The 56,990-nt window shown below is 63.8% G+C and carries 56 protein-coding genes and 1 tRNA gene (2 of these 57 running past the window's edge); 32 read left to right on the top strand and 25 right to left on the bottom strand.

Annotated features, from left to right (window positions below; translation table 11 throughout):
• Positions 1-15, top strand: the 3' end of a protein-coding gene (locus AC0L3E_RS21475; protein ID WP_473605572.1) for an aminomethyl transferase family protein. 1,101 nt of this gene lie to the left of the window's left edge; only the last 15 of its 1,116 coding nucleotides appear in the window; its start codon lies beyond the left edge, outside the window; its stop codon occupies positions 13-15.
• Positions 16-107: 92 nt separating this feature from the next.
• Here the strand turns inward: AC0L3E_RS21475 and hpaR are convergent, their stop codons facing one another.
• Complete coding sequence (hpaR, locus tag AC0L3E_RS21470) at positions 108-503, bottom strand: homoprotocatechuate degradation operon regulator HpaR (protein WP_352582947.1); 396 nt, start codon at positions 501-503, stop codon at positions 108-110.
• A gap of 214 nt (positions 504-717) precedes the next feature.
• On the opposite strand from hpaR, the gene AC0L3E_RS21465 reads away from it, so the two are divergent.
• From AC0L3E_RS21465 to hpaH, 5 genes are read left to right on the top strand one after another with little or no spacing between them, the layout of a single operon-like run.
• Positions 718-1,104 (top strand): 5-carboxymethyl-2-hydroxymuconate isomerase, encoded by a 387-nt coding sequence (locus tag AC0L3E_RS21465; protein ID WP_473605571.1) that lies wholly within the window; start codon positions 718-720, stop codon positions 1,102-1,104.
• An 11-nt stretch (positions 1,105-1,115) separates the two neighbouring features.
• Positions 1,116-2,633, top strand: a complete 1,518-nt coding sequence (gene hpaE, locus AC0L3E_RS21460) for a 5-carboxymethyl-2-hydroxymuconate semialdehyde dehydrogenase (protein WP_292658027.1) — start codon at positions 1,116-1,118, stop codon at positions 2,631-2,633.
• A gap of 14 nt (positions 2,634-2,647) precedes the next feature.
• Positions 2,648-3,628 (top strand): 3,4-dihydroxyphenylacetate 2,3-dioxygenase, encoded by a 981-nt coding sequence (gene hpaD / locus AC0L3E_RS21455; RefSeq protein WP_127266757.1) that lies wholly within the window; start codon positions 2,648-2,650, stop codon positions 3,626-3,628.
• Between the two features lie 25 nt (positions 3,629-3,653).
• The gene (locus AC0L3E_RS21450; RefSeq protein ID WP_128306907.1) at positions 3,654-4,529 is read left to right on the top strand and encodes a fumarylacetoacetate hydrolase family protein; all 876 of its coding nucleotides are present in this window, start codon (positions 3,654-3,656) and stop codon (positions 4,527-4,529) included.
• The gene (gene hpaH / locus AC0L3E_RS21445) at positions 4,526-5,332 is read left to right on the top strand and encodes a 2-oxo-hept-4-ene-1,7-dioate hydratase (RefSeq protein ID WP_473605570.1); all 807 of its coding nucleotides are present in this window, start codon (positions 4,526-4,528) and stop codon (positions 5,330-5,332) included. Before AC0L3E_RS21450 ends, hpaH begins: the two co-directional genes overlap by 4 nt.
• Positions 5,333-5,359: 27 nt before the next feature.
• Here hpaH and AC0L3E_RS21440 read toward each other — a convergent pair whose 3' ends face one another.
• From AC0L3E_RS21440 to AC0L3E_RS21415, 6 genes are read right to left on the bottom strand one after another with little or no spacing between them, the layout of a single operon-like run.
• On the bottom strand, positions 5,360-6,382 hold the full coding sequence (locus AC0L3E_RS21440; RefSeq protein ID WP_127266754.1) for a phosphotransferase enzyme family protein: 1,023 nt from the start codon (positions 6,380-6,382) through the stop codon (positions 5,360-5,362).
• Complete coding sequence (locus AC0L3E_RS21435; RefSeq protein ID WP_473605569.1) at positions 6,379-7,671, bottom strand: aminotransferase class III-fold pyridoxal phosphate-dependent enzyme; 1,293 nt, start codon at positions 7,669-7,671, stop codon at positions 6,379-6,381. The genes AC0L3E_RS21440 and AC0L3E_RS21435 overlap by 4 nt, the downstream gene beginning before the upstream one ends.
• A 35-nt stretch (positions 7,672-7,706) precedes the next feature.
• On the bottom strand, positions 7,707-9,056 hold the full coding sequence (locus tag AC0L3E_RS21430) for an aminotransferase class III-fold pyridoxal phosphate-dependent enzyme (protein ID WP_473605568.1): 1,350 nt from the start codon (positions 9,054-9,056) through the stop codon (positions 7,707-7,709).
• Between the two features lie 21 nt (positions 9,057-9,077).
• Positions 9,078-9,746, bottom strand: coding sequence for an HAD family hydrolase (locus tag AC0L3E_RS21425; protein WP_127266751.1), 669 nt, complete (start codon positions 9,744-9,746; stop codon positions 9,078-9,080).
• The gene (locus tag AC0L3E_RS21420; RefSeq protein WP_473605567.1) at positions 9,743-11,023 is read right to left on the bottom strand and encodes a Tm-1-like ATP-binding domain-containing protein; all 1,281 of its coding nucleotides are present in this window, start codon (positions 11,021-11,023) and stop codon (positions 9,743-9,745) included. The genes AC0L3E_RS21425 and AC0L3E_RS21420 overlap by 4 nt, the downstream gene beginning before the upstream one ends.
• On the bottom strand, positions 11,023-11,793 hold the full coding sequence (locus AC0L3E_RS21415) for an IclR family transcriptional regulator (RefSeq protein WP_127328050.1): 771 nt from the start codon (positions 11,791-11,793) through the stop codon (positions 11,023-11,025). The genes AC0L3E_RS21420 and AC0L3E_RS21415 overlap by 1 nt, the downstream gene beginning before the upstream one ends.
• 173 nt (positions 11,794-11,966) lie before the next feature.
• Here AC0L3E_RS21415 and AC0L3E_RS21410 point away from each other — a divergent pair, with 173 nt between their 5' ends.
• From AC0L3E_RS21410 to AC0L3E_RS21385, 6 genes are all read left to right on the top strand, one after another.
• Positions 11,967-13,415, top strand: a complete 1,449-nt coding sequence (locus AC0L3E_RS21410; RefSeq protein ID WP_473605566.1) for an APC family permease — start codon at positions 11,967-11,969, stop codon at positions 13,413-13,415.
• A gap of 57 nt (positions 13,416-13,472) precedes the next feature.
• Positions 13,473-14,666, top strand: coding sequence for a cytochrome P450 (locus AC0L3E_RS21405; protein WP_473605565.1), 1,194 nt, complete (start codon positions 13,473-13,475; stop codon positions 14,664-14,666).
• Complete coding sequence (locus AC0L3E_RS21400; protein WP_128306899.1) at positions 14,663-16,150, top strand: aldehyde dehydrogenase; 1,488 nt, start codon at positions 14,663-14,665, stop codon at positions 16,148-16,150. Before AC0L3E_RS21405 ends, AC0L3E_RS21400 begins: the two co-directional genes overlap by 4 nt.
• Before the next feature lie 252 nt (positions 16,151-16,402).
• On the top strand, positions 16,403-17,257 hold the full coding sequence (locus tag AC0L3E_RS21395; RefSeq protein WP_128306898.1) for a MetQ/NlpA family lipoprotein: 855 nt from the start codon (positions 16,403-16,405) through the stop codon (positions 17,255-17,257).
• Between the two features lie 91 nt (positions 17,258-17,348).
• Positions 17,349-18,446 (top strand): methionine ABC transporter ATP-binding protein, encoded by a 1,098-nt coding sequence (locus tag AC0L3E_RS21390; RefSeq protein WP_128306897.1) that lies wholly within the window; start codon positions 17,349-17,351, stop codon positions 18,444-18,446.
• Positions 18,427-19,083, top strand: coding sequence for a methionine ABC transporter permease (locus AC0L3E_RS21385; RefSeq protein ID WP_473605563.1), 657 nt, complete (start codon positions 18,427-18,429; stop codon positions 19,081-19,083). The genes AC0L3E_RS21390 and AC0L3E_RS21385 overlap by 20 nt, the downstream gene beginning before the upstream one ends.
• 75 nt (positions 19,084-19,158) lie before the next feature.
• Here the strand turns inward: AC0L3E_RS21385 and AC0L3E_RS21380 are convergent, their stop codons facing one another.
• Entirely contained in the window at positions 19,159-19,668 is a 510-nt protein-coding gene (locus AC0L3E_RS21380) for a flavin reductase (protein WP_128306896.1), read from the bottom strand.
• 6 nt (positions 19,669-19,674) lie between these two features.
• Positions 19,675-21,219, bottom strand: coding sequence for a 4-hydroxyphenylacetate 3-hydroxylase N-terminal domain-containing protein (locus AC0L3E_RS21375; protein ID WP_128306895.1), 1,545 nt, complete (start codon positions 21,217-21,219; stop codon positions 19,675-19,677).
• 92 nt (positions 21,220-21,311) lie between these two features.
• Here AC0L3E_RS21375 and AC0L3E_RS21370 point away from each other — a divergent pair, with 92 nt between their 5' ends.
• The 15 genes from AC0L3E_RS21370 to AC0L3E_RS21300 all read left to right on the top strand — a co-directional run bounded on the left by AC0L3E_RS21370 (position 21,312) and on the right by AC0L3E_RS21300 (position 37,140).
• Positions 21,312-22,181, top strand: coding sequence for a helix-turn-helix domain-containing protein (locus AC0L3E_RS21370; RefSeq protein ID WP_473605562.1), 870 nt, complete (start codon positions 21,312-21,314; stop codon positions 22,179-22,181).
• Between the two features lie 206 nt (positions 22,182-22,387).
• Positions 22,388-22,831, top strand: coding sequence for a hypothetical protein (locus AC0L3E_RS21365; protein WP_473605561.1), 444 nt, complete (start codon positions 22,388-22,390; stop codon positions 22,829-22,831).
• Between the two features lie 176 nt (positions 22,832-23,007).
• Entirely contained in the window at positions 23,008-24,102 is a 1,095-nt protein-coding gene (locus AC0L3E_RS21360) for a transporter substrate-binding protein (RefSeq protein ID WP_128306893.1), read from the top strand.
• Complete coding sequence (locus tag AC0L3E_RS21355; protein ID WP_127268207.1) at positions 24,099-24,716, top strand: ANTAR domain-containing response regulator; 618 nt, start codon at positions 24,099-24,101, stop codon at positions 24,714-24,716. Before AC0L3E_RS21360 ends, AC0L3E_RS21355 begins: the two co-directional genes overlap by 4 nt.
• Before the next feature lie 19 nt (positions 24,717-24,735).
• Positions 24,736-25,602 carry an ABC transporter permease gene (locus AC0L3E_RS21350; protein WP_206516809.1) on the top strand — a complete coding sequence of 289 codons (867 nt, stop codon included), beginning with the start codon at positions 24,736-24,738 and terminating at the stop codon, positions 25,600-25,602.
• Positions 25,599-26,519 (top strand): ABC transporter permease, encoded by a 921-nt coding sequence (locus tag AC0L3E_RS21345; RefSeq protein ID WP_128306892.1) that lies wholly within the window; start codon positions 25,599-25,601, stop codon positions 26,517-26,519. The genes AC0L3E_RS21350 and AC0L3E_RS21345 overlap by 4 nt, the downstream gene beginning before the upstream one ends.
• Positions 26,520-26,553: 34 nt before the next feature.
• Positions 26,554-28,197 carry an ABC transporter substrate-binding protein gene (locus tag AC0L3E_RS21340; protein WP_128306891.1) on the top strand — a complete coding sequence of 548 codons (1,644 nt, stop codon included), beginning with the start codon at positions 26,554-26,556 and terminating at the stop codon, positions 28,195-28,197.
• Entirely contained in the window at positions 28,187-29,131 is a 945-nt protein-coding gene (locus AC0L3E_RS21335) for an acetamidase/formamidase family protein (protein WP_473605560.1), read from the top strand. The genes AC0L3E_RS21340 and AC0L3E_RS21335 overlap by 11 nt, the downstream gene beginning before the upstream one ends.
• Positions 29,132-29,342: 211 nt before the next feature.
• Entirely contained in the window at positions 29,343-31,106 is a 1,764-nt protein-coding gene (locus AC0L3E_RS21330) for an ABC transporter ATP-binding protein (RefSeq protein WP_128306889.1), read from the top strand.
• Between the two features lie 205 nt (positions 31,107-31,311).
• On the top strand, positions 31,312-32,520 hold the full coding sequence (locus tag AC0L3E_RS21325; RefSeq protein ID WP_027040146.1) for an ABC transporter substrate-binding protein: 1,209 nt from the start codon (positions 31,312-31,314) through the stop codon (positions 32,518-32,520).
• Positions 32,521-32,532: 12 nt separating this feature from the next.
• The gene (locus AC0L3E_RS21320; protein WP_127267607.1) at positions 32,533-33,312 is read left to right on the top strand and encodes an ABC transporter ATP-binding protein; all 780 of its coding nucleotides are present in this window, start codon (positions 32,533-32,535) and stop codon (positions 33,310-33,312) included.
• Positions 33,305-34,015, top strand: a complete 711-nt coding sequence (locus AC0L3E_RS21315) for an ABC transporter ATP-binding protein (RefSeq protein ID WP_127321082.1) — start codon at positions 33,305-33,307, stop codon at positions 34,013-34,015. The genes AC0L3E_RS21320 and AC0L3E_RS21315 overlap by 8 nt, the downstream gene beginning before the upstream one ends.
• 7 nt (positions 34,016-34,022) lie before the next feature.
• Entirely contained in the window at positions 34,023-34,910 is an 888-nt protein-coding gene (locus tag AC0L3E_RS21310) for a branched-chain amino acid ABC transporter permease (protein WP_127321083.1), read from the top strand.
• Between the two features lie 22 nt (positions 34,911-34,932).
• Positions 34,933-35,904, top strand: a complete 972-nt coding sequence (locus AC0L3E_RS21305) for a branched-chain amino acid ABC transporter permease (RefSeq protein ID WP_127267612.1) — start codon at positions 34,933-34,935, stop codon at positions 35,902-35,904.
• Between the two features lie 177 nt (positions 35,905-36,081).
• Complete coding sequence (locus tag AC0L3E_RS21300; protein ID WP_128306915.1) at positions 36,082-37,140, top strand: aminopeptidase; 1,059 nt, start codon at positions 36,082-36,084, stop codon at positions 37,138-37,140.
• A gap of 85 nt (positions 37,141-37,225) precedes the next feature.
• Here AC0L3E_RS21300 and AC0L3E_RS21295 read toward each other — a convergent pair whose 3' ends face one another.
• The 9 genes from AC0L3E_RS21295 to AC0L3E_RS21255 all read right to left on the bottom strand — a co-directional run bounded on the left by AC0L3E_RS21295 (position 37,226) and on the right by AC0L3E_RS21255 (position 46,196).
• A complete protein-coding gene (locus AC0L3E_RS21295; protein WP_128306888.1) occupies positions 37,226-37,459 on the bottom strand; it encodes a hypothetical protein in 234 nt (77 codons plus the stop codon).
• A gap of 104 nt (positions 37,460-37,563) precedes the next feature.
• A complete protein-coding gene (gene gloA2 / locus AC0L3E_RS21290) occupies positions 37,564-37,947 on the bottom strand; it encodes an SMU1112c/YaeR family gloxylase I-like metalloprotein (protein WP_127322566.1) in 384 nt (127 codons plus the stop codon).
• 95 nt (positions 37,948-38,042) lie between these two features.
• Complete coding sequence (locus AC0L3E_RS21285; RefSeq protein ID WP_127272486.1) at positions 38,043-39,023, bottom strand: 2-dehydropantoate 2-reductase; 981 nt, start codon at positions 39,021-39,023, stop codon at positions 38,043-38,045.
• 2 nt (positions 39,024-39,025) lie between these two features.
• Positions 39,026-40,552: an acyl--CoA ligase gene (locus AC0L3E_RS21280; protein WP_473605559.1), complete on the bottom strand. Its 1,527-nt coding sequence runs from the start codon at positions 40,550-40,552 to the stop codon at positions 39,026-39,028.
• A 90-nt stretch (positions 40,553-40,642) separates the two neighbouring features.
• Positions 40,643-42,229 (bottom strand): gamma-glutamyltransferase, encoded by a 1,587-nt coding sequence (gene ggt / locus AC0L3E_RS21275; protein ID WP_473605558.1) that lies wholly within the window; start codon positions 42,227-42,229, stop codon positions 40,643-40,645.
• 47 nt (positions 42,230-42,276) lie between these two features.
• Complete coding sequence (locus AC0L3E_RS21270) at positions 42,277-43,077, bottom strand: ABC transporter permease (protein ID WP_127321958.1); 801 nt, start codon at positions 43,075-43,077, stop codon at positions 42,277-42,279.
• Positions 43,074-44,000: an ABC transporter permease gene (locus AC0L3E_RS21265; protein WP_127380931.1), complete on the bottom strand. Its 927-nt coding sequence runs from the start codon at positions 43,998-44,000 to the stop codon at positions 43,074-43,076. The genes AC0L3E_RS21270 and AC0L3E_RS21265 overlap by 4 nt, the downstream gene beginning before the upstream one ends.
• Positions 44,000-45,082: an ABC transporter ATP-binding protein gene (locus AC0L3E_RS21260; protein ID WP_128306885.1), complete on the bottom strand. Its 1,083-nt coding sequence runs from the start codon at positions 45,080-45,082 to the stop codon at positions 44,000-44,002. The genes AC0L3E_RS21265 and AC0L3E_RS21260 overlap by 1 nt, the downstream gene beginning before the upstream one ends.
• 79 nt (positions 45,083-45,161) lie before the next feature.
• A complete protein-coding gene (locus tag AC0L3E_RS21255; protein WP_473605557.1) occupies positions 45,162-46,196 on the bottom strand; it encodes an ABC transporter substrate-binding protein in 1,035 nt (344 codons plus the stop codon).
• Between the two features lie 238 nt (positions 46,197-46,434).
• On the opposite strand from AC0L3E_RS21255, the gene AC0L3E_RS21250 reads away from it, so the two are divergent.
• On the top strand, positions 46,435-47,136 hold the full coding sequence (locus AC0L3E_RS21250) for a GntR family transcriptional regulator (protein WP_127268040.1): 702 nt from the start codon (positions 46,435-46,437) through the stop codon (positions 47,134-47,136).
• A 71-nt stretch (positions 47,137-47,207) separates the two neighbouring features.
• On the opposite strand, the gene AC0L3E_RS21245 is transcribed toward AC0L3E_RS21250, so the two are convergent.
• From AC0L3E_RS21245 to AC0L3E_RS21215, 7 genes are all read right to left on the bottom strand, one after another.
• Positions 47,208-47,744: a cytochrome c gene (locus AC0L3E_RS21245; protein WP_473605556.1), complete on the bottom strand. Its 537-nt coding sequence runs from the start codon at positions 47,742-47,744 to the stop codon at positions 47,208-47,210.
• A 26-nt stretch (positions 47,745-47,770) separates the two neighbouring features.
• Positions 47,771-49,279 carry a multicopper oxidase family protein gene (locus AC0L3E_RS21240; protein WP_473605555.1) on the bottom strand — a complete coding sequence of 503 codons (1,509 nt, stop codon included), beginning with the start codon at positions 49,277-49,279 and terminating at the stop codon, positions 47,771-47,773.
• A 196-nt stretch (positions 49,280-49,475) separates the two neighbouring features.
• Positions 49,476-50,234: an SDR family NAD(P)-dependent oxidoreductase gene (locus tag AC0L3E_RS21235; RefSeq protein WP_473605609.1), complete on the bottom strand. Its 759-nt coding sequence runs from the start codon at positions 50,232-50,234 to the stop codon at positions 49,476-49,478.
• Positions 50,235-50,311: 77 nt separating this feature from the next.
• Positions 50,312-51,214: a reverse transcriptase family protein gene (locus AC0L3E_RS21230; RefSeq protein WP_473605554.1), complete on the bottom strand. Its 903-nt coding sequence runs from the start codon at positions 51,212-51,214 to the stop codon at positions 50,312-50,314.
• The gene (locus tag AC0L3E_RS21225; RefSeq protein WP_473605553.1) at positions 51,204-51,509 is read right to left on the bottom strand and encodes a helix-turn-helix transcriptional regulator; all 306 of its coding nucleotides are present in this window, start codon (positions 51,507-51,509) and stop codon (positions 51,204-51,206) included. Before AC0L3E_RS21225 ends, AC0L3E_RS21230 begins: the two co-directional genes overlap by 11 nt.
• A 741-nt stretch (positions 51,510-52,250) precedes the next feature.
• Positions 52,251-52,327 (bottom strand) — tRNA-Arg (locus AC0L3E_RS21220).
• A gap of 220 nt (positions 52,328-52,547) precedes the next feature.
• The gene (locus tag AC0L3E_RS21215; RefSeq protein ID WP_473605552.1) at positions 52,548-54,050 is read right to left on the bottom strand and encodes an ATP-binding protein; all 1,503 of its coding nucleotides are present in this window, start codon (positions 54,048-54,050) and stop codon (positions 52,548-52,550) included.
• Positions 54,051-54,328: 278 nt separating this feature from the next.
• Here AC0L3E_RS21215 and rpmH point away from each other — a divergent pair, with 278 nt between their 5' ends.
• The 4 genes from rpmH to AC0L3E_RS21195 form a co-directional block, all read left to right on the top strand.
• Positions 54,329-54,463 (top strand): 50S ribosomal protein L34, encoded by a 135-nt coding sequence (gene rpmH, locus AC0L3E_RS21210; RefSeq protein WP_008833937.1) that lies wholly within the window; start codon positions 54,329-54,331, stop codon positions 54,461-54,463.
• Between the two features lie 16 nt (positions 54,464-54,479).
• Complete coding sequence (rnpA, locus tag AC0L3E_RS21205) at positions 54,480-54,833, top strand: ribonuclease P protein component (RefSeq protein ID WP_027040126.1); 354 nt, start codon at positions 54,480-54,482, stop codon at positions 54,831-54,833.
• A 14-nt stretch (positions 54,834-54,847) separates the two neighbouring features.
• Positions 54,848-56,647: a membrane protein insertase YidC gene (gene yidC / locus AC0L3E_RS21200; RefSeq protein WP_127270245.1), complete on the top strand. Its 1,800-nt coding sequence runs from the start codon at positions 54,848-54,850 to the stop codon at positions 56,645-56,647.
• A 179-nt stretch (positions 56,648-56,826) separates the two neighbouring features.
• Positions 56,827-56,990: the 5' end (the start) of a fasciclin domain-containing protein gene (locus AC0L3E_RS21195; protein ID WP_127271417.1), read on the top strand. It continues 397 nt past the right edge of the window; the window shows 164 of its 561 coding nt (coding positions 1-164); its start codon is at positions 56,827-56,829; its stop codon lies beyond the right edge, outside the window.

Here is a 56,990-nt window from a genome sequence, read left to right as displayed (position 1 = left end):
AGGTTGCGAGGTTAGCTGACCCCCCCTTCGGGTGTTTCGGCCATTTCCAAGGTATGCGGGGCCGTCAACCCAAGCGACCGTCGAAACTTCTGAGGTAGCCGGAACGATCAGCTCTCGCCGTCGATCAGCGTCTCCAGCAGATCGAGCAACTGCTTGAGCTTTTCGTGGCCGAATCGCTGTTCGATGTCGTCATAAATGACGCGACGCTCGGGCGACAGGGCGTCGATCAGGGCGGAACCGGCGGGCGCAATGGTTAGAACGACGCGTCGGCCGTCGCCTTCGGCCTTGTTGCGGGTGATGAATTTGCGGCCCTCGAGCGCCTTGATGATGCGCGTCAGGCTGGGCGGCAAAACCGAGGCGCGGTCGGCGAGTTCCGTCGCCTCGACCGGGCCGGCTTCGCTCAGCACGCGCAGCACGCGCCATTGCTGTTCGGTCACGTCATGCGCCGCAAGCATCGGCCGAAACCGCGCCATCACCGCTTCGCGGGCATGAAGCAGCGCCATTGGCAGAGAACGACGGGTGTTTTCAGGCAGCAAGAAAAAGAGCCTCCCACGCTTGCGATCGAACAGGCCCCTCCCTCGGCCGAATCCCCCCTGCCAGGGCCCGTTCATGCCATCCCGTATCGTTGCGCCAAGGCCGATGCAAGACTTGACTTCGTCGGCGTTGCATGTAATTAACGCGTTAACTACAACAAAAGCAATAGACCAGGGAAACGCCGTGCCTCACTTCTCCATCGAGTATTCAGCCAATCTCGATGCCAAGGTCGACATGGGCGAATTGTGCGCGCTGGTGTTGCGCACCGTGCTGGACACCGGGCTGTTCGAGACCGGCGCCGTGCGGGTGCGGGCCTTTCGCGCCGAGGCTTACGCGATGGCCGACAGTCTGCCGGAAAACGCTTTTCTCGACATGTCGTTTCGCATCGGCACCGGCCGCAGCCCTGATGAGAAGAAGCGGACCGGCGAAGCCGTCTTCGCGGCGGTGAGCGAATATCTCGCCGCGCTGTTCGAGACCCCGCATTTCGCCCTGTCGCTCGAGATCCGGGAAATCGACCCGGAGCTGAGTTGGAAGAGAAACGCAATCCACCCGCGACTGCGCGGCAAGTGACGGAACCCGATATGTCCGACCTGCAAGGCAATCTGAACAAGGCCGAGGCCTATATGGACCGCTTCAGGCGCGATGGCGTGTTGAACCAGATCGGCGGCGAGGCGGTACCGGCGCTCGACGGCGCGACGTTCGAAACGCTGTCGCCGGTCGACCTGAAGCCGCTGGCAAGTGTCGCGCGCGGCGGGGCTGCCGATATCGACCGCGCCGCCAGGGCGGCGAAGGCGGCGTTTCCGGCCTGGGCCGCCATGCCGGGCGAAGCGCGCAAGAAGCTGCTGCACAGAATCGCCGACGCGATCGAGGCGCGTGCCGAGGAGATAGCCTTCGTCGAATGCATGGATACCGGCCAGGCGCTGAAGTTCATGGCCAAGGCGGCGTTGCGGGGTGCCGAGAATTTCCGCTTCTTCGCCGACCGTGCACCCGAAGCCCGAGACGGCGAGACGCTGCGGACGTCCGGCCAGGTCAACATCACGACACGCGTTCCGATCGGCCCGATCGGCATCATCACGCCGTGGAACACGCCGTTCATGCTGTCGACCTGGAAGATCGCGCCGGCGCTGGCGGCCGGCTGCACCGTGGTTCATAAGCCGGCTGAATTTTCGCCGCTGACCGCCCGCCTGCTGGTCGAGATCGCCGAGGAGGCCGGTCTGCCGAAGGGTGTCTGGAACCTGGTCAACGGCCTGGGTGAAGATGCCGGCAAGGCGTTGACCGAGCATCCCGACATCAAGGCGATCGGCTTTGTCGGCGAGAGCCGTACCGGCTCGATGATCATGAAACAAGGCGCCGACACGCTGAAGCGCGTGCATTTCGAGCTTGGCGGCAAGAACCCGGTGATCGTCTTTGCCGACGCCGATCTCGAACGCGCCGCCGACGCCGCCGTATTCATGATCTATTCGCTGAATGGCGAACGCTGCACCTCGTCGTCGCGACTGCTGGTCGAAGCTTCGATCTATGAAAGCTTCACCGCCAAAATCGCGGAGAGGGCGAAGCGCATCGTCGTCGGCCATCCGCTCGATCCGAAAACGGTGGTCGGCCCGCTCATCCATCCGGTGCATGAGAAGAAGGTGCTGTCCTATATCGACATCGGCAGGTCGGAGGGGGCCACGCTCGCCGTCGGCGGCGGCAAGGTCGATGGGCCGGGCGGCGGCTGTTATGTCGGCCCGACACTGTTCACCAACGTCACCAACGGCATGCGCATTGCGCAGGAGGAGATTTTCGGGCCGGTGCTGAGCGCCATTCCCTTCAACGACGAGGCCGAGGCGCTTGCGCTGGCCAACGACACGCAATACGGCCTGACCGGCTATCTCTGGACCTCGGACGTCACCCGCGCCTTCCGCTTCACAGACGCGCTCGATGCCGGCATGATCTGGGTCAATTCCGAGAATGTGCGCCATTTGCCGACACCGTTCGGCGGCGTCAAGAATTCCGGCATCGGCCGCGACGGCGGGGACCATTCCTTCGACTTCTACATGGAGACGAAGAACATAGCCTTTGCGACGACGGCGCACGCGATCCAGAAACTCGGCGGCTGACCGGAGGAAATCAGATGCCCTTGCCCAAGCCCAATCTCTACCCCGCCTTCAACATCGTGCGCCTCAGCCATGTCGAGCTGGCCGTCACCGACCTCGCCAAATCCCGCGCCTTCTATGTCGATACGCTCGGCCTGCAGGTCACCGACGAGACATCGGACACCATCTATCTCAGGGCGCTGGAGGAGCGTGGGCACCATTGCATCGTGCTGAAGAAGGCGGCCACGGCCGAAGCGCGCGACCTTGGCTTCAAGGTCTTCTCGGATGAAGACCTCGACAAGGCAGTGCATTTCTTCAAGGACAAGGGCCTGCCGGTGGAATGGGTCGAGCGGCCTTACCAGTCGCGCACCTTCCGCACCCGCGATCCGCACGGCATTCCGCTTGAATTCTACGCGGAGATGGAGCGGCTGCCGCCGATCCACCAGAAATATGCGCTGTACAAGGGCGTCAAGCCACTGCGCATCGACCACTTCAACTGCTTCTCGCCGAACGTCGATGAATCGGTGGCGTTCTACAACGAGCTCGGCTTCCGGGTGACCGAGTATACCGAGGACGCCAGCAGCGGAAGGCTGTGGGCGGCGTGGACGCACCGCAAGGGCGGCGTGCACGACATCGCCTTCACCAACGGCATCGGGCCGCGCCTGCACCATGTCGCCTTCTGGGTGCCGACGCCGCTCAACATCATCGACCTGCTCGATCTGATGGCAACGACGGGCTATTTGCCGAACATCGAACGCGGCCCCGGCCGGCACGGCATTTCCAACGCCTTCTTCCTCTATGTCAGAGACCCGGACAACCACCGCATCGAGATTTACTGTTCGGATTACCAGACGGTCGATCCGGACCTCGAGCCGATAAAATGGGACCTCAAGGACCCGCAACGCCAGACGCTGTGGGGCGCGCCGGCGCCGAAAAGCTGGTTCGAGGAGGGCAGTGTGTTTGCCGGAGCGAAGGCACGCCAGCCGGATTTGGCGGCTTCGCCGATCATTGCGCCGTGACTATGAACCTTACGAGGAGACACGGATGACTGGACATGGCCGGCTCGCCACCTTCACCGTCGGCGGCAAGGCGCGCTATGGCGCGGTCACCGGCAAGGGCGTCGTCGACCTGTCGGCGCGCCACGGCCAATGGCCGACGTTGCGGGAAGTGATCGAGGCCGGCGCCTTGCGGCGGCTGGCGGAAGAGGCGGAGGCGTTTGCCCCAGATTTCCCGCTCGACGCCATCGCCTACGAAATCCCGGTGCCTTCGCCGGAAAAGATCGTCTGCGTCGGCGTCAACTACCCCGACCGTAACGAGGAGTACAAGGATGGCCAGGCTGCGCCCTCCAACCCGTCGCTGTTCGTCCGCTTTCCCCGCTCCTTCGTCGGCCATGGCGCGCCGCTGGTGCGGCCACCGGAATCACCGCAGCTCGACTATGAGGGCGAAATCGTCATCGTCATCGGCAAGGCTGGCCGGCGCATTGCCGAGGCCGACGCGCTTGGCCATATCGCGGCGCTGTCGCTGTGCAACGAGGGCACCATCCGCGACTGGGTGCGGCATGCCAAGTTCAACGTCACGCAAGGCAAGAATTTCGACCGCAGCGGCTCGATCGGCCCATGGCTGGTGCCGTTCAGCGAAGAGGCGCAGATCGCCGATATCGCGCTGACCACCCGCGTCAATGGCGAGTTGCGCCAGCAGGACAGCACCAGCCGGATGATTTTTTCCTTCCGCAAGATCATCAACTACATCTCGACCTTCACCACGCTGGTGCCGGGCGATGTCATCGTCACCGGCACGCCGACGGGCGCCGGCGCCCGCTTCGAGCCGCCGATCTGGCTGAAGCCCGGCGACGTGATCGAGGTGGAGGCCGAAGGCATCGGCGTGCTCAGAAACGGTGTCGTCGACGAGGCAGCGCAATGACCCCGGAGCAAGTGGAAGACGCCGCGGCACGGCTGTTCGAGGCCGAGCGGTCGCGCCGCCAGATCCGTCTGCTCAGCCTCGATTTTCCCGATGCGACGATGGAGGACGCCTACCGCGTGCAAGCGGCGCTGGTGACGCGAAAGATCGATGCCGGGCTGAAGCCGAAGGGCTGGAAGATCGGGCTGACATCGAAGGCAATGCAGTACGCGCTTGCCATCGACACGCCGGATTCGGGCGTGCTGTTCGACGACATGTTCTTCCATGACGGCGCGACGGTGCCGGCCGGCCGCTTCATCCAGCCGCGCGTCGAGGCCGAGATCGCCTTCGTCATGAAGGCGCCGCTGAAAGGCCCCGGCGTGACCATCTCCGACGTGCTCCACGCCACCGACTACATCACCCCGTCGCTGGAAATCCTCGACACGCGCATCGAGCGCGTCAATGCGGAGACGAAGAAGGTGCGCACCTTCTTCGACACGATTTCCGACAATGCCGCCAATGCCGGCATCGTCATCGGCGGCCGGCGGCAACGTCCTGATGAGGCCGACATGCGCTGGATCGGTGCCATCGTCTCGCGCAACGCCGAGGTCGAGGAAACCGGGCTCGGCGCCGGCGTGCTCAACCACCCGGCCATGGGCATCGCCTGGCTGGCGGACAGGCTCGCCCGCTACGGCATGTCGATCGCGGCTGGCGAGGTGGTGCTCTCGGGATCGTTCGTGCGCCCGGTCGAGGCGCGGCCCGGCGACACGATCGTCGCCGATTTCGGCAGTTCGGGCACGGTCAGCATCCATTTCGCGAAGGGCTGACGACCCGCCAGTTCTTATTGATCGGCCCTATTCGCCACGCAGATAGGCAATCACCACATCGGCTGCGATGGCCGACATACGCTGGCCGACATCCCTGGTGATGTCGCCTTCGACGCGGCTCTGCACCCAACCGAGGAAAGCAAAGGCACGCAACGCCGAAAACAGCGGCAGCGCGGCGATGTCGCGCGCGGTCAGTGCCCGCTCCTGCCGATAGCCCTCGAGCAAAGCGGCCTCGATCAGCGGATAGATCGCCTCATCGCGGTTCTGGTAGAGCGCGACGGCAAGGTCGTACATGTGCCAGCCATGGCCGCAATCGTCGAAGTCGATGATGCGGATCGCGCCGTCATGGACGAGCACATTCTCGCGCACCAGATCGGCGTGGATGATGCCGAAATTGCGGGCGCTGCGTTCATGCTCCGACAGCGCCTTCACGGCCTTTTCCCGCGCCTGGAAAACCAGCTCGCGATGAGGGCCGTCGAGGAAGGGCGAGGTCTCGAAGCGGCCCCAATTCGGGTTCGCGCCGAAGAAGCCATTGAAATCCCAGGCATGGCGGGCAAAGCCGGCGGGCGGCGTCCAGGCAGACGTGACATTGTGCATGTGGGCGATGGTTCGGCCCATCGCGGTAAAGACCTGTCTTGCCTGCTCGGGCGTAAAATCCAGCGGCACGCCTCGCGCGCCGACGGCGCGGCCTTCCAGCCAGCTCAAGCAATCGACTTGCCGGGGTTGCACTGAGGCGTTGGCGCTGACAAGCACGAACAGATCGCCGGCCGGCGTGGCGACCGCAGATGGCGTGGCGATGCCGGCCGCTTGCAAAAAGCCCATCCATTGCAGTTCCGAGCGCAAGGCGGCGTCCGTGTGATAGCCAAGCCGGTGAATGCGCATGGCGGCCGGCTGGCCTGTTGGCAAGATGACGCGAAACACCGCGTTCTCGCGGAATTTCAGCAGCTCTGGCTCACCCTCACGAATGCCCCAATGTTCGAGCGCGCGCTTGGCAAGCTCGGTGACATCGGCTGCCGTCTCGGGCTCGGATTGCGTGGAAACAGCGTTCACGCCTTCACTCCGCCGACTTCACCCAGCACCTCGTCGAGGGCGCCGATCAGGACGTCGGCATTGTCGCGCGAGAACGGCATGGGCGGGCGGATCTTCAGCACATTACCGTGGATGCCGGTCTTGCCCATCAGCACGCCGCGGTGGCGCATGCGGTTGGCGACCTGCTCGGCAATGTCGGGCGCCGGCTCGCGCGTCTCGCGGTCGTGAACCAGTTCGGCGCCGAAGAACAGGCCGGCGCCCCTGACCTCGCCGATGCATTCATGGCGCTCGGCCAGCGGGCGCAGCAGACCGAGCGCATAGGCGCCGACGTCACGTGCGTTGGCGACGAGATCTTCCTGCTCGATGACGTCGAGGACGGCATTGGCCACCGCGCAGGAAACCGGATTGCCGCCAAAGGTGTTGAAGTAACGGAAAGCGTTGCGGAAGGTCGCCAATGTGTCCTTGGTGGTGACCACTGCGGCGACCGGATGGCCGTTGCCCATCGGCTTGCCCATGGTGACGATCTCGGGCACGAAGCCAGCGCGCTGGTGGCCCCAGAAATGACTGCCGGTGCGGCCGAAACCGGGCTGCACCTCATCGGCGATGACCAGTCCGCCGGCGTCACGCACCGCGCGCATCGCGTCGTCGAAAAATCCGGATGGGAGCGTCGGAAAGCCTTCATTGGCGAGTAGCGGACACAGGATGATGCCGGACAGGCCGATGCCATCCTGCTCCAGCGAGGCGATGGCTTCGCGCACCGCGTCGCCAAAGGCTTTGCCGTTGGCCATCGCATCCTGATGGCGATAGCTGTCAGGCGCCGGCACCAGCCTGACATTGCGGGCGCGGCCACCGACCGGCGGCATGCGGGTGCTGAGCTGCGAAACCGCCGTGGTGTTGCCATGGTAGGTGGCGTCGGTGGCGATGACGCCCATGCGGCCGGTGGCGGCCTGCGCCATGCGCAGCGCGATGTCGTTGGCCTCACTGCCGGTGCAGGTCAGGATGGCGGACGACAGGCTGGCATCGAAGGTCGCGGTCAGCCGCTCGACATAATCGAGGATGGCGGTGTGCAGATAGCGCGTGTGGGTGTTGAGCAGGCTGGCCTGCCGGCACAGGGCTTCGACCACATGCGGGTGGCAGTGGCCGACATGTGCGACATTGTTGTAGGCGTCGAGATATTTCCGACCATCGGCATCGTAGAGCCAGACGCCTTCGCCGCGCACCAGATGCACGGGCTCGTCGTAGAACAATTGCGATTTCGCGCCGAGCAGGCGGGAACGCCGGCTAACCAGTGCTTCTTGCGATTGGCTCATTGCGTCTTGAAACTCCGTTGTGTCCAGCTAACCCGTCAGGCCTTCGACAGGCCCGCATCCAATGCTTCGCCGATCTTCGTCACATCGGCAGCGCTGATGATGAGCGGCGGCGACAGGATGATGGCGTTGCCCGACACGCGCAGCATGACGCCGGCCTCATAGGCGGCCTCCGAAACCACGGCCATGGTCTTCTTGTCGGCAGGCTTTTTCGTCGTGCGGTCCGAGACCAGCTCCAGCGCCGCCATCAGGCCCTTGTACCTGACATCGCCGACGATCGCATGCCTGGCCTTCAGCCCCTCCAGCGTGGCCGCGAGTTCGACGCCCCGTGCCGCCGCGTTCTCGTTCAGGCGAAGCCGTTTGGTCTCGGCAAGCGCCGCCAGACCCGCCGCGCAGCCGACCGGGTGGCCGGAATAGGTATAGCCGTGGCCGATCGCACCAAAACTGGTCTTGTCGGCCTCGAAGACATCGGCGACTTTTCCGCCGATCAAGGTCGCGCCGAGCGGGAAATAGCCTGACGTGATCGCCTTGGCGATGGTCATGAAATCCGGCTTCACGCCGGACAGACGCGAGCCCGACCATGCGCCGGTGCGGCCGAAGCCCGTCACCACCTCGTCGGCGATCAGCAGGATCTCGTGGCGGTCGCAGATCTCACGCACCAGTGGCATGAAGCTCTCATGCGGAACGATGACGCCGCCGGCGCCGAGAACCGGCTCCATGATGAAAGCGGCGATGGTGTCGCCGCCCTGGAAGGCGATTTCGTCCTCCAGCGCCTTGGCGCACAGTTTCGCCAGCCGCACCGGGTCGGTCTCATCGAACGGGTTGCGGAAGGTCCAGGGCGCGGGAATGTGGAAGACGCCGGGCAGCAGCGGCTCGTAGTTGCGACGGAAATTGGCGTTGCCGTTAACCGACGCGCCGCCAAAATGCGTGCCGTGATAGCCCTTCTTCAGGGCGAGGAATTTTGTCCGGTCGGCCTGGCCGCGGATCTTCCAGTATTGCCTGGCCAGCCGAAGTGCCGTTTCGACCGAATCCGAGCCTCCCGAGGTGAAGAAGGTCCGCACCATGCCTTCTGGCTCAAACCATTCGCAGAGTTCGTAGGCGAGTTCGATCGACGGTCCTGTCGAGGTGCCGCGAAAGCCGGAATAATAGGGCAGCGCCGAAAGCTGGTCGGCGATCGCCTGCTTGATCGGGTCGCAGCTGTAGCCGAGATTGACGTTCCACAGGCCGCCGACGGCGTCGAGCACGGTGTTGCCGGCGATGTCGGTGACCATCACACCCTCGCCTTTCATGATCACCTTTGGCGGGTTGGCCCGCATCTCGGCCGGATGCGCCATCGGGTGCCAGATCGGCTTGGCGTTGGTTTCGGTGAGAAAATTGATGTCGCGCATAGAGGACTCCGCAAAAAAATCTCAGGCAACTGGGACGAGGCCGAAATGACCGAGGGCCTCGGCATAGGAATGAGCCGGGCGAGCGACGTCGAAATGGACCGTGCGCATGCCGGCAGCAGAGCCGCCATCGACATTGCGCTGCTGGTCGTCGACGAAGACGCAAGCGCCGGCAGGCAGGCCGAGCGCCTCGGTGACCAAGGCATAGGCGCGTGGATCGGGCTTGAGGATGCCGGTATAGGTGGCGTCGACGATGAGGTCGAACAGGCCGAGCAACGGCAGCCGCCGGCGGAAATCGGCGCCGTAGAACAGGTCGAGTTCGTTTGACAGGATCGCCAGCCGAAAACCCGCCGCATGCACCGTGCGAATGGCGCTGTCGGCCTCGGGCCGCACCACCTTTTCCGGCTCGGCGCCGCGCGCTCGTTGGACGAAGGTCTCCATCGCCTGCCAGTCCTCGCCGACCAGCCGACCGACCTCACTGGTGCGGGAGCGCCAGTAGTCGCGCTCGCTGATCTCGTCGGCCTGCATCGCGCGCCACAGCGGATCGCTGTCCGGATCGAACGGCCCGCGCCATTGCAGCGTTCCCGGCGCAAGGCCGAGCGCCTGTTCGGTCAAGGCATGCGTCTCGAACAGCGTCCGGGTGACGACGCCGCCGAAATCAAGGACAAGCGCCTGGGCGGGAACAGCGCTCACGCTGCCACTCCCTTGGCCGGCTTGCCGCGCGGGACGATGCCTTCCTCGACCCAGCGGTCGAATATCTCGAGCGCCTTGCCGACGAAGTCGTCGCTGTTGATGTGAGCGTCGATCTCGTGGAACTCGACCCCGGCGGGAATAGCCCTGCGCATTTCATCTGCGAAGGCCGCGAGAGCCTCGGGTTCATAGAGCGGCTCGCCCTGCACGTCCCATTCCTGGATGCCGCCGGTAGGCAGGATGAAGGCGGAGCGGCCTTTCGCGGCGCCGAGCTTGGCGGCGATGGTCCTGGCGACCTGCCGACGATCGTCGGCATCGACGGTGATCGACGCGATCAGCCTGTTGTGGGCATGAAAGGGCCGCGTCGAGAATTTAGCCGGCAAATCCTGCCAGGTCGGCAGATCGACCATGTCGACCGCCCCGGGTGCGGCGATCTGCGGAGTGCCGCGAGCGCCGGCATTCTCCAGCCGGTCGGTGCCGGAACTGACGACGGAGCCCGCGAGATGATTGGTAATTTCCTGCAGGCTGAAGTCGAACACCGCGCAAAAATGGTCCTGACCGGCAATCGATTCGAAGGCGCGGCCGCCCATTCCGGTGGTGTGGAAGACGGCAACGTCATAGCCGCGCTGTTCCAGCGCCGGCTTCAGCGTCTTCATGTAGCGCAGGCAGCTGCTGCCGAGCGAGGTCATGCCGATGGTCGGGCCGATTGCTGGAGCCGACATGCGGGCCTCCAGCGAAATCCTGGCCGCGCCGACGACCGCACCACAGGCCTGTGACAGGACCAGCCTGCAGATCGAGTTGAGGCCGTACAGCCCGCCGGCCCAGAGGATCATCATCAGGTCGGGCGCGACGCGCTCGGGCGGGATGAGGTGCGAATAGGCGATGGTCGAGACGACGAATTTCGGCACACCGAGCGGCAGGCAAAGCGCCACGTCGAGCGCCAGATCTGTCCCCATCGAGCCGCCGATGGCGATGAAGGCGTCGATCTCGCCACTTTGATGGAGTTTGCGCACCAGCTGCACGGCGCCGCCGGCCATCAGCGTCATGGCGGTGTTCTCATCACCGCTCGAAACGATCTCGGCGATCGTCACATCCACCGCGCGTGCCACGGCGTGCTTGTCGTGATCCGGGCTGTAGGGCGGGTCGCCAAGCACGCTGACGTCCATCATCACGGCGCTGCCGCCTGACTGCTCGATGCACTGTTTCATGAACAACAGCTCTTCGGCCTTTGTGTCGCCCGTGCCGATGACCAGGATGCGGGGCGCTGTCTCCGAGGACATCAGGCCTGCCTCCTCAAGATTTGCAGGTTTTCGCCGTTGAGGCGCATGGAAATCTCCCGTGCCGCCTCCCTCACGGCAAGTCCCCGCTCTGTGATCGCGGCTGCCGTCGTTCTGGCCTTTGGCGCCGCCACCGCGATGGTGCCGAGCGCAAAGCCATCCGCCCCGCGGATTGCCGCCGCGACGCTGATCACACCTTCCTCATAGCCTTGGTCGCAGATCGAATAGCCGCGCTCGCGCGCCTCGCTCATGGATCTTGAGATGGCGGCCGGCTCGATCAGCGTATGGGCCGTGAAAGCGTCGAGCGAACCCGTCAGGCACGCCTTGACGGTCTCGTCGCGGGCGAAGGCCAGATAGGCGATGCCCGACGCGGTCGAATGCAGGGGCAGCAATTGACCGATGTCGATGTTGACCCGGTTCGCCCATGCCGGATGCTCGACATGAACGGTGACCAGCCTGTCGACGCCGAATTCCGACAAATGCACGGTCTCGGCCGTCGATGCTGCCAGGTCCCGCACCAGCGGAACAGCTGTCTGCAGGAAAGGAAAGCGCGCTTCGCGGATGCGCGCCAGCCGCGACAGGCCGGCGCCGAGGCGATAGTGCCGCGTGCCGATATCCTGCTCGACAAAACCATGGCCGGCCAGCGCAACCAGCAGCCGCCGTGTCGTCGCCTTGTCGAAGCCCGAGCGGCGCGCCAGATCGGACAGGCCGAGCTCGGGCTCGTCGACGCTGAACAGCTCCAGAAGCGAGATCGCTTTTCCGACCGTACTCAAATTTGCCTCCCGGTTCGGGATAATCATTTAACGTGTGAATTAACTTGACAGGCATCGGCATTGTTTGCAAGTCTATATTCAAAATAGCGGTTCAAATAATGAACCAACCGCCAGAGTGCATGGGACAGGCCATTTGGCCGGCGAACTCAAGGGTTTGCAAACAGGAGGGATCGATGACAGCAGTTGCAGAACAGGCGCCGGCCAACAGGCTGCGCAAGAACAGTCTTGGCGTCGGCGCCATCACCTTCATGGTGATTTCGGCGGCCGCCCCGCTCACGGCCGTCGCCGGCGGCACGCCGCTCGGCATGCTGATGGGCAATGGCGCCGGCTTTGCGGGCACCTATCTGATCGTCACCATCCTGCTGCTTTTGTTCGCGGTCGGCTATGTCGCCATGTCACGCCATGTCGGCAATGCCGGCGCCTTCTATGCCTATGCCGCGCGCGGCCTCGGCAGCATGGCCGGCGGCGCCACCGCGCTGATCGCCATCCTGTCCTACAATGCCATGCAGATCGGGGTCATGGGCCTGCTCGGCGCCGCGACATCAGGCCTGTTCGCCGGCTGGGGCATCAATTTGCCCTGGTGGGTGTGGAGCTTCATCGCCATCGCGCTGGTCGCCGTGCTCGGCTATCGGCAGGTCGACCTCTCCGCCAAGATCCTAACGGTGCTGGTGCTGTGCGAATATCTTGTGGTTCTGGTCCTCGACATCGCCATCCTCAAGACCGGCGGCGATAGCGGCCTGTCGGCGGCGCCGTTCAGCTGGAGCCAGATCACATCGGGCTCGCCGGCCATCGCCATTCTGTTCTGCTTTGCCGCCTTCATCGGTTTCGAGGCGACGACGATCTATGCCGAGGAAGCCCGCGATCCAAAGATCACCATTCCGCGCGCCACCTATTTTTCGGTCGTGTTGATCGGCGTCTTCTACATGCTCACGGCATGGCTGATGGCGGTCGGCGCCGGTGTCGACAAGCTGCTGCCGACGCTGCAAGGGCTGCAGGATCCGACGACCTTCCTGTTCGGCCTGTCGGATCGTTACGCCGGCACGATGCTGTCGCAGGCGATGAGCATCCTGTTCGTGTCGAGCCTGTTTGCCGGCGTGCTGGCGTTCCACAATGCGGTTGCGCGCTATATCTATGTCTCGGGCCGCGAAAAACTGTTGCCGCAGACGATCGGCGTGACGCATGCGGTGCACCAGAGCCCGCATGTCGCTTCCGTCATCCAGAGCGTGCTCGCCGCGGTCGTCGTCGGCCTGTTCGCCGTGCTCGGCCTCGATCCGGTGCTGGCGCTGTTTTCGTGGCTGACCAATGTCGCGACGCTCGGCGTCATCGTGATGATGGCGGTGGCCTCGCTGGCCGTGGTGATGTTCTTCCGCGCCAACCCGGCAGCCCAGGAGAACGCGCTGAAGACCACCATCCTGCCCGGGCTGGCCTTCATCGCTTTCGTCATCATCATCTACCTGATCGTCATCAATTTCGGCAGCCTGTCCGGGGCCGGCGGCTTTCTTGGCGTGTTCCTGCCGGGGCTGGTGCTGATCGCCGCGATCGTCGGCCTGCTGCTGGCCAGCGCGCTGAAGAGCCGCGATCCCATAGCCTTCGAAAACCTCGGCCAGCCGCTGAAAGATTGAGAAAAGCAAAGGGGCGGCGTGCCACGCCGCCCCTACACCACAAGGGGAGTGGCGGATTTGAGCTTTGCCGAAAATATAACCGTCGAGGCATTGGAAGCCGATCCCTATCCGATCTATGCAGAGCTCAGGCGCAGTGCGCCTGTCGCTTTCGTGCCCGCGGTCAATCTGTGGTTCGTCACCCGCTGGAAGGATGTCGAGAGCGTCGCCAAGTCGCCCGACATCTTCTCCGCCGTCGTCGGCTCGTCGCCGGTCGAGCGCTCCTTCGGCAAGCCCACCATCCTGACCACCGATGGCGAGACGCACAAACAACTGCGCCAAGGCGTCGATCCGAAATACCGGCCGCGCACCGTCGCCGCCTATGCCGGCGACCTCGTGCGGTCGATTGCCGAACCTTTTCTCGGCCGGATCGCCAACCAAGGCTCCGCCGAGCTGATGGCCGATTATTTCGAACCGGTGTCGACGCTCAGCCTGGCACGCTCGCTCGGCCTTGCCGACATCGACATGCCGACGCTGCGCCGCTGGTTCTATGGCCTTGCCCAGGGCGCCATCAATTTCGAGAACGACCCGAAGCGGCAGGAGATCGCCGACGCGATCAGTGCCGAGGTCGGCGACGCCATCTTGCCGACGCTGGAAAGGCTTGTCCACACGCCGGATGATTCCGCGCTGTCGCATATGCTACATGACGGCATGCCGGAGGGCACGACGCGGCCAATCGATTTTTTGATGCCAAGCATCAAGGTCATCCTGCTTGGCGGCATGCAGGAGCCCGGGCATGGCGCCGGCTCGATCCTGGCCGGTCTGCTGGCCCATCCCGAACAGATGCGGCAGGTGCTCGCCGATCCCGAGACCTTCGTGCCGAAGGCGGTCGACGAGGGCCTGCGCTGGGTGGCGCCGATCGGCACGCAGACGCGGCAGACGACGCGGGCGGTGGAGCTTGGCGGCGTGACGATCCCGGCCGGCGCCGCGGTCGCCGCACTCGTCTCCTCGGCAAGCCGCGACGAGAGCCGCTTTGCCGATCCCGACCGCTTCAACATCAACCGCGACGAAGGCAATCATGCCGCCTTCGGCTTCGGCCATCATTTCTGTTCGGGCCGGTTTTTCGCACGCGAGCAGATGTGCCTTGCGGTGAGGCTGTTGCTTCTGCGCTTCCCCCATCTCAGCCTTGTGCCTGGCAAGGAGCCGGTGTTTCGCGGCTGGGAATTCCGCGCGCCAACCACATTGCATGTTTCCCTGGGAGTCCGTCACCCATGATCAGTCAGAATGCCATCGACACGCTGCGCAGGACGGAGATCGGCGCACGGGGCCTGTTCATCGATGGCGTGCAGATCGAGGCAACAAGCGGCGCAAGCCTGCCGGTGACGTCGCCGATCGACGGCCGGCCGTTCGCCAGCATCGCCGACGGCAACGCCGCCGATATCGACCGCGCCGTGAAGTCGGCGCGCAAGGCGTTCGAGAAGGGCTCGTGGTCGCGATCAGCGCCGGCCTTTCGCAAGAAGGTGCTGACGAAATTCGCCGAGCTGGTCGAAAAGCATGCCGACGAGCTCGCCGTGCTCGGCGTGCGCGACAATGGCACCGAGATCGGCATGGCCTACAAGGCCGAACCGCTCTCGGCGGCAGGCACCATCCGCTACTATGCCGAGGCGATCGACAAGGTCTATGGCGAGATCGCGCCGACGGCCGACAATGTGCTGGGACTGATCCACAAGGAGCCGCTCGGCGTCGTCGGCGTCATCGTGCCGTGGAATTTCCCGCTGATGATCGGCGCCTGGAAGATCGCGCCCGCACTTGCCGCCGGCAATTGCGTGGTGGTCAAGCCGCCGGAGATCGCTTCGCTGACGCTGCTGCGGTTGGCCGAATTGGCAAGCGAGGCCGGACTTCCCGCCGGTGTGCTCAATGTCGTCACCGGCCGTGGCGCGGTCACCGGCGAAGCGCTCGGCCTGCATATGGATGTCGACGCCATCGCCTTCACCGGCTCGGGGCCGGTCGGCCGACGGCTGCTCGAATATTCCGCTCGCTCCAATCTGAAGCGCGTCTTCCTCGAACTCGGCGGCAAGTCGCCCAACATCGTCTTTGCCGATGCTCCCGACCTGAAACAGGCGGCCGTCCTCTCGGCCAACGGCATTTTTCGCAATTCCGGCCAGGTCTGCGTCGCCGGCTCGCGCCTGCTCGTTCAGGCGTCGGTCTATGACCGTTTTATGGACGAACTTGTCGCGGCAACCACGCGGCTGAAAGTCGGCGATCCGCTCGATCTCACTAGCGATGTCGGCGCCGTGTCGAGCGCCGAACAGCTGGATAAGAACCTCGGTTTCGTCGCCAGGGCGACGGAAGAGGGTGCCCGTCTCGTCACCGGCGGCAAGCGGATTCTCACCGAGACCGGCGGCAGCTACATGGCGCCGACGATCTTCGAGAATGTCACGCAAGACATGCAGCTTGCCCGCGAGGAGGTGTTCGGGCCGGTGCTCGGCGTCATGCGCTTCGAGACCGAGGAGGAGGCGGTGCGGCTTGCCAATTCGACCGTCTACGGGCTCGCCTCGGCGGTGTGGACATCAAACCTCTCCACAGCACACCGCATGGTGCGCGCCATCAATGCCGGCGTCGTCCACGTCAACACCTACGGCGGCGCCGACATCACCGTGCCGCTCGGCGGCGTCAAGCAGTCCGGTTTCGGCCGCGACAAGTCGCTTCACGCGCTGGAGAAATATTTGGAACTGAAGACGGCGTGGATCGCGCTTTGAGCCTAGCGTCAGCGCCGGTTTTTCCGAGAGTCCGATCTTACTTCCGAAGCGCAGCGGATCGCATCGTAGCCCGCGGCGATCGATTCAATGGCGTCTCGTTCTCACTCACGCGAAAATTTTGAGAGAATATTCCCGGCTTTGGCGAGAACGGCGAAAGGCGTTCTTTGATAAACTTGATAGAATTTCTGAGGATGTGACCAAGGCTAGGCAATCCGCCTCGCTGCCATGACTTCACAACCACAGAGATCAATCATGTCCGACTTCAAGAACACTTTGCCATCTTCCCCGGGGTCAACCGTCAACCGGCGCAGTGGCCTTGCTCTGCTGTTCGCCTCGGCCGTGGCGATCGGCAGCCTGATGGCGCCCGGCGCATCGTTCGCCGAGGACAAGAAGGCGATCAAGGTGGGTATCATCAGCGGTGAGGACGAGGATGTCTGGCGAGTCGTCGTCGCCCAGGCCGCCGAAAAGGGCCTCTCCATCGAAACCGTGGTGTTCAACGACTACACCCAGCCCAATGAGGCGCTGGAGCGCGGCGAAATCGACGCCAACGCCTTCCAGCACCAGCCCTATCTCGACAACCAGATCAAGACTCAAGGGTATCATATCGTGCGCGTCGGCTATACCGGCGTGTGGCCGATCGGCCTCTACTCGAAGAAGTACAAAGCAGTCGCCGACCTGCCCGAGGGCGCGGTCGTCGGCGTGCCGAACGATCCATCCAATGAAGGCCGTGCGCTGCGCGTGCTGCAGAACGAGGGCGTGATCAAATTGAAGGACGGCACCGGTATTCTGGCCACCACCGCCGACATCGCCGAGAACGCGAAGAAGGCGGTGATCAAGGAGCTGGACGCCGGCATTGTGGGCCGCTCGGTCGAGGATCTCGACGCGGCGGTGGTCAACACCGACTGGGCGCTGAAAAGCGGCCTGACGCCGGAAAACCGCATCGCGCAGGAGCCGATCGCCGACAATCTCTACCGCAACTTCATCGCGGTGAAGGCTGGTAACGAGAACGAGGCCTGGGTGAAGACGCTGGTGGCCTCCTATCAAAACGAGGCGGTGAAGGCCGAGTTCGACAAGGTCTACAAGGGCACCGGCCTCAGCGCCTATTGATCCGATCGTCGACCGGAAGCCCGGTTCGAGAGCAACAGCGGTCCGCGCTCAGGCGCGGGCCGCGATTGCGTTTTCGGGAACAGGAACAATCATGAACCAGCATATCACGGCATCCGGAGAAACCGCCGATCCGACCCATGGCCGGCCCGACGCGTCTCAGGACGTCGTGCGCCTCGTCGAGCTGAAGCGCCGCTTCGGTGTGACAGCGGCGCTCGACGGCATCTCGCTGACCGTGCGCAAGGGCGAGATCCTCGGTATCATCGGCCGCAGCGGCGCCGGCAAGTCGACGCTGATCCGCTGCCTGAACGGGCTGGAACGGCCTGACTCCGGCGAGGTGTTCATCGAAGGCCGAGAGATCAGCCGGCTTGGCGAGCGCGAGCTGCAGCCGCTGCGGCGGCGCATCGGCATGATCTTCCAGCATTTCAACCTGCTGTCGGCCAAGACCGTCGAAGACAATGTGGCGCTGCCGCTGAAGATCGAGGGCCGCTCGAAGGCCGAGCGACTGAAGCGCGCCGCCGAACTGCTCGACCTCGTCGGCCTGTCCGAGAAGGCAAAAGCCTATCCGGCGTCACTGTCGGGCGGCCAGAAGCAGCGTGTCGGCATCGCCCGGGCGCTGGCAGCACGCCCGGCGCTGCTCTTGTCGGACGAAGCCACCTCGGCGCTCGATCCGGAAACAACGCGCTCCATCCTCGCCCTTCTCAAGGACATCAACCGGCAGCTTGGGCTGACCATCCTTCTGATCACCCATGAGATGGAGGTGGTCCGCTCGATCGCCGACCGCGTTGCGGTGATCGACGCCGGGCGCATCGTCGAGCAAGGGCCGGTCTGGTCGGTGTTTGCCGACCCACAATCAGACATCACCAAAAGCCTGCTCGGCGCCATCCGGCCGCAGCTGCCAGCCGAACTGGCGGCCCGGCTGCTGCCGGCGGCCGGCGCGGAGACGATCCTGCGCGTCGACGTGGCCGGCGATGCGGCACGCGGCCCGTTGCTGTCCGACCTTGCCACGGCTGTTCCAGGCGCCTTCCGCCTCATCCACGGCGGCATCGACCATATCCAGCAGCAGCCCGTCGGCACGCTGTTCCTGTCTGTTCCCGGCAGCGGTGCAAATCATCTCGCTGACATCATCACATTCCTGAAGACCCGCCAGGCGCGGGTGGAGGTGCTTGGCCATGTCGCCGATCCTGTTTGAACTTCTGCTGCGTTCGATCTGGGAAACCGTCCTGATGACAGCCGCCTCCGGCCTCATCTCGCTGGTCTTCGGCCTGCCGCTCGGCCTGGCACTGATCGCCACCGAACGCGGCGGGATTGCCGAAAGCCTGTGGGTGAACCGGGCGCTCGGCGCCGTCATCAACGGCTTCCGTTCGGTGCCCTTCATCATCCTTCTGGTGGCACTGATCCCGGTGACGCGGCTGATCGTCGGCACCTCGATCGGCACATGGGCAGCCATCGTGCCGCTATCGATCGCCGCCACGCCCTATTACGCGCGCATTGCCGAAGTGTCGTTGCGTGAGGTCGACCGTGGCTTGATCGAGGCGGCGCGCGCCATGAGCGGCAACCGCTGGACGATCATCCGCGAGGTGCTGGTGCCGGAAGCCCTGCCCGGCATCGTCGCCGGCTTCACGGTGACGCTGGTGACGCTGATCGGTGCCTCGGCCATGGCCGGCGCCATTGGCGCCGGCGGCCTCGGCGACCTCGCCATCCGCTACGGCTATCAACGATTTGAGACGTCCGTCATGATCGCGGTGGTCATCGTGCTGATCATCCTGGTCTGCGGCATCCAGTGGGCGGGGGACCGGCTGGTGGCGAGGCTGGATCGGCGAGGGTGAAAGACTGGCTGATGGCACGGCCGCGTACGGGATAGGCGGAGGCCTCCCCGCCACCAAACCGTCTGACGCCCGGCTTCACCCGCCAAAGCTGCCCAGCCGGGTCGGCTGCGTATAGCTGCGGTCGACATAGAGCAGGGCCGAGCCGCCGCTGCCGTGCCGGACATCGATGACGCGGCCGATCATGACATTGTGCGTGCCGACGACATGAACAGTCTCGATCTCGCAATCGAAATTGACGATCGCATCCGACAGCGCCGGCGTACCGGAGGTCAGCGTCTGCCAGCGTGCGGCGGAGTAGCGCGCTTCCATGTCCCTGGTTGCGCCGGCAAATTTTCCCGCCAGGTGCATATGGTCATGCGTCAGCACGTTGACGCAGAAGCGCCGGTTGGACAGGAACATGGCGGCCTGCGTCGAGCGCCCGTTCATGCACACGAGCAGCGTCGGCGGCTCGTCGGAGACGCTGCACATGGCGGTGGCGGTGAAGCCCCCACGCCCGGCCGGCCCATCGGTGGTGACGATGTTGACCGGCGCGCAGACCCTCGCCATGGCGTCGCGGAAATCGGCTTTCGAAATCTGCGTGGCCATCTGGTTTCACTCGGCCGTTGAGACAAGCGGATTGAACCAGGTATCGCCCGTCCAGCCATTCTCGTCATAGTCGGCCATGCAGGTGTCGACGAGCTCTTCCATCGCCTTCAGCCGCCCGCCGCGTTCAGCGCCCTTCAGCACCTGCAGCCGCACCTCTTCCGGCGCGCCGGCATAGTTGAGCTCGTAGAGCGCGTGGCGGCCGCCGAACTCGGTGCCGGTCGCGTCCCACAAAAGCTTCATGATCTTGATGCGCTCGATGTGGCCCATGTCGTTGGAGCCACGCACATATTGCGCCAGATATCTGTCGATCTCGGGGTTGTTGAAGTCGCGCACCGACGACGGCAGGTAGATCAGCCCGGACGCGATCACCCGGCGCACGGTGTCGATGACACGCGGATAGGCTTCCGACATGAAGGTGCGGTAGGCGAGCGCGGCTTCCAGATTGGGCAGCACCGCGCCATTCGCCCACGGGATCGGGTTGTAGGCCATGGCGTTGGAAAAGCTCCAGAACATGTGCCTGAGCGCGATAACCTCGCCCAGTGCCGCCTGGTTGCCGCGGAAAGCATCGCCGCCCGTGGCGCGCAGCGCCTTGGCCAGCAGGCCGGCGAGGAAATCGAGCTTGACGGCGAAACGCGTGCAGCCCTGGAAGCAGTAGCCATGCATGAAGCCGGATGCCGGATGGAAGGACAGGATTTTCTGCGCATCGCGCAGCACCAGCACGTCCTCCCAGGGGATGAAGACATGGTCGAGCACCAGGATCGCATCGTTCTCGTCGAAGCGCGACGACAGCGGATAGTCGAAGGGCGCCGCCACCGTGTTGGCCGTCTGCTCGTAGGAGACGCGGCAGAACATCTTTATCCCCGGCGCATTCATAGGCACGATGAACATCACCGACAGCGACGGATCCTCAGTGATCGTCGCCGAGCCCTGCGCCAGGAAATTGTAGTGGGTCAGCGCCGAGGACGTCGCCACCACCTTTGCGCCGGAGACATAGATGCCGGCATCCGTCTCCTTGGTGATGTGGACGAAGACGTCCTTCACCTGTTCGGCCGGCTTGTGGCGGTCGATCGGCGGATTGACGATGGCATGGTTCATGAACAGTGCGGCTTCCTGCGCACGTTTGTGCCAAGACAGCGCATTGTCCTTGAACGGCCCGTACCAGTCGGCATTGGCGCCGAGCGTGTTCATCAGCGCCGCCTTGTAGTCGGGCGTGCGCCCCATCCAGCCATAGGACATGCGCGACCACTCGGCGATCGCCGTCTGCTGGGCGGCGAGTTCGCCAGAGGATTTGGCAACGCGGAAATATTTGTGGGTGTAGCCGCCCGAGCCGGTGTCGGTCGGCGAGGTCAGCGTGTCCCGTCGCAGGGGATCATGCAGCGCATCGTAGAGGCGCGCCAGCGACCGCGCCGAATTGCGCATCGACGGGTGCGTGGTGACATCGGCAATGCGTTCGCCATTGATATAGACCTCGCGGCCGTCGCGCAGGCTCTCCAGATACTCAGCCCCGGTGAACGGGCGTGCCTTATCAGTGCGGAAGTCTTCTGATCGCATGATGGTCCTCCTCTTGAGTCGCAACACTAGCGCCTTGGACAGGCATCGGTTATGGACGGAACGGCAAAACCGATTGGACTTTTTCAGGCGCCATGAGCCAGAATTCCATTCCCGACTTCTTCGTCTATGGCGAGCCGGTGAGGCCGCTCGATGTCGGTTTTCTGCATGTCGAGACGGTGCTTGCGCGCAGCAACATCCATCTTGGTCAGGTTGCGGCGCACAAGCATCCGCAGATGGGCCAGATCACCTACTGGACCAGCGGCTCCGGTACCTACCGTATCGAAGACCGATCCTGGGACTTTTCGGCGCCTGCCGTCAGCTTCGTGCCGAGCGCTGTCGTGCATGGCTTCTCGATCGGACCCGGCACCGACGCCATCGTCGTCTCGGTCGCCGACGGCGCGCTCGCGGCCATCGCCGCTCACAGCCTGCTGCCGCTGGACAGGCCGGTCTTTGCCGACGGTCTGCCACGACACGCAGCGTGGGCGAGACTGGCGGCGGTGCTGGAGATGATCGCCGCCGAATATGCCGAGGCGCAAGCCGGCAATGACAGGGTCCTGCCGGCGCTGATCGCCGTCGCACTCTCCCATATTGCGCGCCTCAGCCCCGGCGTGACCGCCTCCGCCGCCTCTTCCAATGCTTCGCTGGCGCGGGGCCTGCGTCGGCTCGCCGACGCGCATTTCCGCGACAACTGGCCGGTCGATCGCTACGTCGAGGCGCTGGCCACCACGCCGCATCTTCTCGACAAGGCTGCCCATGCGGTGCTGGGCGCCGGTGTCAAGCGGGTCGTCAGCGAAAGGCGGCTGCTGGAGGCCAAGCGTCTGCTGCTGTTTACCGTACGCACGGTGGAGGACATCGCCTACGAGATCGGCTTCGACGACCCGGCGTATTTTTCACGGTTCTTTCGCGCGCGGGTCGGCGAAGCGCCCGCCGCCTGGCGCCGGAAGCACTTGCAGGGCCATTGATCCTGCGTGAGATGCAGACCCGTGATGCGCAATCCTCGATGTTGCAGCCACAGCCACTTTTTCGTGAAGCTGAACGGGTTGATCCCTTCGCCTGTCTGCCTAGGTAGAAAGGAGCGGCGGGCGCCACGCAAATCTGACATCGGACCAATCTGACAGTCGGCATGATATTTTCCTGCATTCAAAAGCTTGCCCTCGCTGTTCTCTGTGTGGGGATCCAGTCTTCCTGCGTCGTTCCCGACGATACGTCGCGTATCGCCAAGATTGATCCGACGGCAGCGGCTGCCCGCAAGGAGATGGTCGGCCTCAGCGAAGCCGATGTTCGAATGTGCGCCGGGTTTCCGACCGCCACCGCCGACGCCGGCCGATCGGGCCAGATCTGGACCTACAAGCGCATCGTCCAGCGCGGCAATCTCAGCATTGTGGTTCCGACTTTGGCGGTCGGCGCGATCCCGGCGGTCGGCGGCTCCGTCAATGTCGCTCCCGGCGGCTATTGCGACACGCAAATCCGCATGGTCGACGGCCGCGTCGCCGAAGTTGCCTATGCCGGCGACAACAATCTGCCGAACAGGCGCGACGCGCTTTGTGTCAGCACGGTGGACGCCTGTGTGACCTATGCCCGTCAACAGGGTCAGAGGCCGGCGGCCAGATAGCCGGCGGCAGCGAAACGGCGATAACGGTCACGCAAATATCGTTGAGGGCTTGACTGACCCGCCGGACAGAATACGCTAGTGCAAAATACCGGCTCTGATCGCCGGGCGGCAAGAATGCCTCGTATGCCTCGCCCTTCCGGCGCTGGCTGCGAGGCATTGTCATTTTGGGGATCTGTTTGAAACGGCGTATCGAGATCGGCATCCTGTATTCCCGCTCGGGGAGCTATCAACTCGTCTCCGATGCGTGCCGCATCGGCGCCATGCGCGCCATCGCCGACATCAACGCCGATCGCAGCTCAGGCATCGAACTGGTGCCGGTCGAGCGCGATCCGCAAAGCAATGCGGACCGCTACGCGACGCTGTGCGAGGATATTTTCAGGACCAGCAGCGCGCGCCATGTCGTCGGCTGCGTCACCTCGTGGAGCCGCAAGGAAGCCATTCCGGTGCTCGAGAAGGCGGGCGGCATGCTCTGGTACGCCTGCCCCTATGAGGGCTTCGAGGCCAACGAGCACGTCGTCTACATGCACGCTTGCCCAAACCAGCATCTGGTGCCGCTGATGGCGCATGTCGTGCCGCGTTTCGGCGCCAATGGCTTCCTGCTCGGCTCGAACTACATCTGGGGCTGGGAGATGAACCGCGTCGCCCGCGACCTGATCGCCGATGCCGGCGGCAAGGTGCTGGGCGAACGCTATCTGCGCATCGGCGAGACCGACGTGTCGCGGCTGATCGCGGAGATCCGTGCCACACGGCCGAACTTCATCCTCAACAACCTGATCGGCACCTCTTCCTACGCCTTCCTGGCGGCCTATTGCGATCTCGGGAATGAGGATCCTGCCTTCCGCCCGGAAACCTGTCCCGTCATCTCCTGCAACCTCACCGAAGGAGAGTTGCCGGCGATCGGCGAATCCGGGAAAGGGCACCTGTCGGTCGGGCCGTACTTCGCGCCGCGGCCGGCCGCCTTCGCCTCGTCTTTCGAGGCCTCCGCCTATGCCTCCGTGCAGGTGATGGCCGACGTGCTCTCCAGCAATTCCGAAGCCGGTCCGGCGGAATTTTCCAGAGCCTTCGCAGAACGCCGCTTCTCCACCCGGCTCGGGCCGATAGCCATCGACGCCCATTCCCAGCACGCGACGCTGCCGGTGATCATCGGGCGCATCGCGGATGGCTTCTTCGAGGTCGTCAGCCGCGAGGACGAAGTCGCGCCAGACCCGTATCTGTCGCGCTACGACCCGGCAAAAACATTCGGCCGCCCGCGCCTGAGGGTGGTGTCGTGACGAGAACCCCACGCATCCCCAATCTCGGCGGCGCCAGGGCCTTCATCCTGCACCGTCCGCACCCGACGGTGCAGGCGATCACCAGGCAATTGTCGGCCATCGGCCTGATCACGCTGGACTGCTGGCCGGAACTGCCGCCCGAGGCGCTGGCGGCCGATTTCGTCTTCTTCGACGCCGATCTCGGCTTCGACGAGCAATTCCCGTGGAAGCCGGGCGAAGCGCCGATGCCGCTGGTGGCGCTGATCGGCTCCGAGGCGCCCGGCCGCATCGAATGGGCATTGTCGCACAAGGCCGACGCCCAACTCTTGAAGCCGGTCGGCAATGCCGGCGTCTACAGCGCACTGCTGATCGCAAGGCAAAGTTTCGAGGCGCGAAAACACCTGGCCAGCGAAATCGCCTCGCTTCGCCAGCGCGTCGCCGAGCGCCAGACCATCGTGCGCGCGGTGACGGCACTGGCGAAAGGCGCCGATGACGGCCGCGCCTATGCGCAGCTTCGCTCGCTGGCGATGAGCTGGCAGATCAGCGTCGAGGATGCCGCGCGGCGGATCGTGGCCATGACAAGTGAAGAGGCAACGGGGGAAGAAGGCGGCGATGACCAGTCCCATCGCGCCTGATCTCACCGCGCCAGGGCGCATGCCGGTCAAGCCGCGCGCCGGCGTCTGGCGCCGGCTGGTCAGGCGCCGTCTGGCACTGCTTGGGCTGGTGATCGTCGCCATTGTCGTTGCCGGCGCCGTGCTGGCGCCATGGCTGACAGGCTACGATCCCAACGAGCAGATGTTCGACGGCCTGACCATCGAGGGCTCGCCCTTGCCGCCGGATGCAAAATTCTGGCTGGGCACCGACCTGCTCGGCCGCGACCTGTTGACCCGCATCCTCTACGGAGCCCGCACCTCGCTGATCATCGGCATCGTCGCCAATGGCGTGGCGCTGTTCATCGGCACGCTGGTCGGTGTTACCGCGGGTTATTTCCGCGGCTGGATCGGCAGCGCGCTGATGCGTTTCACCGATTTGATGATGGCGTTTCCGGCACTGCTGCTCGCCATTTGCCTGGCTGCGGTGTTCGAGCCGAGCCTGTGGATCGTCGCTATGGTCATCGCCCTGGTCAACTGGGTGCAGACCGCCCGCGTTATCTACACCGAGACCTCTTCGCTCGCCGAACGCGAGTTCATCGACGCCGAGCGCACCATCGGGGCGAGCGCACCGCGCATCCTGTTTCGCCACATCCTGCCGCATCTCCTGCCGACCATCATCGTCTGGGGCACGCTCGGCATTTCGACCACGGTGCTGTTGGAGGCGACGCTCTCCTTCCTCGGCATCGGCGTGCAGCCGCCGACCGCGTCCTGGGGCAACATCATCTTCGAGAACCAGACCTACTTCCAGGCAGCACCCTGGCTGGTGTTCTTTCCCGGCGCGGCGATCCTGGCGCTGGCGCTGGCCTTCAACCTGATCGGCGACGCGCTGCGCGACATCCTCGATCCGACGCAAAGGGGCCGGGCATGATCGCCTATCTCGGCCGCCGCCTGATCCAGTCGCTGCTGATCCTGCTCGGCGTCTCGCTGATCACCTTCGCGCTGCTCTATCTCTTGCCGGCCGACCCGGTGCGCCAGATCGCCGGCCGCAGCGCCATGCCGCAGACGGTCGAGAACATCCGCCAGCAGCTCGGCCTCGACCAGCCCTTCATCGTCCAATACTGGCGCTATCTCACAAAGCTCATCAGCGGCGATCTCGGCCGCTCCTACATCCAGCGCTCCGAGGTCACCGAGCTGATCGTCTCGCGGCTGCCGGCCAGCCTGTTGCTGATGGTCGGCGCCATCCTGTGCGAGCTGCTGCTCGGCCTCAGCATGGGCCTGATCGCCGCCGTCAAGCGCGGCACCGCCACCGACCAGACGCTGATGGTCGCCTCCTTCGTCGGCGTCTCGGCGCCGCAATTCGTCGTCGGCCTGCTGCTGCTCTACGTCTTTGCCGTGCGGCTCAGCTGGTTCCCGATCGGCGGCTATGGCACCTGGCGTCATCTCGTGCTGCCGTCGCTGACCATGGGCATACTCGGCGCCGGCTGGTACGCCCGCATGATGCGCTCGTCGATGATCGATGTTCTGCGCCAGGATTATGTCCGCACCGCCCGCGCCAAGGGCCTGGCGCGGCGAGCCATCCTGTTCCGCCATGCGCTGCCCAACGCCATCCTGCCGGTCATCGCCATGATCGGCATCGACATCGGCATCTTCATGGGTGGCATTGTTGTCGTCGAAAGCGTGTTCGGCTGGCCTGGCATTGGCCAGCTGGCGTGGCAGGCCATCCAGCGCGTGGACATCCCGATCATCATGGGCGTCACCCTGGTCTCGGCCTTCGCCATCGTGCTCGGCAATCTGCTGGCCGACGTCATCGCGCCCTTCATCGACCCCCGCATCAAGCTCAGATGAAAATGAAAACCAGACAGAGAAAGGGAACATAAAAATGAAAAAGTTTCTCGCATCCACGGTAGCGGCATCGGCGCTGGCGCTGATGCTCGGCATGACAAGTGTTCGCGCCGAAGACGCGATCGATCCGAACGCCAAGCAGGGCGGCGCCATCACCATCACCTACAAGGACGATGTCGCCACGCTCGATCCGGCGATCGGCTATGACTGGCAGAACTGGTCGATGATCAAGAGCCTGTTCGACGGGCTGATGGATTACGAACCGGGCACCACCAATTTGAAGCCCGACCTTGCCGAAAGCTACGAGATCGCGCCCGACGGCAAGTCATTCACCTTCAAGCTGCGCCATGGCGTGAAATTTCACAATGGCCGCGAGATGACCGCCGACGACGTGAAATATTCGCTCGACCGCGTCACCAATCCCAAGACCCAGAGCCCCGGCGCTGGCTTCTTCGGCTCGATCAAGGGCTATGACGATGTCGCCGCAGGCAAGGCCGAGAGCCTCTCGGGCGTCACCGTCGTCGATCCCTATACGGTCAAGCTCGAGCTGACCCGGCCCGACGCCACCTTCCTGCATGTCATGGCCATCAACTTCTCGCATATCGTGCCGAAGGAAGAGGTCGAGAAATACGGCGCCGATTTCGGCAAGCATCCGGTCGGCACCGGCGCTTTCAAGCTCGCCGAATGGACACTCGGCCAGCGCATCGTCTTCGAGCGCAATGCGGACTATTGGCACAAGGGCCTGCCGCATCTGGACAAGATCACCTTCGAGATCGGCCAGGAGCCGATCGTTGCGCTGCTGCGCCTGCAGAAGGGCGAGATCGACGTGCCCGGCGACGGCATTCCGCCGGCAAAATTCCAGGAGGTGATGGCCGATCCGGAGCAGAAGGCACGCGTCGTCGAAGGCGGCCAGCTGCACACCGGCTATGTCACCATGAACACCACCATGGCCCCGTTCGACAATGTGAAGGTGCGCCAGGCGGTCAACATGGCGATCAACAAGGCGCGCATCATCCAGATCATCAACGGCCGCGCTGTGCCGGCCAACCAGCCGCTGCCGCCGTCGATGCCGGGCTACGACAAGGAGTACAAGGGCTATCCCTATGACGTCGCCAAGGCCAAGGCGCTGCTTGCCGAGGCCGGTCATCCCGATGGTTTCGACACGCAATTGTTCGCCATGAACACCGATCCCAACCCGCGCATCGCTCAGGCGATCCAGCAGGATCTGGCGGCGATCGGCATCAAGGCCAGCATCCAGTCGCTGGCTCAGGCAAACGTCATTGCCGCCGGCGGCGACAAGGCCGGCGCACCGATGATCTGGTCCGGCGGCATGGCCTGGATCGCCGACTTCCCGGATCCGTCGAACTTCTACGGCCCGATCCTCGGCTGCGCCGGCGCGGTGCCGGGCGGCTGGAACTGGTCGTGGTATTGCAACAAGGATCTCGATGCCAAGGCGGCCGAGGCCGACTCGGTGGTCGACCCGGCCAAGGCCGGCGAGCGCGACAAGATGTGGAGCGCCATCTACGACAAGGTGATGGAAGACGCGCCCTGGGCGCCGGTCTTCAACGAGCAGCGCTTCACCATGAAGTCGGCGCGCATGGGCGGCGCCGACAACCTCTATGTCGACCCGGTCCATATCCCGATCAACTACGACAATGTGTACGTAAAAGATGTGCAATAACTGCGACTACACCATCCACGGGCGCCAACATCATTTCGGCTGGGACAATTCGTTTGTTCCGGCCGAGCGGGTGGCGCCCGGCTCGACCATCGAGTTCCAGTGCCTCGATTCCTCCGGCGGCCAGTTGCAGGCCGACAGCACGGTCGCCGACGTCGCCAGGCTCGACTTCGCCACCGTCAATCCGGTGACTGGGCCGATCTTCGTCGAGGGCGCCGAGCCGGGCGATGCACTGAAGGTGACGATCGAGATGTTCAAACCATCCGGCTTCGGCTGGACGGCCAACATTCCCGGTTTCGGGCTGCTCGCCGACGACTTCAAGGAGCCGGCGCTGAACATCTGGAAATACGACGCCGTCTCGCTCGAGCCGGCGCTGTTCGGCAAAAATGCGCGTGTGCCGTTGAAACCCTTCGCCGGCACCATCGGCAACGCGCTGGCGGAAAAGGGCCACCATTCGGTGGTGCCGCCAAGGCGCGTCGGCGGCAATCTCGACATCCGCGATCTCGCCTCCGGCACCACGCTGTACCTGCCGGTGGAAGTGGCGGGCGCGCTGTTTTCGGTCGGCGATACCCATGCCGCGCAAGGCGACGGCGAGGTCTGCGGCACGGCGATCGAAAGCCCGATGGACGTCGTGCTCAAGCTCGATCTGGTCAAGGACGCCAGGCTGAAGACGCCGCGCTTCACCACGCCAGGCCCGGTGACGCGCCATCTCGACGCCAAGGGCTATGAGGTGACGACCGGCATCGGCCCGGACCTGATGGCCGGCGCCAGGGAGGCGGTTGCCCAGATGGTCGACCTGCTCGCCGGGAGGTACAAAATCGACCCGGTCGAAGCCTATATGCTGGCCTCTGTGTGCGGCGATCTCAGGATCAGCGAGATCGTCGACATGCCGAACTGGGTGGTGTCGTTCTACTTCCCGCGCTGCGTGTTTGAATGATGTCAAGTCGGCGCTGCACCCCCCTCTGTCCTGCCGGACATCTCCCCCTCAAGGGGGGAGATCAGATGTCACTTCGGCTTTCGCCAATCTCTAATGTTGCAAGGGGGAGCGCCGGCCCACGTGACGGCCAATCTCCCCCCTTGAGGGGGAGATGTCCGGCAGGACAGAGGGGGGCGTGCCGGAATAAACCTCTCAGAACTTTGCCTTTGCAATGACCTCAACCCCCGAACCCATCCTCGACATCGCCAACCTCTGCGTCAGCGTGCGCGGCGAGGATGGCGAGCGCGAGGTCGTCTCCGACCTATCGCTCACGCTGAGCCGCGGCGAGACGCTCTGCATTGCCGGTGAATCCGGCTCCGGCAAATCGATGACCGCACTGGCCATCATGCAATTGCTGCCGCAGCCCGCAGCCCGCATATCGTCTGGGAAAATCCATTTGGGCGATACAGATCTGACGACTCTCGACGAGCGCCGGATGCGGCGCATTCGCGGCGACCGCATCGCCATGATCTTCCAGGAGCCGATGACCTCGCTCAACCCGGTGCTGTCGATCGGCCGGCAGCTCACCGAATCCATCGAGGCACACACCAGCCTGTCGCAGGGCGAAGCTCGTCAGCGCGCCATCGAGGCGTTGAAGGCGGTGCGCATTCCGGAAGCCGAAAGCCGGCTAAAGCAGTTTCCGCACGAACTGTCCGGCGGCATGCGCCAGAGGGTGATGATCGCCATGGCGCTGGCGCTCGAGCCGGACGTGCTGATCGCCGACGAGCCGACGACCGCACTTGACGTCACCGTGCAAGGCGAGGTGCTGGAGCTGCTGCGCGACCTGCAGCGCCAGCACGGCACCAGCGTCATCCTGATCACCCACGATATGGGCGTCGTCGCCGAAATGGCCGACCGCGTCATCATCATGCGGCATGGCCGCATGGTCGAAGAGGGAAAAACCGCTGACATTTTTGCCAGGCCGCAAGCCGACTACACGCGCGAGCTGCTGGCCGCCGTGCCGCGCATTGGCAGCGGTATCGGCCGCCAGAAATCCAGGGATGCCGAGACGGCGATGCCGGCCAATGTCGCAGAAGTCAACGACCTGCATGTCCGCTTCGACCTGCATGGCGGCTTCTTCGGCCGGGTCACCCGCCGCGTCCACGCGGTGGAAGGCGTGACCTTCTCGATCGCGCCCAACGAGACGCTGGCGCTGGTCGGCGAATCCGGCTGTGGCAAGTCGACCACCGCCAAGGCGCTGGCCGGACTGGTGCCCTACAGCGGCGATATCGCGGTTGGCGGGCGCAATCTGTCCGGCCTTGGTCGCGACGAGCGTAAGGCGGTGCGCCGCGACGTGCAGATGATTTTTCAGGATCCCTACGCCTCGCTCGACCCGCGCATGCGCGTCGGCGAACTCGTCGCCGAGCCGCTGCTGATCCATGGCATCGCCTCGAAGCAAGAGCGCAGTGACCGTGTCGCGGCGCTGTTCGAGCGCGTCGGCCTGTCGGCCGATCAGATGGAGCTCTATCCGCATGAATTCTCCGGCGGCCAGCGCCAGCGCGTCTGTATTGCACGCGCTCTTGCGCTGCGGCCGAAGCTGATCATCGCCGACGAAAGCGTCTCGGCGCTCGACGTTTCGGTGCAGGCGCGCGTGCTCGATCTGTTGAAGGAATTACAGCGCGAATTCGGCGTCGCCTATCTCTTCATCTCGCACGACATGGCTGTGGTCGAGAACATCTCCGACCGCGTCGCCGTCATGTATCTCGGCCAGATCGTCGAGATGGGCACGCGCGACCAGGTCTTTTCCAACCCGCGCCACCCCTACACCAGACGCCTCATCGAAGCCGTGCCGGTGCCCGATCCAGCCAAGCGAAGAAGCCGCTTCGCCCGCCTCGACCAGGAGATCCCGAGCGCCACCCGCAGGATCGGCGAGGCGCCGTTGAAACTGGCGCTGAGGGATGTCGGCAACGGCCACCTCGTCGCCGCCGAGGGCTGAGCCGGCACTGCCGCCGGCGGTTCACGTGTTTGTGTCTCTATCTCGCGCTCAAGGCTCGCGTTCCGCCGCCAAACCGTATCGCTTCGAGCACGAAATCCCTAACGGCCTCTTGCCCTCTGTCCCTATCTTCCTCATGTTCAATACCATTGCGATGATCGATCGTAGGAGGGTCGGTCGGATTCATCGCTATGGGAGGAAGTCAACCATGAAGGTAAGCCTTTTCGTTTCCGCGGCACTTCTCGCCGCATCCGCGATCCCCGCCTCGGCCGCCGAAATTTCCGACGGCAAGGTCAAAATCGGCATTCTCAACGACCAATCGGGCGTCTACGCCGATTTCGGCGGCAAGTGGTCGGTCGAGGCGGCCAAGATGGCGGTCGAGGATTTCGGCGGCAAGGTGCAGGGAGCGCCGATAGAAATCATCAGCGCCGATCACCAGAATAAGCCCGATATCGCCTCCAACATCGCGCGGCAGTGGTACGACACCGAACAGGTCGATGCCATCATGGAACTGACGACCTCTTCGGTGGCGCTCGCCGTCCAGGGGATTTCCAAGGAAAAGAAGAAGATCGACATCGTCACCGGCGCGGCGACCACGGAGCTGACCGGCAAACAATGCTCGCCCTATGGCTTCCACTGGGCCTATGACACTCATTCGCAAGCGGTTGGGACAGGCGGCTCTCTCGTGCAGCAGGGCGGCGACAGCTGGTTCTTCGTCACCGTCGACTATGCATTCGGCTATTCGCTGAAGGATCAGACCACCAAGTTCGTCGAGAGCCATGGCGGCAAGGTGCTGGGCGAGGTGCGTTATCCCCTGGGATCGACCGATTATTCGTCCTTCCTGTTGCAGGCGCAATCGTCGGGCGCCAAGGTCATCGGCCTGGCCAATGCCGGCCTCGATACCTCCAACTCGATCAAGCAGGCGGCCGAATTCGGCATCGTGCAGGGCGGTCAGCGTCTTGCCGCACTCCTGTTCACGCTGGCCGAGGTGCATGGGCTTGGCCTTCAAGCGGCGCAGGGCGTTGTGCTGACCGAAGGCTATTATTGGGATCGCGACGACAAGAGCCGCGAATTCGGGCAGCGCTTTTTCAAGCGCACCAACCGCATGCCGAACATGATCCAGGCCTCGACCTATTCAGCGGTGACGCAGTACCTGAAAGCGATCGACAAGGCCGGCACGGACGAGACCGAAGCCGTCGCCAAGCAACTGCATTCGATGCCTGTGGACGACGCCGCGATAACCAACGGCAAAGTGCAGGCGGACGGCAACATGGTCCACGACATGTACCTCTATCAGGTCAAGTCGCCAGCCGAGAGCACCAAGGAGTGGGACTACTACAAATATCTCGCCACCATTCCTGGCAACGAGGCCTTCCTGAGCGAAAAGGAAAGCGGCTGTCCGACGGCCGGCCAGTGATCGGCGCGGCCGATGGCGCCGACTGACCTGAGCGCGAACGAGCCGCCTGTGGTGCTTTCCGCCCGCGGGTTGCGGCGTGACTTTGCTGGCTTCATCGCCGTGAAAAACGTCGATCTGGATGTTCGCCATGGCAACATCCATGCCCTGATCGGACCCAACGGCGCCGGCAAGACGACCGTCTTCAACCTGCTCACCAAGTTCCTGGCGCCGACCAGCGGCAGGATCGAGCTGCTTGGCCATGACATCACCCGCACGTCGCCGGCCAGGGTCGCGCGGATGGGCCTGGTGCGCTCGTTCCAGATATCGGCGATTTTTCCGCACCTCAGCGTGCTCGACAATGTCCGCGTCGCCCTGCAGCGGCCGGGCGGGCTCAGCGTTCAGTTCTGGCGCTCGCTGGCGGCGCTCGACCGGCTGACGCCGCGTGCCGAGGAATTGCTGCGCTCGGTCGGTCTCGACGATGCCAGGAACAGGCTCGCCGGCGACCTTTCCTATGGCAGGAAACGCGTGCTCGAGATCGCCACGACCCTGGCGCTCGATCCGAAAGTGCTGCTGCTGGACGAGCCGATGGCCGGCATGGGGCACGAGGACGTGGCCACGGTTTCCGACCTTATCCGTTCGGTGGCCAAGGATCGCGCCGTGCTGATGGTCGAGCACAATCTGACTGTCGTGGCCGACCTTTGCGACTGGATAACGGTCATGCAGCGCGGCGAGGTGCTGGCCGCCGGCGACTACGCCACGGTCAGCCGCGACGAGCGCGTGAAGATCGCCTATATGGGCACCGCCGATGACTAGTACCGCACCTCTGCTTGCCGTCAGCGGCCTCAACGCCTGGTATGGCGAGGGCCATGCGCTGCACGGCGTCGATCTGGAAGTGTTTTCCGGCGAGACGGTCACACTGCTCGGCCGCAATGGCGTCGGCAAGACGACGACGCTGCGCGCCATCATGGGGCTGATCCGCAAGCGAACCGGCGGGATCGCCTTCGACGGCCAGGATTTGATGCGGCTGCCGCTGCACCGCACCGCGCATCAGGGCATCGGCTTCGTGCCGGAGGAGCGCGGTATTTTCGCCACGCTGACCGTCGACGAGAACCTGGTTCTGCCGCCGGTCGTGGCCGAGGGCGGCATGAGCGTCGAGGAGATATTCGATCTGTTCCCCAATCTGAAGGAGCGGCGCAACAGTCCCGGCACCAGGCTGTCGGGCGGCGAACAGCAGATGCTGGCGATCGCGCGCATGTTGAGAACGGGTGTGAAAATGCTGCTTCTCGACGAGCCGACGGAGGGGCTCGCTCCCGTCATCGTGCAGCGCATCGGCGCGTTGCTGGCGACGTTGAAAAAGCGCGGCATGACGATCCTGCTGGTCGAGCAGAACTTCCGCTTCGCCAGCCGTGTCGCCGATCGTTTCTATCTGATGGAGCACGGCAAGGTGGTGGCAGGGTTCCCGGTCGGCGAGTTGCCGGACCGCATGACGCAGCTCCACGAAGTCCTGGGTGTATGATGGCGCCATGACGATGATCTTCGGCATCCCCGTTCAGGCCTTCCTCGGCCAGTTGCTGGTCGGCCTGATCAACGGCTCGTTCTACGCCATGCTGAGCCTGGGCCTGGCTGTCATATTCGGCTTGCTGCGCGTCATCAATTTCGCCCATGGCGCCCAATATATGCTCGGCGCCTTCGTCGGCTATCTGCTGCTCACCTATCTCGGCATCGGCTACTGGCCCGCCTTGATCCTTGCGCCGCTGATCGTCGGTGTCTTCGGCATCGTGGTCGAGCGCCTGGCGCTGTCGCGGCTGTACGATCTCGATCCGCTCTACGGCCTGCTCTTCACCTTCGGCCTCGCGCTCGTGCTCGAAGGCATCTTCCGCTACTATTACGGCGTCTCGGGAAACCCGTACGCGGTGCCGCCGCTGCTTTCGGGAGGCACCAATCTCGGCTTCATGTTCCTGCCCAACTATCGCGGCTGGGTCGTCGTCGCCTCGCTGATCGTCTGCTTCGGAACCTGGGTGCTGATCGAGAAGACCAGGCTCGGTTCCTACCTGCGCGCCGCGACGGAGAATCCCCGCCTCGTCCAGGCTTTCGGCGTCAACGTGCCGTTGCTGCTGACCCTGACCTACGGCCTCGGCTCCGCGCTGGCTGGGCTTGCCGGAATTCTGGCAGCGCCGATCTATCAGGTGAGCCCGCTTATGGGGTCGGATCTCATCATCGTCGTCTTCGCCGTCGTCGTGGTCGGCGGCATGGGATCGATCCTTGGCGCCATCGTCACCGGCTACATGCTCGGCCTTGCCGAAGGCCTGACCAAGGTCTTCTATCCTGAGGCCTCCAACCTCGTGGTCTTCGTCATCATGGCCATCGTGCTTCTGGTCCGGCCGGCCGGCCTGTTCGGAAGGGACGCCTGACATGTCGGAAGAGACATCTGACATGTCGGAACTGACGCTTCGCGAGACATCGGCCAAAACCTCGGCGCGGCTTGAATGGACGCTGGTCGGGCTCGGCATCCTGGCGCTGCTGGTGGCGCCTTTCCTGGTCTATCCGATCTTCCTGATGAAGATGCTGTGCTTTGCGCTGTTTGCCTGTGCGTTCAATCTCCTGCTTGGCTACACCGGGCTGCTGTCGTTCGGCCACGCCACCTTTTTCGGCGGCGCCGCCTACTTCACGGCGCATGCCGTCAAGGTCTGGGGCTGGCCGCCGGAAGCCGGCATTCTGCTCGGCATGGCGGGTGCGGCCCTGCTTGGCTTCGTCATGGGCTTCTTCGCCATTCGCCGGCAAGGCATCTATTTCGCCATGATCACGCTGGCGCTGTCGCAGATGTTCTTCTTCTTCTGCGTGCAGGCGCCGTTCACGCAAGGCGAGGATGGCATCCAAGGTGTGCCGCGCGGCATGCTGCTAGGCGTCCTCGACCTGAACGTCTCGCTGAACATGTATTATTTCGTGCTGGCGGTGTTCCTCGTCGGCGTCTTCGCCATCTGGCGCATCGTCAATTCGCCGTTCGGCATGATCCTGCGCTCGATCCGCGAGAACGAGAACCGCGCCATTTCGCTGGGCTATTCCGTCGCCAACTACAAGCTCGGCGCCTTCGTCATGTCGGCGGCGCTGGCCGGGTTGGCCGGATCGCTCAAGGCGATCGTTTTCCAGTTCGCCACGCTCACCGACGTCACCTGGCAGATGTCGGGCGAGGTGATCCTGATGACGCTTCTGGGCGGCATCGGCACCATGGTCGGGCCGATCATCGGCGCCAGCCTTGTCATCGGCCTGGAAAACACGCTTGCCACTTCCGGCTTTCCGGTGACCATCGCCACTGGCCTGATCTTCATGGTGTGCGTGCTCGTCTTCCGGCGCGGCATCGTCGGCGAATTTTACGCGCGGATTTTCAAGCGGGCGGGAAAGGACTGATCAGCTGCAGGTTGATGGGACGCGGCTTGCGCGTGATGACGCATGCGTCTCCCCAATGAGCACCTGTCCGGATACTTCAGAAAGCTATAGACCTCGATCAAATCGATGCGACTGCTTGCGACCTGGGGCAATTGCGACTCCATCGGAACGGGTGAGCACTGCTTTGGGCAAATCGTGATGCGCGCATTCTTTCGATTGCTTGTCGTTGTAATCGTGGCGTCCGGCGTGACCGGTTGCACCAGTATTTCCTACTACGCGCAATCCGTGCAGGGCCATCTGCGGATCATGACGGCGCGCCAGGATGTCGGAAAACTGATCGAGGATCCGTCGACGCCGAAGGCATTGCGCGCGCGAATGGCATCGGCGAGCGCTATACGACAGTTCGCAACGGATGAACTGGCGCTGCCCGACAACAACAGCTACCGCAGCTATGTCGACATTGGTCGGGATTCGGTGACATGGGCTGTCTTCGCCGCGCCGGCATTTTCGCTGACGCCGCGAACATGGTGTTTTCCTGTTTTCGGCTGTGTTCCCTACCGGGGGTATTTCTCCAGGAAGTCCGCGACTGAAACCGCTGTCGAACTTCAAGGACAGGGCATGGACGTCTATGTGACGGGCATCACGGCATATTCCACGCTTGGCTGGTCGAGCGACCCGCTGCTCAGCACGATGTTCGGCCAGGATGAAACCAATCTCGCAGCGCTGGTGTTCCATGAACTGGCCCACCAGCGCGTCTACGTGCACGACGATTCCGCATTCAACGAGGCGTTCGCTGTCGCCGTTGAAACGACCGGCGTGAAAAAGTGGCTGCGCGCGACTGGCGACACCGCCGCATTGCGCCGTTACGAAGCTGCCCGGAGGCGCAAGGCTGAATTTCTTGCGCTGGTGTCGCGGACCCGCGACGAGCTGACGCAAGTCTATTCCAACGCCGGCACCTCGGAGCAAAAACTGGCCGCGAAGACGGCCGCGATTGAACGGCTGCGGATGCGCTACCGACACATGCGCGACAGGCGCTGGGGCCGATACCGGGGATACGATGCCTGGTTCGCTTCCCCGATCAACAATGCAAAGCTCGCCGCGACGTCCGTCTATAGCGATCGGGTGACCGCGTTTCTGCGCCTGTTCGACTTGTGTTCGGGCGACTATGTCAGGTTCTATGCGTCAGTCCGACGGATTGGCGCACTGGACCAAGCTCACCGCGTCGATGCACTTGCGGCGGCAGATCGCTGTTATTGAGCCGGTCAAAAGGGATGGCCCGAAGCGTCGGGGAACTTGCGTCCGAATCCAACCAAATCGCGCGATTGAGATCGCCCGCGCGGTTCTACTGGTCCGAGAACTTCACGCTCACGCCGCGCTGCCGAAAATAAGCCTGCATCAACTTGCGGCCCGAGCGGTTGTTCTGCGCCAGCTTGGCCGGATCGAACACCGCCTGTTTGATCCCCTCTCGCATCAGCGCCGCCTTAAGCGCCGCGATATGTGTGTCGATGTCGGCATTGTCCGCCCGGAGCGAGGCATAGATGCTCTCGGTCGCCTCGGCCACGGTCAGTTCGCTCATTGGTGTCGTCCTTTGGTTGGTTGGGCGGCGCTTAGCACAGATTCGCGGTCCGCCGATACCGAGACCGTCAGTACACAGCGCCCGTCGCGAAAGCGAACCGTTCCTTATGGGGCTTCGTAGAGTTCCAGCGGCAATCCATCCGGGTCCCTGAAAAAGGTAAACCGTTGGTCCGTATATGGGTCGATCCGGATAGGCTCGACGGCAACGCCTGCGGCTTCCAGGCGGATAATTACGGGCTCAAGATTAGCCACAGCGAATGCCAGATGTCTCAGGCCTGTAGCCTCTGGGTGGGATGGCCGCATCGCTGGTGCAGGGAAGGAGAACAATTCCAGTTGGGCCGATCCGATCCGCAGATCCGCTTTCCATGACTGCCGCTCCTCCCGATAAACCTCCCGGATCAGATCGAGGCCGAGGAGTTCGACGTAGAACCGTCGCGACCGGTCGTAGTCGGTGCAGATGAGCGCGACGTGGTGAATGGCGTTCAGCATGCTGCTAACTCTGGTCAAGCTGGGAGATGAGGCCAAGGCGCTTCAAGGCCTGGATCGTCGCGCGCCACGGCTCTGATTTGCCCTGTCCTTCCACCTCACCGATAACACCCGCGTTCCACCGCCAGCCGCCGCACCAGCGCCAGCACGGCATCGATGGTCGGGGTCGGCTTGTCCGTGAGCCGGCCAAGTTCCTGCACCGCGCTCACCAGCGCGTCGATCTCCATCGGCCTGCCGCGCTCCAGGTCCTGCAGCATCGAGGTCTTGTGTTCGCCGACATCGCCGGCGCCCTTGATGCGCCTGTCGACCGCTATGGGAAAACGCACGCCGAGGCTTTCGCCGATCGCCTGCGCCTCCAGCATCATGGTGCGGGCGAGCGCGCGGGTGCCATCGTCGGCGACAATCGCGGCCAGCGTGCTGCCGGTCAGCGCCGAGATCGGGTTGAAGGAGAGATTGCCCCACAGTTTTACCCAGATTTCGCTGCGGATGTCCTCGCGCACCGGCGCTTGCAAGCCGGCCTTGACCATTTCCTCGGCCAGAAGCGTAACCCGTTCGCTGCGCTCGCCGGAGGGTTCGCCGAGCGAGAAACGTTTGCCCTCGACATGGCGGATGAGGCCCGGCGCATCGACCTCGACGGCGGGATAGACGACCGAGCCGATAACGCGGTCCGGTCCGATCCGCTGCCAGATGGCGCCGCCGGGGTCGACCGCGTTCAGCCTGGTGCCTTCGAGCGGCCCGCCGACGCCGTGGAAATACCACCAGGGCACGCCGTTCTGCATGGTGACGACTGATGTGTGGTCCCCAAGCAGCGGCGCGATCTGGTCAAGGGCTGGGGAGAGAGAATGGGCCTTCAGCGCCAGCACGACGTAATCCTGGGCGCCAAGCTCGTCGGCTTTGGCGGCGGCCCGGACGGGGACCGAAATCTCCTGGCCATCCTCGATCAGGCGCAGGCCGTCCGCCTTGATGGCTTCCAGATGGGCGCCGCGCGCGACGATCGAAAGATCGGTCCGCCCAGTGATGGCGAGCTTGGCCGCGAGATAGCCGCCGATCGCGCCGGCGCCGAAGATGGTGATCTTCATCGTCAAAGCCCGAGTTTGGCGGCGAGGCCGATGCGCTGCAATTTGCCGGTCGCACCCTTGGGGATCTCGTCCAGGATCAGGATCTTGCGCGGCACCTTGAAATCGGCAAGCCGTGTCGCGGCATAGGTGCGAATGTCGCCCTCGGTGGCACTGATGCCTTCGCGCAGCACAACCGCCGCGGCCACCTCCTCGCCAAGCTTGTCATGCGGCATGGCGAAGGTGACGACCTGCGCCACCGCCGGATGGTCCATCAGCACGTCGTCGACCTCGAGCGGCGAGATCTTTTCGCCACCGCGGTTGATGATCTCCTTGAGCCGACCGGTGACCCTGAGATAGCCGTCCTCGTCGAGCACGCCCTGGTCGCCAGTGTGGAACCAGCCATGCGCGAAAGCCGTGGCATTGGCATCCGGGTTCTTCTCGTAACCCGTCGTGACATTGGGTCCGCGAATGACGATCTCGCCTGTCTCGCCGGCTGCGAGCAGCCGCCCGTCAGGCGCCATGACAGCCACGGCCGGACCGGCGGAGGCACCGACGCTGCCCGGCTTGCGCTGGCCCGGCGGCAGCCGGTTCGAGGCCATCTGGTGCGCGGCCTCGGTCATCCCGTAGGATTCGATCACCGGGCAGCCGAAGGTCGCCTCCAGCTCGGCCATCACCTGCGCCGGCAGCGACGCCGAGGATGAGCGGATGAAGCGCAGGCGCGCCGCCGCCAGCGCCTCGGTGTTGCGTGCCGCGCGGGGCAGGATCGCCTGATGCATGGTCGGCACCGCCGTGTACCAGCTCGGCTGCGCCTCGCTCAGCCACTGGAAGAAGCGCAGCGCGTTGAAACCCGGCGTGCAGTAGATGCTGCCACCGGCAGCCAGCGACGACAGCACGGCCGCGATCAGGCCGTGGATGTGGAACAGCGGCATGATGTTGAGGCAACGGTCATCTGCCGTCAGGCCAAGCGTGCCGCCGATATGGGCAGCCGAGGCCGCGATGTTTGCATGGCTGAGCGGCACCAGTTTTGGACGCGATGTCGTTCCGGAGGTATGCAGCAGCAGCGCAATGTCGCTGTCTTGCGCCATGTCGGGCGCGGCCTGCGGTCCGATCGCTGCGCCCTCGATCGTGAAGCTGCCGGCGGGTGTGCCGGGCTGCACGATAAGCCGCAGCACGCCGATGCCGAGGCGTTCGGCCACCGTCACAGCCGGTCCGGTCTCGCCCTCCCCGACAAGGATCGCCTTGGCGCCGATGTCGGTCAGGTAGAAATCCAGCTCGTCGGCCCGGTAGGCGGGGTTGAGCGGAGCCGTCGAGGCGACGGCCGCCACGGCGACGAAGGCGGTGGCCATCTCGGGCCCGTTCGGCAGCACGATCGCCACCCTGTCGCCGCGGCCGATGCCGCGCGCATGCAGCTGTTTTGCCGTATCGGCGATCAGGCTGCGCAATTCGCCATGGCTAAGCGTCGCCCTGTCGGGTGCCAGGATGGCGGGCGCATCGTCGGCGCCGGCGGCGAGACGGCGGGAGAGATCTGCGTGGGTTTCGGTTTGGGTCATGATCACCGGCTGGATTTCGAACGACTATTGGCGGGAGCCCTTCTGACGGGCTTGCCTCGATATGGATACGCCATTGGACAACGGATCGCCTCAGTAGCCAAGCGCCAAACCATCCTTGCGCGGATCGGAAGCGCCGGTCAGCGTCCCCTTCTCCCAGTCGATCAGCACCACCTGCCCGCCGCCAAGCGGATGATGCGGTTCGGCTATGCGGTGGCCGCGTCGGCGCAGGCCCTCGATCGCCTCGGTGGGAACGCCACGCTCGGCCTCGACTGTGTCGTCATTGTAAAACACCCTCGGCGCATCCAGCGCCTGCTGCGGGTCCATGCCGAAGTCGATCATGTTGGTCAGCAGATGGACATGGCCGAACGGCTGATAGCCGCCGCCCATGACCCCGAACGGCATCACCACGCGGCCGTTCTTCGTCGCCATGCCCGGCATGATCGTGTGCATCGGCCGCTTGCCCGGTGCGATGGCGTTCGGGTGCGCAGGCTCAAGGCGAAAGCTCGAACCGCGGTTCTGCAGCACGACACCGGTCTTAGGGCCGACCACGCCGCTGCCGAACGAGTAATAGGTCGAGTTGATGAAGGAGACCGCGTTGCGATCGCGGTCGACGATGGAGATGTAGACCGTGTCGCTGCCGGGCAGGTCCACGCGCGGCAGATGCGTCATGGCGCGGTCGCGGTCGATCTCGGCGCGCAGCCGGTCGGCATAGGCGCCGGACAGCAGCTCTCTGACCGGCACCGGGACATGGTCCTGATCACCGACATAACGGTCGCGGTCGCGATAGGCCAGGCGCCCGGCCTCGATCTCCAGATGCAGGCGCTCGGCGCCATTGGGATCCAGCCCGCCAAGCTCGAAGCCCGACAGCAAATTGAGCATCAAAAGCGCCGTCAGCCCCTGATTGTTCGGCGGCATCTGGTGGATGTCATGGCCGCCATAGGAGGTGCTGACCGGCGCCACATAGTCGCCTCTGGTCGCAGCGAAATCCTCGGCCGTATGAAGTCCGCCCAATGCATTGAGCCGACTCACCATATCGTCGGCGACAGCGCCTTCGTAGAAACCGGACCGGCCATGTTTGGCGATGATGCGCAAGGTCTCCGCCAGTTCCGGCTGCCGGTGGACGTCGCCAGCCCTCGGCGCCTTGCCGCCGGGCAGGAAGATGCGCGTGGCGTGCTCGTCGGCCGACAGATCGGTTTCCGGTTCGGCCCAGTCGAAGGCGACGCGGTCGTGCACGACATAGCCGTTCTCGGCATAGTGGATGGCCGGCGCCAGCACCTCGGCAAGGCCCTTGCGGCCATGGTCTTCGAGCAGGCGGCTCCAGGCATCGACGGCACCCGGCACGGTGACCGCATGCGGACCTTGCAGCGGGATGCGGTCGAAGCCTTTTTCGCGGTACCAGTCGACTGTCGCCCTGGCAGGCGCCCGGCCGGACCCGTTGAAGGCCAGCATATTGCCTTGCCCTCCGGGAGAATAGAGCACGAAGCAGTCGCCGCCGATGCCGGTCGATTGCGGCTCGACCACGCCCTGCACGGCGGCGGCGCAGACGGCGGCATCCATGGCATTGCCGCCGGACCGCAGCATGTCGATGGCGGCAAGGGTTGCAAGCGGATGCGAGGTCGCGGCAATCGCCTCGGTGGCACGAACCGGCGAGCGGCCGGGAAGCTGGAAATCACGCATTCTGTCTGGATATCCCATGGTCACTTCTGCGAATTGGTCTGGTGAAATCAATGGCGCCTGCCGAAGATCTGCGCAACCGACAACAGCACGACCGACAGCACGATCAGGCAGGTCGAGATGGCGGCGATCGTCGGGTCGATCTGGTCGCGCAGCGCATTGAACATGCGGCGCGTCAATGTCGTGGTCTCGCCGCCCGATATGAACAGCGAAACCACCACCTCGTCGAAGGAGGTGATGAAGGCAAACAGCGCGCCCGAGACGATCGAGAAGCGGATCTGCGGCATCGTCACCTGCCAGAAGGCGGCGACGCGGCCGGCGCCAAGGCTGCGCGCCACCCGCTCCTGGTTCATGTCGTAGGAGCGCAGTCCCGACAGCACCGTCAGCACCACCAGCGGCAGCGCCTGCACCGTGTGCGCGATGACCAGGCCGGTCAGCGTGTTGTTGAGCCCGATGCGCGCATAGAGGAAGAAGGTGCCGATGCCGATCAGGATCACCGGCACGATCAGCGACGCCGTCAGCAGCGCGTTGATGGTGCCGTTGAAGCGCAGCGTGCCCCGGTTGATGGCATAGGCGGCCGCGGTGCCGAGCGGCGTCGCCACCAGCACTGTCATGATAGCCACCTTGACCGAGACGATCGTGGCATCGCGCCATTCCAGCGACCCGAAATAGGTCTGGTACCAACGCAGCGACCATTGCTGCGGCGGGAATTGCAGCAGCGTCGAATCCGAAAACGACATGATGACGATGATGATCGACGGCGCGATCAGGAACAGAAGCACGAGGCCGCCGAGGCAATAGAGCCACAGCCGTTGCCGGTGCGAGATAGGCAGGCCGACATCCTCGCTCATCGCGAACTCCACACACCTGTGGCGCGCGCGCCGAGCAGCCACTGGAACAGGCCGAGAAGCGCCAGCGTGACCACCAGCAGCACCACGCCGAGTGCTGCACCCGCGCCCCAGTTGGAATAGAGGCTGGTGGTCTGTTCCATGCGCATCGCCCACATGATGACCTTGCCGCCGCCCATCAGCGCAGGCGTGACGAAGAAGCCCAGGCACAGCACGAAGACGATGACCACGCCCGAGGCGAGGCCGGGCAGCGACAGCGGAAAGAAGATCTGCCGGAAGGTGGCGGCCGGGCCGGCGCCGAGGTTCATGCCGGCGCGCAGGCAGTCGGTGTCGATTGTCTTCATCGAGGCGTAAAGCGGCAGCACCAGGAACGGCAGCAGGATATGCGTCATGCCGATGACGACGCCCGAAAAATTGTTGGCGAGCGATAGCGGCTGGCTGATCACACCGAGGTCGATCAGCCAGCTGTTGATCAGGCCCTTGCGCTGCAGGATCACCAGCCAGGCATAGGTGCGCACCAGGACCGATGTCCAGAACGGCAGGATGACGAAGATCAGGCAGATCGACGCCGCGCGGCGCGGTAGTTGCGACAGCATGTAGGCCAGGGGATAGCCGAGCAGCACGCAGGCGCCGGTGACGATGAAGGCGACCTTGAAGGTGGTGACAAAGGTCTTGATGTAGGAGGCCTGCTCGAAGAATCGCGCATAATTGGCGGCGCTGAAGCCGCCCGCTTCGTCGAACAGCGACAGCCAGAACAGCCAGCCGATGGGCACGATGATGATGGCGAAGACCAGCAACAGGCTCGGCGACAGCAGCGCCAGCAGCCGCAACGACTCGCGCCGCGCGTCCGTGCGCAGCGCCTGCGTGTTCAAATCCGGGCCCGCGCGGCCGGCATTCTCCTGCATGACGGCGGTCTGCGCGCTCATCAGTCTGCCGCTACCAGGATTGTGTCCTGCGCATCGAGACCGAACGAGACTGGCTGGCCGGGCGCCGGCATTTTCGCCAGCACATCGCTGCGGCAATAGTCGCGCAAAGTCAGCTGCCGGCCGTCGCGCAGCACGGCATAGCAGACGAAGCTGTCGCCCTGATAGATGATGTCACTGAGCGTCGCGTTGAGCACGTTGACGCCGCTTGTCGGTTCGGCGGTTGCCAAGAGCCGCAGCTTTTCCGGCCGCACCACCATCAGGTACTGGCCTGCCGCCGGCGTCGCCGCCGCCGTATTGATTCTTCGGTCCTCGTACCAGACGGAGCCGTTGCGGCACTCGACCGGAATGAAATTCGATTCGCCGATGAAGCCTGCTACAAATTGCGTTTGCGGCCTGGCGTAGAGGCTTTCGGGCTTGTCGAGCTGTTCGATGCGTCCGCCGTTCATGACAGCAATGCGGTCCGACATGGTGATGGCTTCGCGCTGGTCGTGCGTGACATAGACGGTGGTCATGCCGAGCCGCCGATGCAGGGCGCGCAGCTCGATCTGCATGTGCTCGCGCAGGCCCTTGTCGAGCGCCGACAAGGGTTCGTCCATAAGCACGATGCGCGGCTCGAAGACGATGGCGCGCGCCAGCGCCACGCGCTGGCGTTGGCCGCCGGAGAGTTGGTCGACCCGGCGCTCGCCCAGTCCCTGCAATTTCACCAGATCGAGTGCCTTCTCGACACGCTCGGCCGTCTCGGCGGCGGCGACGCCGCGTTGCTTCAGCGGAAAGGCGATGTTGTGAAAGACGTTCATATGCGGAAACAGCGCGTAGTTCTGGAACACCATGCCGATGTTGCGCTTGTGCGGCGGCGTGGTGATGATCTCGTCGCCGCCGACCCTGATCGAGCCGGCATTGGCCCGCACGAAACCGGCCAGAATCATCAGCAGCGTCGTCTTGCCGGAACCGGAAGGCCCCAGCAGCGTCAGGAATTCACCAGCCTCGACATCGAGGTTGAGGTCGCGCAGCACAGGCACGCTGCCAAATCGTTTCTCGATCCCGCGCATGCCGATCGGCAACGCGGATGGCGCAATGGACACGATTTTTCTCTCCGAGGGGCTGAGGCGGCGAAAGCAGGGCGAGGCGTCGCCCTGCCGTGGTTTGGATTGCGGCCGCAGCCTATTGCTGGATCAGATTGTTGAACTTTTCCGTCGCCTCGACCAGGTTGTCGCGCCAGAATTCTGCATCCTGCAACACCTGCTTCTTGACGTTTTCGGGCGCCGAATTGATGTCCTTGATCCTGTCCTGCGGGATCTTGCCGGTCTCGAAAGCCTTCTCGTTGACCGGGCCATTGTCGACATAGAGCGGCAGATTGGCCTGCAATTGCGGGCTGACGAACATCGCCAGCGCCTTCATGGCCGCCTCCTTGTTCTTGGCGCCCTTCGGGATGACCATGCAGTCGGCAGTCAGCACGCCCTGGTCGAAGGAAAAGCTGATCGGCGCGCCTTCCTTTTTCAAGGTGCCGGCGCGGCCGTTCCAGATGCTCGCCATGTCGACTTCGCCGTCCTTAACCAGCTGCATGGCCTGGGCGCCGGAGGTCCACCAAGCGTCGACATTGCCGCGGATCTTGTCGACGGACTTCAACGCGCCGTCGATATCGACCGGATAGACCTTGTCGATCGGAATGCCCTCGGCCAGTGCGGCAACGCTCAGCGTTTCCGTCGCCTGGCTGCCGCTCAGCGCGCGCCGTCCCGGAAACTTTTCCACGTTCCAGAAATCGGCCCAGGTCTTCGGGCCTTTGTCGCCGAATACGTCGGTCCGGTAGATCAGCACGACCGAGGTGTAGGAAATGCCGACCCAGTCGTCGTGGACAAGCTTCGGGTTGATGCCGCTCTTGTCGATGATGCCGTAGTCGAGCTTTTCGAACAGCCCTTCCTTCGAGCCGCGCGCACATTCGTCGGCGCCAAGTTCGGTGATGTCCCACTTCACCGCATTGCCGGTCACCTGCAGCCGGACGTCGTCGAGGCCGTTGGTGGTGTCTTCCTTGATGGTGATGCCGAGCGCGTCGGCGGTCGGCTTGAAAAACGCCTTGGTCTGCGCCTCCTGGTAGGTGCCGCCCCATGAGGCGACGGTGATGGTGTCGCCCGCCATGGCGGGGGCTGCGAACGAAGCCATGAGGCCCGCCATCGCAACGATGCTAACGTTTCTGTTCATTTTTCGGCTCTCCAACCGGTGTTCCCATTGTTTTTGATTTGGCATGCTATTTTGTATACAATTTTGAGTGTAGACTAGCGATCGATGTTGTCAACACCGCCGGCGCGCTCGAAATGTACGCTTCGTGCCGGACCAGGTTGGTGAGGGACGGCTTCGCCGGAGGCGTGGCAAATTGCGCCGACTGCGGCTACAGCTATGCGTGTTCCGGCTGAAAGGCCGGAGAAGTGGGAAGGGAAGCTTGGCCAAGGAAACCAAAAATACGCTGCGCGACTCGGTCTACTCCGCGCTGAAGGCGATGATCGTGACCGGCCAGATCCCGCCGGGCTCCCGCGTCACCGAAAACGACATCGCGGCGAAGCTGACGGTCAGCCGAACCCCGGTGCGCGAGGCTTTCAATCGCCTCGAGCGTGACGGGCTGGTCACCGGCCGGCCGCGCCAGGGCTATGTCGTCACCGAGTTCGACATCAACATGTTCCGCGAGGCCTTCGAGATCCGCGAACTGCTCGACGGTCATGCGACGGAACTTGCGGCAACGGCCGCGACGGAACAGGACAAGGCGCGGCTGCGCGCCATGTTGGCCGAATGCGAACGGCTGGCAGCCATTCCGGAACGCACGAACCGGGAAAAATTCCAGGAACTGGAAGTCGGCATCGACCTGCACCGCGTCATCGCCGAAATCAGCGGCAACGTCATGCTGCACAACATGCTGTGCGGCATCCTCGACAAGTGCCAGCACTACGTCTGGACCGAACTCCTGTGGCTGGACGAATGGAAGATCGCCCGCGACGAGCACGCCGAGATCGTCGATGCCATCTGCGCCGGCGACGCTGCCCGAGCCGGCACGCTGGCACGCGCCCATGTGCGCGGCTCGCGCGACAATGTGCTGCGCCTGCTGCAGGCCAAGTCGGATTATCGGAATTTTCTGGCGAAGGCGTCTTGATACAGGTGGCCTTCCTGGCATTCCGCATCGCTGCACAAGAGGGCAACAAATGGCGGTGTGATCGCCGGTTCTCACTTCACCTTTTGCCGAAACTTGGAATGGCAGCTTGAGCAATCCTGGAGGATAAGGTGCAGAAGATGCTCCGCCGGCAATCCGGCCGGATCCGCCTCCGTTGTCTTCAGCCGCTTGCCGAGCAGACTGCCCCCGTCCATTGACGTCATCGCGCCCATGCGCATGTCCCCGGTGATCCGGGCAGGCGCGGTTTCGGCCTTGGCTGCCAATGCATCGGCGAGTTCGCCAATGTGACTGGCGAGCGCCTCGAACTCCGACCGCGCCTGATCGATTTCCGCTTTGGCGCCCGACGGCGCGCCCAGCGTGCCCGCCGGGAATTCAGCCATCAGGGCGGGTCCGGTACGGGCGCTGAGCGCCTCCGCCGCCGCCTTGAAGCTGGCGGCGTCGTAGGCGCGCTTGCCGCCGAACATCTCGGCGATGGTTTTCGCTGCCGCCGCCATAGCCTTCATCGAGGCCTGGCGTGCGGCCACGATCTCATCACTGGAGGCGACCGCCTGCGGCGAGGAGAGGCTCAGCGAACCGGCCAGCGCCAGCACCACCGCTCCGAACGCGATGCCGAACTTCATGCCATGACATCGAGCACGCCCATCATGCCGAGCTGCTCGTGCTCGAGGATGTGGCAGTGATACATGCGCTGCCCCGGCCTATCCTGGCGCAGCAGGAGCCGCACCGTCTCGCCGCGGGCGACGTTCACCGTGTCCTTCCATGCGAGATAGGGCGGCTTGGACACCGCGCCGTCGCGCTCGTGTTCGACGACCTGGAATTGCGTACCGTGGACGTGAAAGGGATGGTCCATGTCGGCCTGGTTGACTATCTCCCAGAGCTCGATCTCGCCGGCCCTGGCGACGAAGTCGACGCGTCCCATGTCGAAGGCCTTGCCGTTGATCAGGAAGCCCATCTCCATGCCGGTGGGTTTCATCGCCATGGTCTCCGTTAAAACGAGCCGCCGGCTGAGGACAGGGTCGGCGAACGGTGCGATCGGCCGCAGCCGCGCCGGCAGCTGCGGCACCGCCTCGGCTTCGTTCTCCGAGACATCGACCGTCAGCAGCGTCAGCCCCGCATCGGCCGGGCGGCCGGGACCCATCCAGCCACGGTCGTAGCCGAGCGTATCGAGCGTGATGGGGCCGGGCCTGTCGAAGGATGCGACCAACTCGAGGCGTTCGCCCGGGCTGAGCAGGATCTCGTCCGCCGCCACCGGCGCCGCGAGCAGCCCGCCATCCGTCCCGATGACTGTTATCGTCGCGCCGTCGAAGGCAAGCTTCAGGAACCGTGCGTTGGTGGCGTTGTAGAGGCGCAGGCGTCGCTTGGCGCCCTTTGCCACCGAGAGCCTGGGATTCTTCTGGCCGTTGACCAGCACGTGGTCGCCAACGCGGCCGTTCATCAGATCGCTCATGCTGTTGCTCGGTATCGAGCCATCGGCGGCAAGTCTGAGGTCGGTGAACACCAGCACCGTGTCGCCATATTCGGCCGGGATGGGATCGGCCTTGGCCTTGACGACGAAGGCGCCGGCAAGACCCCGATAGACCTGCTCTGCCGTCTTGCCGTGCGGGTGCGGGTGGTACCAATAGGAGCCTGCGGAGCCTTCCGGCAGCTCGAAGGCATAAACGCGCTCGGTGCCCGCCGCAACCGGATCCATCGGACTGCCGTCCTGGTCGGCGGGCACCGGCATGCCGTGCCAGTGGATGGTGCTCACCTCGTTATCGATGCGGTTGGCAAATGTGATCTCGACGCGGTCGCCTTCGAAGGCCTCGATCAGCGGCCCCGGGCTGATGCCATTATAGGCGAGGATCGGTGTGTCTCGCCCCTCGGCGAACCTCGCAATGGCCGGTTCCGCGGTCAGCCTCGCCCTGAGCAGGCCCGGCCGGCCGGCTTCGTTGGCAAGCACCTGCAGGGCGCGCAACGCCTGGCCTTCGGGCAGGGTGACCGCGTCTTGCACCATCGCGGCCATGTCGTGCCCGGCATGGCCGCCCATGCCGGGCATCGACATATCGTCCATCTTCGTCTGCGCCAGCGCACGCGGGCTCGCCGGAACCGTCGCCAGGCTTGCCGTCAGAAATCCGCGTCGATGCATTTCTCCGCTCCTTGCTCTCGATGAAAGGCCCGCCGGAAGACCTCGCGTGACCCTAAGGGTTCCAGCAGCTGGAAGGTCAAGTGAGATCGAGCAGTCGACGGTGACGATAGAAGCTGCGTTGGCGCACGACGTAGTGAGAGCCCGGACCCGCTGTCCGATCATGAACACCGGTCGTTCCGGCGAAGCCGCAGAGTTCTCAGCCCTTGCGCTCCTGAAGGCTGTTGCCGCCGTCGACCACCAGCAGCGCGCCATTGACATAGCTGGCGCCTTCCGAGGCCAGGAATGCCACCGCGGCGGCCACTTCATCCGGCCGCCCGGCCCGCGCCGGCGGCGTATGCAGGGCGGCTTGCCGCTCCATTTCGCTCGACGAGCCCGTTTCGATCCAGCCGGGAGCGACGGCGTTGACGGTGATGCCGTTTTTCGCCACTTCGAGCGCCAGCGTGCGCGTCAGGCCGGCCATGCCGGCCTTGGCGGCCGAATAGGCTGCCGTGCCTTCGAAAGACACCAGCAGGCCGGTGACCGACGCCACATTGACGATGCGCCCATAGCCCGCTTCGACCATCGCCGGCAGAAAGGCCTTCGTGACGAGGAATGCCGTCTTCAGGCTGACGTCGATCCCCTGGTCCCAGTCGGCCTCGGTCATGGCGAGAAACGCCTTGTCGACCGATGGCGATGCCAGCGAGCCCATGCCGGCATTGTTGACCAGTATATCGACCGCCCCGACATCGGCCCGCAGCCGCGCGACATCGGCAGCGATGGTGAGATCGGCGACCACGGCCTTGGCATCGATGCCTTCTGCACGGAGCCCAACGGCGCGATCGAGCACACGCGCACTGGCACCGGTGAGAAAAACGGAATGGCCAGCATAGCTGAGCTGCCGGGCAATGGCAAAGCCGATGCCGTCGGCCGCGCCGGCCCCGGTGATAAGTGCGCGCTTTTTGCTGGTAGGAGACATGGTCAAATCAGGCTCCGCTGGTTTCCACTTGTCCGCGGATTCTGGCAGGCGCGATCACTGCATCAACTCGATCGGGATCAGCCAGCAATCCCGCTACCCAAGCAATGCGCAACCTTTTGGATTTGAGCAAGCTGACCCTTTAGACCATCAAGCTTCTCCTGCGCTTTCTTAGATTGGTGCAGTCCAGGCGCTTTGACGGCTTCGAGGCCAATCCGAAGCTTTTTAAATTGCTTGTGAGGGACGGAGATGTTGCCTCCTGCAACAAACACACCGGTCACCTCCGCAGGGCGATCAAAGTAGGCTTTTTCCTTATGATATTGCAGGCCGGCTCTGGCAATAGCTTGCTTGATGTCCCACATGACACGATCCGAAACGCTCGCTCCTGAGACAGTTACGTCGTCTATGTATACCGTGAGAGTTAGGCCCTCGCGCAAGCAAATCGCCGATATCTCATTCCACATATCGAGGTGAGCAAAGTAGGCCATTATAGGACTAAGAGGACTTCCAGTTGGAAGGTGTCCGCCATAGGAGGCGAGACGGGTAAGCGTCCCGGCCATCGCTCGATCACAATGCATTACGGAATTGAAAAACCAGAACACTCGCCGGGACGTGGTGCTCGGAAAGAACTTATGCACGTCGAGAGAGCGAACGACACGGTGATTTCTATGCTGTGCCGCGTTCGTCACATAGCAGCGACGCTTCACTGGGCAAAACAGATAGTCAGGCGGAGTGATACGGCACAATAATTTTGCCAGCTTGGCTTGCGCACGCTTTAGGAGTTTATCTGGATCCTCAATATGTCGAACGCCCGAACCGTTTTTCTTGGGCTGATCAAACTCTCGATAGAGAGTGTCAGCGTACTTCGTCACGTAACGGAGTTGTGCGTCACTCAACCCAATAAGCTCAGCCAAGCGGCGACGCCTAACAAGACGGAACAGGCTGGACTGCTCTACGGCGTGCGTTACCCTTCTAGTCGACATCCGGATGATCGGCTTTCGCTTCGAGAAATTGCATAAGCTTGATAATCTTACCAGCGACCGCCGTACGGGCCGTCTCAACGATCCGCGCCTGTCCCATGTTTTCAGAAAAATACAGGATTGAAGACGCAGGAATGCGAAAGGTTTCCGCATATTTCTCGACCAACTCCAAGGTTGGCTTTTTCTTGCCCGTTTCAACTTCAGAAAGGTAGGATGGCGACACACCTAGGGCCTTTGCAGCGTCAGCTTGTTTCATATCGTGAAAAACCCGAATCAGCCGTAGAGCCTCGTTTAACATCTCCTGCTCCTTACTGGGTACAATGCAGGGCAACGGGCTAGTCCCGGAGCGTGTTATAGAGCTTGACCAACGCCGCAACCACGTTTGTGATCCCGACAATGGCTGCGAACAGCACTCGGACAGTGGTCGGGCCCACCAAGCACTTGGCCCAGTTAAATCCCTTCCGTTTCGCCCGTCGCCGCTCCTGGTGGACATTGCCTTTCATAAAGGCCTCCTCTTGACCAACCGCTACGGAATTGTGGCGGCTCCTTCGAGGTCGTAGAGAAGTAGGCAGGAGCGCATCACCTGCATGTACGGGCGGCATCGCCCTTCGCGGTGCCGCCCCCCGTCGCCCGCCACTCGCGTGCGCCGGAGATTGTGTAGGAGGTTGTCACCTCCCGCGAAGCCCCTAGAGGCTTCAGTGAATGAAGGTTATCCTTTTTTCGTTCGACGCCAAGGTAGCTATCTGATTCGGGGGTTGGTGCAAATAAAATTCGCTATTAGCGAATTTTATTCACAGCCTATAGCGATAGCTGACGGCGGCAGCCGTGCGGCCGGCTCCCAAACGACAGAGCCAATGACGACACACTCAAAAATGCCTGAATAGACTTGTCGCAAGTGGGATAGGTGGGGTGTGGAAAGGGCTACTCTACTTGTCAGGCCCAAGCGCACTCCGACGCATGCCGACTAAGTGCCACGAGACATGTTCAGACGTTTCGTGCCTGCGCTTCGCAAAGCAGGTAGCTCTCTCTGAAATCTAATTGGCGCGCCCGAAGAGATTCGAACTCCTGACCCCCAGATTCGTAGTCTGGTGCTCTATCCAGCTGAGCTACGGGCGCGCAACAGGCCATGCTTTCCATGACCCCGCAATCCGATCGTGAACGACCGGTCGCGACGAGACGTGTTCCCTAGCGACTGAATTTCGGAAAAGCAAGCCGATCCGGCAAAAGTTTTGTCACAAGTGCCTTGGCCGGCGATGAACGCTGGGGATTCCGGCAGCTTGCAACGGTCCGAAGTCGAGCCGGTTCCTGCTCATTGGAGACCCAGCGCCCTAAACGGTCAGGCGGGGCGGCGCAGGCCGTTGCGCGCCTGGTCGAGCCGGACCGGCTGGTCGGGGATGGTGACGGCGAATGTGGTGCGCCCGCCAATGCTCTCGACCAGTTCCACCGTGCCGCCATGCGCGCGGATCAGCTCGTGCGCGATCGCCAGGCCAAGGCCGGTGCCGCCGCTGCGCGCCGAGCCGCGAAAGGCCGCGAACAGGTTTTCCCGCGCCTTGGGCGGCAGGCCGGGTCCGGTGTCGCTGACGGCAATGCGGCTGACGCTGCCCAGACGCACGGCCGACACCGCCAGGCGGCGCACCAGGGCGTTTTCGCTGTCGGCCGCCATCGCCTGCACGGAATTCCGGCACAGATTGGTGAGCACCCTGAACAGCTGGTCGGAATCGGCATCGACCTCGAAGGCCGGCTCGACCGAATTGACGAACTCGATGCCTTGCTCGATGTCGAGCAGGCCTTGCACATCCTCGACCAGCTGCCGCAGCCGGAGCCGGCGGCGCGCGGGCGGCGGCTCCTGCGTGCGGCCGTAGTGAAGCACGCCTTCGGAATAGGACACGGCACGGTCGAGTGCGCGCAGCAGTTTCGGTGCGAAGGCCTGCACGGTCGGATCCTTGACCTGGCGCAGGCGGTCCGACATCAGCTGCGCCGAGGCCAGGATGTTGCGCATGTCATGGTTGATCTTGGAGACCGCGAGGCCGAGGTCGGCAAGATGCTTCTGCTCGGAGAGCATTTTTTGCAGCCGCTCCTGCATTTGCGACAGCTCGCGCTCGGCAACGCCGATCTCGTCGGCGCGGGCAGCCGGATGGATGATCCGTCCGGGATCGTCGGGCGCCTCGGAGAAGGACAGCATCGAGCGCGTCATCGTGCGGATCGGCCCGATCATGATCAGGTCGATGGCGGCGTAGACCAGCATGGCGGTGAACAGCGAGATCAGCAGCGAGACGAAGGCGACGTTGCGCGAATAGCGCAGCATCGCATTGCGCAGGCTGTTGTCGGGCATGATCAGCTCGAACTCCTTGTCCGAGTCACCGACCGGACCGAAGACGCGCAGCATCCGGTCGCCGCCGAAAAACAACGTGTCGAGCGCGCCGGTCATGCCCTTGATCATGCCGATCGAGGCGATATCGATATGCGCGTCGACCTTCGGCGGCATTTCGGCCACCACCAGCAGCCGCGAGACGCCGCCGTCGCGCACCGCGATCGCCTTGGCGCCGATCGCCATCAGCACGTCGTTCTGGGCCGTGCGCGACAGCGAGGCGGGCTCACCCTGCACCAGCACGATCGACACCGCAGCCGCCGTGCTCAGCCGTTCCTTAAGCCAGTTCAGCCGGTAGCTGGCGATCCAGGGCAGGAAGATCAGCACTTCGGCCAGAAGCACGAAGACGATGGTCAGCAGCAGCAGCTTGGTCGACAGGCCGCGCGACAGCGGCACCGTGCGCACGGCCGCCGGCGCCTCGGTGGACCCCGCCGTGCCGATCCCTTCCTGTGCTTGTATGGTTTCGCTCATGCGGCTAATGTCTTCACGATCACTTGATCAACGCAGATTAGGCGATTACGGCTTTTTTGCCAATTTCATCCTTGGTCGCAAACATAAACCGGCGTGAACGGAGCCGGATTGCGCCCGACGACTCCGGATTGACTTCCAAAAGCCTTCTTTCTATAAGCCCGCACACGCTCGGGCCATTCGTCCCGGCGCGGTTTCGATCGCGCCAAAGCCGGCCCGGCAAAGCTCCTGTTACACAGTGACAGAATCAAGAAGGGCCGCACCCCGCGGTATTAAAACAAATGAAGCGTACCTACCAACCGTCTAAACTCGTCCGCAAACGTCGGCACGGCTTCCGTGCCCGCATGGCCACCAAGGGTGGTCGCGGCGTCGTCGCAGCTCGCCGCAACCGCGGCCGCAAGCGGCTCAGCGCCTGAACGGAAGACGAGATCGTTGCCCGCAACCGGCAAGCCAGTGGGACCAAATCCCAAGCGGCTTCTGAAGCGCGCGGAATTCCTGGCTGTCCGTCGTGGTGAAAAACGACGCGGGCGGCTTTTTCTCGTTGAAGTTCTCGACCGCGGCGACGGCCTGTCGCCGCGCGTCGGCTACACCGTCACCAAGAAGGTCGGCAATGCGGTTGTCCGCAACCGTGTCCGGCGGCGGCTGCGAGAAGCCGTCCGTACGCATGCTGCAAGTGACATGGCGCCTGGCAATGATTATGTCATCGTCGGGCGCGAAGACGTGCTTACCACTCCGTTCGGCCAGTTGAAGGCCGAACTCTCCCGCCGACTGCGCGGAACACGATAGGCCAAGGGCTTTCGATGGAAAACAACCGGAACTTCTTCATCACCATCGCGCTGTCGGTGCTGATCCTTGCGGTATGGCAATATTTTTACGTGTTGCCGCGCAGCGAAGCCCAGCGCGAGGCGGCCCGCGTCGAACAGCAGCGCATCGAGGAGCAGAAGAAGGCCGCCGGTACCGACACCGGAACGCCCGCCGCACCTGGCGCCATTCCGAATGCACCGGGTACCGACGCCGTGACGCCGGCCGGCCGCGAACAGGCGCTCGCCACGACGACCCGCGCGAAGATCGACACGCCGAGCCTCGAGGGTTCGATCAACCTGACCGGCGCCCGCCTCGACGACCTCAAGCTCAAGCACTACACCGAGACGGTCGACAAGAACTCGCCCGAGATCAGCCTGCTCAACCCGGCGGCACTGCCCAATGGCTATTATGCCGAGATCGGCTTCGTCGGCAACGACAAGACCGGCGCGGTGCCCGGTCCGGAGACTGTGTGGACCGTCGACGGCAATGCGACGCTGACGCCGACAACCCCGGTCACGCTGACCTATTCGAACGACAAGGGCTTGACCTTCAAGCGCACCTTCTCCGTCGACACCGATTACATGTTCACGGTGTCCGACACGGTGCAGAATGCGGGCACGGCCGCCGTCTCGCTGTCCAATTACGGCCGCGTCACCCGCTTCGACAAGCCGCTCGTTGCCAGCACCTATGTGCTGCATGAGGGCCTGATCGGCTTCACCGGCACCGAAGGCCTGCAGGAGCACAAATACGCGTCCATCGAATCGGACAAGCAGTTCACGCCGGGCAAGTCGACTGACGGCTGGTTGGGCATTACCGACAAATACTGGGCGGTGACGCTCGTGCCGACCGAAAAGCAGCCGTTCCAGCCGCGCTACGCCTTTTTCGAGGACGGCCGCCACCGCTATCAGTCCGACTTCCTGACCGACCCGATAACGGTTGCCGCGGGTCAATCGGCGACGGTGGAGAGCGAGATCTTCGCCGGCGCCAAGGAGGTCGGCAAGATCAACGCCTATGCAGAGGACCGTCAAATCAAGCGGTTCGATCTTTTGATCGACTGGGGCTGGTTCCACTTCATCACCAAGCCGATGTTCTGGCTGATCGACACGCTCTACAAATTCTTCGGCAATTTCGGTCTGGCCATCCTCGCCACCACCGTCATCGTCAAGGCCATCTTCTACCCGCTCGCCAACAAGTCCTACGCGTCGATGGCGAACATGAAGAAGGTGCAGCCGAAAATGCTCGAGATCCGCGAGAAATACGCGGACGACAAGATGAAGCAGCAGCAGGCGATGATGGAGCTCTACAAGACCGAGAAGATCAATCCGATCGCCGGCTGCTGGCCGGTGGCGCTGCAGATCCCGGTGTTCTTCGCGCTCTACAAGGTGCTCTACATCACCATCGAGATGCGTCATGCGCCGTTCTTCGGCTGGATCCAGGATCTGGCCGCGCCCGATCCGACATCGCTGTTCAACCTGTTCGGCCTCATTCCGATCACGCTGCCGCATATGCTGATGATCGGCGTGTGGCCACTGATCATGGGCGTCACCATGTTCCTGCAGATGCGCATGAACCCGACGCCGCCGGACCCGACGCAGGCGGCGATCTTCACCTGGATGCCTGTCATCTTCACCTTCATGATGGCGGGTTTCCCGGCCGGCCTGGTCATCTACTGGGCCTGGAACAACACGCTGTCGATCCTGCAGCAAGGCATCATCATGAAGCGCCAGGGCGCCAAGATCGAGCTGTGGGACAATCTGGTCGCGCTGTTCCGAAAGAAACCATCACCGGCCGAATAGAAGGCGCAGCGCTTTCTCCAGCCTTCAAAGCCCCGCCTCGCGCGGGGCTTTTTCGTTCAAGCCGCTTTCGGCATCACGTTCCTGTGATCGGCGAAACTTGCGCCCCGCCGGCGGCGTGACTGCCTGTGCGTTTCCAAAGGCTATCAATTCCGATCAGCCCTCACCCGGAGGAAGACCATATGCGCTTGCCGTCATTCAGGACCATCGCCCTTTCCGCGTTCGTCGCCGGCGTGGCGATTGCCGCGCCCGCCTATGCCAAAAACCCGAATGTCGGCGGCGCGCCGATGTACACCACCAAGAACATCGTCGAGAACGCCGTCAATTCGAAGGACCACACGACGCT

This window comes from Mesorhizobium sp. WSM4822, assembly GCF_055811155.1.
The sequence above is the reverse complement of the archived record's forward strand: the minus strand, read 5'-3'. Positions and strand labels throughout refer to the sequence as shown.

Coding starts and splice junctions, on each gene's coding strand:
- hpaR (WP_352582947.1), bottom strand. CDS start 503: ATGGCGCTGCTTCATGCCCGCGAAGCGGTGATGGCGCGGTTTCGGCCG.
- hpaE (WP_292658027.1), top strand. CDS start 1,116: ATGTCCGACCTGCAAGGCAATCTGAACAAGGCCGAGGCCTATATGGAC.
- hpaD (WP_127266757.1), top strand. CDS start 2,648: ATGCCCTTGCCCAAGCCCAATCTCTACCCCGCCTTCAACATCGTGCGC.
- AC0L3E_RS21450 (WP_128306907.1), top strand. CDS start 3,654: ATGACTGGACATGGCCGGCTCGCCACCTTCACCGTCGGCGGCAAGGCG.
- hpaH (WP_473605570.1), top strand. CDS start 4,526: ATGACCCCGGAGCAAGTGGAAGACGCCGCGGCACGGCTGTTCGAGGCC.
- AC0L3E_RS21435 (WP_473605569.1), bottom strand. CDS start 7,671: ATGAGCCAATCGCAAGAAGCACTGGTTAGCCGGCGTTCCCGCCTGCTC.
- AC0L3E_RS21430 (WP_473605568.1), bottom strand. CDS start 9,056: ATGCGCGACATCAATTTTCTCACCGAAACCAACGCCAAGCCGATCTGG.
- AC0L3E_RS21420 (WP_473605567.1), bottom strand. CDS start 11,023: ATGTCCTCGGAGACAGCGCCCCGCATCCTGGTCATCGGCACGGGCGAC.
- AC0L3E_RS21410 (WP_473605566.1), top strand. CDS start 11,967: ATGACAGCAGTTGCAGAACAGGCGCCGGCCAACAGGCTGCGCAAGAAC.
- AC0L3E_RS21400 (WP_128306899.1), top strand. CDS start 14,663: ATGATCAGTCAGAATGCCATCGACACGCTGCGCAGGACGGAGATCGGC.
- AC0L3E_RS21395 (WP_128306898.1), top strand. CDS start 16,403: ATGTCCGACTTCAAGAACACTTTGCCATCTTCCCCGGGGTCAACCGTC.
- AC0L3E_RS21390 (WP_128306897.1), top strand. CDS start 17,349: ATGAACCAGCATATCACGGCATCCGGAGAAACCGCCGATCCGACCCAT.
- AC0L3E_RS21385 (WP_473605563.1), top strand. CDS start 18,427: ATGTCGCCGATCCTGTTTGAACTTCTGCTGCGTTCGATCTGGGAAACC.
- AC0L3E_RS21380 (WP_128306896.1), bottom strand. CDS start 19,668: ATGGCCACGCAGATTTCGAAAGCCGATTTCCGCGACGCCATGGCGAGG.
- AC0L3E_RS21375 (WP_128306895.1), bottom strand. CDS start 21,219: ATGCGATCAGAAGACTTCCGCACTGATAAGGCACGCCCGTTCACCGGG.
- AC0L3E_RS21370 (WP_473605562.1), top strand. CDS start 21,312: ATGAGCCAGAATTCCATTCCCGACTTCTTCGTCTATGGCGAGCCGGTG.
- AC0L3E_RS21350 (WP_206516809.1), top strand. CDS start 24,736: ATGCCGGTCAAGCCGCGCGCCGGCGTCTGGCGCCGGCTGGTCAGGCGC.
- AC0L3E_RS21345 (WP_128306892.1), top strand. CDS start 25,599: ATGATCGCCTATCTCGGCCGCCGCCTGATCCAGTCGCTGCTGATCCTG.
- AC0L3E_RS21340 (WP_128306891.1), top strand. CDS start 26,554: ATGAAAAAGTTTCTCGCATCCACGGTAGCGGCATCGGCGCTGGCGCTG.
- AC0L3E_RS21335 (WP_473605560.1), top strand. CDS start 28,187: ATGTGCAATAACTGCGACTACACCATCCACGGGCGCCAACATCATTTC.
- AC0L3E_RS21330 (WP_128306889.1), top strand. CDS start 29,343: ATGACCTCAACCCCCGAACCCATCCTCGACATCGCCAACCTCTGCGTC.
- AC0L3E_RS21325 (WP_027040146.1), top strand. CDS start 31,312: ATGAAGGTAAGCCTTTTCGTTTCCGCGGCACTTCTCGCCGCATCCGCG.
- AC0L3E_RS21320 (WP_127267607.1), top strand. CDS start 32,533: ATGGCGCCGACTGACCTGAGCGCGAACGAGCCGCCTGTGGTGCTTTCC.
- AC0L3E_RS21315 (WP_127321082.1), top strand. CDS start 33,305: ATGACTAGTACCGCACCTCTGCTTGCCGTCAGCGGCCTCAACGCCTGG.
- AC0L3E_RS21310 (WP_127321083.1), top strand. CDS start 34,023: ATGACGATGATCTTCGGCATCCCCGTTCAGGCCTTCCTCGGCCAGTTG.
- AC0L3E_RS21305 (WP_127267612.1), top strand. CDS start 34,933: ATGTCGGAACTGACGCTTCGCGAGACATCGGCCAAAACCTCGGCGCGG.
- AC0L3E_RS21300 (WP_128306915.1), top strand. CDS start 36,082: ATGCGCGCATTCTTTCGATTGCTTGTCGTTGTAATCGTGGCGTCCGGC.
- AC0L3E_RS21295 (WP_128306888.1), bottom strand. CDS start 37,459: ATGAGCGAACTGACCGTGGCCGAGGCGACCGAGAGCATCTATGCCTCG.
- gloA2 (WP_127322566.1), bottom strand. CDS start 37,947: ATGCTGAACGCCATTCACCACGTCGCGCTCATCTGCACCGACTACGAC.
- AC0L3E_RS21285 (WP_127272486.1), bottom strand. CDS start 39,023: ATGAAGATCACCATCTTCGGCGCCGGCGCGATCGGCGGCTATCTCGCG.
- AC0L3E_RS21280 (WP_473605559.1), bottom strand. CDS start 40,552: ATGACCCAAACCGAAACCCACGCAGATCTCTCCCGCCGTCTCGCCGCC.
- ggt (WP_473605558.1), bottom strand. CDS start 42,229: ATGCGTGATTTCCAGCTTCCCGGCCGCTCGCCGGTTCGTGCCACCGAG.
- AC0L3E_RS21270 (WP_127321958.1), bottom strand. CDS start 43,077: ATGAGCGAGGATGTCGGCCTGCCTATCTCGCACCGGCAACGGCTGTGG.
- AC0L3E_RS21265 (WP_127380931.1), bottom strand. CDS start 44,000: ATGAGCGCGCAGACCGCCGTCATGCAGGAGAATGCCGGCCGCGCGGGC.
- AC0L3E_RS21255 (WP_473605557.1), bottom strand. CDS start 46,196: ATGAACAGAAACGTTAGCATCGTTGCGATGGCGGGCCTCATGGCTTCG.
- AC0L3E_RS21240 (WP_473605555.1), bottom strand. CDS start 49,279: ATGCATCGACGCGGATTTCTGACGGCAAGCCTGGCGACGGTTCCGGCG.
- AC0L3E_RS21235 (WP_473605609.1), bottom strand. CDS start 50,234: ATGTCTCCTACCAGCAAAAAGCGCGCACTTATCACCGGGGCCGGCGCG.
- AC0L3E_RS21230 (WP_473605554.1), bottom strand. CDS start 51,214: ATGTCGACTAGAAGGGTAACGCACGCCGTAGAGCAGTCCAGCCTGTTC.
- AC0L3E_RS21225 (WP_473605553.1), bottom strand. CDS start 51,509: ATGTTAAACGAGGCTCTACGGCTGATTCGGGTTTTTCACGATATGAAA.
- AC0L3E_RS21215 (WP_473605552.1), bottom strand. CDS start 54,050: ATGAGCGAAACCATACAAGCACAGGAAGGGATCGGCACGGCGGGGTCC.
- rpmH (WP_008833937.1), top strand. CDS start 54,329: ATGAAGCGTACCTACCAACCGTCTAAACTCGTCCGCAAACGTCGGCAC.
- yidC (WP_127270245.1), top strand. CDS start 54,848: ATGGAAAACAACCGGAACTTCTTCATCACCATCGCGCTGTCGGTGCTG.